General features: G+C 72.0%; 50 protein-coding genes (1 of these 50 cut by a window edge). 25 read left to right on the top strand and 25 right to left on the bottom strand.

Annotation, left to right across the window (positions count from 1 at the left end):
• A protein-coding gene (locus tag ACGFYP_RS33135; RefSeq protein WP_393501576.1) for a dicarboxylate/amino acid:cation symporter crosses the window boundary here: on the top strand, nt 1-441 show its 3' end. 903 nt of this gene lie to the left of the window's left edge; 441 of the gene's 1,344 nt are visible here — the last part of the coding sequence; the start codon falls outside the window, past its left edge; the stop codon is at nt 439-441.
• 83 nt (nt 442-524) lie between these two features.
• Here the strand turns inward: ACGFYP_RS33135 and ACGFYP_RS33130 are convergent, their stop codons facing one another.
• Nucleotides 525-3,797, bottom strand: a complete 3,273-nt coding sequence (locus ACGFYP_RS33130) for a tetratricopeptide repeat protein (RefSeq protein WP_393501574.1) — start codon at nt 3,795-3,797, stop codon at nt 525-527.
• The gene (locus ACGFYP_RS33125; protein ID WP_393501572.1) at nt 3,794-4,198 is read right to left on the bottom strand and encodes a hypothetical protein; all 405 of its coding nucleotides are present in this window, start codon (nt 4,196-4,198) and stop codon (nt 3,794-3,796) included. Before ACGFYP_RS33125 ends, ACGFYP_RS33130 begins: the two co-directional genes overlap by 4 nt.
• A 150-nt stretch (nt 4,199-4,348) precedes the next feature.
• Here ACGFYP_RS33125 and ACGFYP_RS33120 point away from each other — a divergent pair, with 150 nt between their 5' ends.
• Together ACGFYP_RS33120 and ACGFYP_RS33115 are read left to right on the top strand one after the other, a co-directional pair.
• Complete coding sequence (locus tag ACGFYP_RS33120; protein ID WP_361964566.1) at nt 4,349-4,999, top strand: TetR/AcrR family transcriptional regulator; 651 nt, start codon at nt 4,349-4,351, stop codon at nt 4,997-4,999.
• Nucleotides 5,000-5,168: 169 nt separating this feature from the next.
• Nucleotides 5,169-7,040 (top strand): AMP-dependent synthetase/ligase, encoded by a 1,872-nt coding sequence (locus ACGFYP_RS33115; RefSeq protein ID WP_393501569.1) that lies wholly within the window; start codon nt 5,169-5,171, stop codon nt 7,038-7,040.
• A gap of 93 nt (nt 7,041-7,133) precedes the next feature.
• On the opposite strand, the gene ACGFYP_RS33110 is transcribed toward ACGFYP_RS33115, so the two are convergent.
• The 4 genes from ACGFYP_RS33110 to ACGFYP_RS33095 form a co-directional block, all read right to left on the bottom strand.
• Entirely contained in the window at nt 7,134-7,382 is a 249-nt protein-coding gene (locus ACGFYP_RS33110) for an SCO4226 family nickel-binding protein (RefSeq protein WP_393501567.1), read from the bottom strand.
• A 43-nt stretch (nt 7,383-7,425) separates the two neighbouring features.
• Entirely contained in the window at nt 7,426-8,085 is a 660-nt protein-coding gene (locus tag ACGFYP_RS33105; RefSeq protein ID WP_393501565.1) for a pyridoxal 5'-phosphate synthase, read from the bottom strand.
• Nucleotides 8,086-8,112: 27 nt separating this feature from the next.
• Nucleotides 8,113-9,372, bottom strand: coding sequence for an FAD-dependent monooxygenase (locus tag ACGFYP_RS33100; RefSeq protein ID WP_393501563.1), 1,260 nt, complete (start codon nt 9,370-9,372; stop codon nt 8,113-8,115).
• Nucleotides 9,373-9,498: 126 nt separating this feature from the next.
• Nucleotides 9,499-10,674, bottom strand: coding sequence for an acetyl-CoA acetyltransferase (locus ACGFYP_RS33095; RefSeq protein WP_393501561.1), 1,176 nt, complete (start codon nt 10,672-10,674; stop codon nt 9,499-9,501).
• A 33-nt stretch (nt 10,675-10,707) separates the two neighbouring features.
• On the opposite strand from ACGFYP_RS33095, the gene ACGFYP_RS33090 reads away from it, so the two are divergent.
• The 3 genes from ACGFYP_RS33090 to ACGFYP_RS33080 all read left to right on the top strand — a co-directional run bounded on the left by ACGFYP_RS33090 (nt 10,708) and on the right by ACGFYP_RS33080 (nt 12,815).
• On the top strand, nt 10,708-11,079 hold the full coding sequence (locus tag ACGFYP_RS33090) for an iron chaperone (protein ID WP_393501559.1): 372 nt from the start codon (nt 10,708-10,710) through the stop codon (nt 11,077-11,079).
• 87 nt (nt 11,080-11,166) lie between these two features.
• Complete coding sequence (locus tag ACGFYP_RS33085) at nt 11,167-12,345, top strand: acyl-CoA dehydrogenase family protein (RefSeq protein WP_393501557.1); 1,179 nt, start codon at nt 11,167-11,169, stop codon at nt 12,343-12,345.
• The gene (locus tag ACGFYP_RS33080; RefSeq protein WP_361964550.1) at nt 12,345-12,815 is read left to right on the top strand and encodes a nitroreductase family deazaflavin-dependent oxidoreductase; all 471 of its coding nucleotides are present in this window, start codon (nt 12,345-12,347) and stop codon (nt 12,813-12,815) included. Before ACGFYP_RS33085 ends, ACGFYP_RS33080 begins: the two co-directional genes overlap by 1 nt.
• 234 nt (nt 12,816-13,049) lie before the next feature.
• Here the strand turns inward: ACGFYP_RS33080 and ACGFYP_RS33075 are convergent, their stop codons facing one another.
• Nucleotides 13,050-13,697: a TetR family transcriptional regulator gene (locus ACGFYP_RS33075; RefSeq protein ID WP_361964548.1), complete on the bottom strand. Its 648-nt coding sequence runs from the start codon at nt 13,695-13,697 to the stop codon at nt 13,050-13,052.
• A gap of 285 nt (nt 13,698-13,982) precedes the next feature.
• Between ACGFYP_RS33075 and ACGFYP_RS33070 the strand changes: the two genes are divergently transcribed.
• Together ACGFYP_RS33070 and ACGFYP_RS33065 are read left to right on the top strand one after the other, a co-directional pair.
• A complete protein-coding gene (locus tag ACGFYP_RS33070; RefSeq protein ID WP_393501554.1) occupies nt 13,983-14,897 on the top strand; it encodes a VOC family protein in 915 nt (304 codons plus the stop codon).
• 103 nt (nt 14,898-15,000) lie between these two features.
• Nucleotides 15,001-17,403 (top strand): PQQ-binding-like beta-propeller repeat protein, encoded by a 2,403-nt coding sequence (locus tag ACGFYP_RS33065; RefSeq protein WP_393501552.1) that lies wholly within the window; start codon nt 15,001-15,003, stop codon nt 17,401-17,403.
• A 220-nt stretch (nt 17,404-17,623) separates the two neighbouring features.
• On the opposite strand, the gene ACGFYP_RS33060 is transcribed toward ACGFYP_RS33065, so the two are convergent.
• Entirely contained in the window at nt 17,624-18,358 is a 735-nt protein-coding gene (locus tag ACGFYP_RS33060; RefSeq protein ID WP_393501550.1) for a hypothetical protein, read from the bottom strand.
• 106 nt (nt 18,359-18,464) lie between these two features.
• Between ACGFYP_RS33060 and ACGFYP_RS33055 the strand changes: the two genes are divergently transcribed.
• Both ACGFYP_RS33055 and ACGFYP_RS33050 read left to right on the top strand, forming a co-directional pair.
• Nucleotides 18,465-19,034, top strand: a complete 570-nt coding sequence (locus ACGFYP_RS33055) for a hypothetical protein (protein WP_393501548.1) — start codon at nt 18,465-18,467, stop codon at nt 19,032-19,034.
• Between the two features lie 74 nt (nt 19,035-19,108).
• The gene (locus ACGFYP_RS33050) at nt 19,109-19,618 is read left to right on the top strand and encodes a hypothetical protein (RefSeq protein WP_393501546.1); all 510 of its coding nucleotides are present in this window, start codon (nt 19,109-19,111) and stop codon (nt 19,616-19,618) included.
• A 23-nt stretch (nt 19,619-19,641) separates the two neighbouring features.
• On the opposite strand, the gene ACGFYP_RS33045 is transcribed toward ACGFYP_RS33050, so the two are convergent.
• Genes ACGFYP_RS33045 through ACGFYP_RS33035 form a run of 3 tightly spaced genes read right to left on the bottom strand, consistent with a single transcriptional unit; the run spans nt 19,642 to nt 22,006 of the window.
• Nucleotides 19,642-20,418 carry an enoyl-CoA hydratase/isomerase family protein gene (locus tag ACGFYP_RS33045; RefSeq protein WP_393501544.1) on the bottom strand — a complete coding sequence of 259 codons (777 nt, stop codon included), beginning with the start codon at nt 20,416-20,418 and terminating at the stop codon, nt 19,642-19,644.
• Nucleotides 20,415-20,840 carry a Zn-ribbon domain-containing OB-fold protein gene (locus ACGFYP_RS33040; protein ID WP_393501542.1) on the bottom strand — a complete coding sequence of 142 codons (426 nt, stop codon included), beginning with the start codon at nt 20,838-20,840 and terminating at the stop codon, nt 20,415-20,417. The genes ACGFYP_RS33045 and ACGFYP_RS33040 overlap by 4 nt, the downstream gene beginning before the upstream one ends.
• A gap of 17 nt (nt 20,841-20,857) precedes the next feature.
• Nucleotides 20,858-22,006, bottom strand: a complete 1,149-nt coding sequence (locus ACGFYP_RS33035) for a lipid-transfer protein (RefSeq protein ID WP_393501540.1) — start codon at nt 22,004-22,006, stop codon at nt 20,858-20,860.
• Nucleotides 22,007-22,114: 108 nt separating this feature from the next.
• Here ACGFYP_RS33035 and ACGFYP_RS33030 point away from each other — a divergent pair, with 108 nt between their 5' ends.
• Nucleotides 22,115-23,656 carry a FadD3 family acyl-CoA ligase gene (locus ACGFYP_RS33030; protein ID WP_393501537.1) on the top strand — a complete coding sequence of 514 codons (1,542 nt, stop codon included), beginning with the start codon at nt 22,115-22,117 and terminating at the stop codon, nt 23,654-23,656.
• Between the two features lie 169 nt (nt 23,657-23,825).
• Nucleotides 23,826-24,584, top strand: a complete 759-nt coding sequence (locus ACGFYP_RS33025; RefSeq protein WP_393501534.1) for a hypothetical protein — start codon at nt 23,826-23,828, stop codon at nt 24,582-24,584.
• Nucleotides 24,585-24,846: 262 nt separating this feature from the next.
• On the opposite strand, the gene ACGFYP_RS33020 is transcribed toward ACGFYP_RS33025, so the two are convergent.
• Nucleotides 24,847-25,047, bottom strand: coding sequence for a hypothetical protein (locus tag ACGFYP_RS33020; protein ID WP_393501531.1), 201 nt, complete (start codon nt 25,045-25,047; stop codon nt 24,847-24,849).
• Nucleotides 25,048-25,250: 203 nt separating this feature from the next.
• A complete protein-coding gene (locus tag ACGFYP_RS33015; RefSeq protein ID WP_393501528.1) occupies nt 25,251-28,232 on the bottom strand; it encodes a BTAD domain-containing putative transcriptional regulator in 2,982 nt (993 codons plus the stop codon).
• Nucleotides 28,233-28,389: 157 nt separating this feature from the next.
• On the opposite strand from ACGFYP_RS33015, the gene ACGFYP_RS33010 reads away from it, so the two are divergent.
• Nucleotides 28,390-29,607, top strand: a complete 1,218-nt coding sequence (locus ACGFYP_RS33010) for an amidohydrolase family protein (RefSeq protein WP_393501525.1) — start codon at nt 28,390-28,392, stop codon at nt 29,605-29,607.
• Between the two features lie 55 nt (nt 29,608-29,662).
• Here the strand turns inward: ACGFYP_RS33010 and ACGFYP_RS33005 are convergent, their stop codons facing one another.
• Nucleotides 29,663-30,544 (bottom strand): hypothetical protein, encoded by an 882-nt coding sequence (locus ACGFYP_RS33005; protein ID WP_393501522.1) that lies wholly within the window; start codon nt 30,542-30,544, stop codon nt 29,663-29,665.
• A 221-nt stretch (nt 30,545-30,765) separates the two neighbouring features.
• Between ACGFYP_RS33005 and ACGFYP_RS33000 the strand changes: the two genes are divergently transcribed.
• From ACGFYP_RS33000 to ACGFYP_RS32975, 6 genes are all read left to right on the top strand, one after another.
• Nucleotides 30,766-31,686, top strand: a complete 921-nt coding sequence (locus ACGFYP_RS33000) for a TIGR03619 family F420-dependent LLM class oxidoreductase (RefSeq protein WP_393501519.1) — start codon at nt 30,766-30,768, stop codon at nt 31,684-31,686.
• Between the two features lie 14 nt (nt 31,687-31,700).
• Nucleotides 31,701-32,462, top strand: a complete 762-nt coding sequence (locus tag ACGFYP_RS32995; RefSeq protein ID WP_393501516.1) for an SDR family NAD(P)-dependent oxidoreductase — start codon at nt 31,701-31,703, stop codon at nt 32,460-32,462.
• Nucleotides 32,463-32,560: 98 nt separating this feature from the next.
• Nucleotides 32,561-33,688: an LLM class flavin-dependent oxidoreductase gene (locus ACGFYP_RS32990; protein WP_393501513.1), complete on the top strand. Its 1,128-nt coding sequence runs from the start codon at nt 32,561-32,563 to the stop codon at nt 33,686-33,688.
• A gap of 147 nt (nt 33,689-33,835) precedes the next feature.
• Nucleotides 33,836-35,563 (top strand): amidohydrolase family protein, encoded by a 1,728-nt coding sequence (locus ACGFYP_RS32985; RefSeq protein WP_393501510.1) that lies wholly within the window; start codon nt 33,836-33,838, stop codon nt 35,561-35,563.
• On the top strand, nt 35,560-37,011 hold the full coding sequence (locus ACGFYP_RS32980) for an aldehyde dehydrogenase family protein (RefSeq protein WP_393501507.1): 1,452 nt from the start codon (nt 35,560-35,562) through the stop codon (nt 37,009-37,011). Before ACGFYP_RS32985 ends, ACGFYP_RS32980 begins: the two co-directional genes overlap by 4 nt.
• 248 nt (nt 37,012-37,259) lie before the next feature.
• Nucleotides 37,260-38,831 carry an APC family permease gene (locus tag ACGFYP_RS32975; RefSeq protein WP_393501504.1) on the top strand — a complete coding sequence of 524 codons (1,572 nt, stop codon included), beginning with the start codon at nt 37,260-37,262 and terminating at the stop codon, nt 38,829-38,831.
• A gap of 89 nt (nt 38,832-38,920) precedes the next feature.
• Here ACGFYP_RS32975 and ACGFYP_RS32970 read toward each other — a convergent pair whose 3' ends face one another.
• A complete protein-coding gene (locus tag ACGFYP_RS32970) occupies nt 38,921-39,133 on the bottom strand; it encodes a hypothetical protein (RefSeq protein WP_361964507.1) in 213 nt (70 codons plus the stop codon).
• Nucleotides 39,134-39,204: 71 nt separating this feature from the next.
• Between ACGFYP_RS32970 and ACGFYP_RS32965 the strand changes: the two genes are divergently transcribed.
• Entirely contained in the window at nt 39,205-39,690 is a 486-nt protein-coding gene (locus ACGFYP_RS32965; protein WP_393501500.1) for a GNAT family N-acetyltransferase, read from the top strand.
• On the opposite strand, the gene ACGFYP_RS32960 is transcribed toward ACGFYP_RS32965, so the two are convergent.
• Entirely contained in the window at nt 39,662-40,138 is a 477-nt protein-coding gene (locus ACGFYP_RS32960) for a carboxymuconolactone decarboxylase family protein (protein ID WP_361964503.1), read from the bottom strand. The two genes, ACGFYP_RS32965 and ACGFYP_RS32960, sit on opposite strands and share 29 nt — an antisense overlap.
• Before the next feature lie 120 nt (nt 40,139-40,258).
• Nucleotides 40,259-41,017: a GNAT family N-acetyltransferase gene (locus ACGFYP_RS32955; protein WP_393501496.1), complete on the bottom strand. Its 759-nt coding sequence runs from the start codon at nt 41,015-41,017 to the stop codon at nt 40,259-40,261.
• Between the two features lie 86 nt (nt 41,018-41,103).
• Between ACGFYP_RS32955 and ACGFYP_RS32950 the strand changes: the two genes are divergently transcribed.
• Nucleotides 41,104-41,637, top strand: coding sequence for a GNAT family N-acetyltransferase (locus ACGFYP_RS32950; protein WP_393501493.1), 534 nt, complete (start codon nt 41,104-41,106; stop codon nt 41,635-41,637).
• Here ACGFYP_RS32950 and ACGFYP_RS32945 read toward each other — a convergent pair.
• Complete coding sequence (locus ACGFYP_RS32945) at nt 41,618-43,114, bottom strand: CehA/McbA family metallohydrolase (protein WP_393501490.1); 1,497 nt, start codon at nt 43,112-43,114, stop codon at nt 41,618-41,620. The genes ACGFYP_RS32950 and ACGFYP_RS32945 overlap by 20 nt on opposite strands.
• A 101-nt stretch (nt 43,115-43,215) precedes the next feature.
• On the opposite strand from ACGFYP_RS32945, the gene ACGFYP_RS32940 reads away from it, so the two are divergent.
• A complete protein-coding gene (locus tag ACGFYP_RS32940; RefSeq protein ID WP_393501487.1) occupies nt 43,216-44,049 on the top strand; it encodes an LLM class F420-dependent oxidoreductase in 834 nt (277 codons plus the stop codon).
• Nucleotides 44,050-44,063: 14 nt separating this feature from the next.
• Here the strand turns inward: ACGFYP_RS32940 and ACGFYP_RS32935 are convergent, their stop codons facing one another.
• The gene (locus tag ACGFYP_RS32935; protein ID WP_393501484.1) at nt 44,064-44,738 is read right to left on the bottom strand and encodes a hypothetical protein; all 675 of its coding nucleotides are present in this window, start codon (nt 44,736-44,738) and stop codon (nt 44,064-44,066) included.
• A gap of 193 nt (nt 44,739-44,931) precedes the next feature.
• On the opposite strand from ACGFYP_RS32935, the gene ACGFYP_RS32930 reads away from it, so the two are divergent.
• Nucleotides 44,932-47,523 (top strand): bifunctional FO biosynthesis protein CofGH, encoded by a 2,592-nt coding sequence (locus ACGFYP_RS32930; protein ID WP_393501481.1) that lies wholly within the window; start codon nt 44,932-44,934, stop codon nt 47,521-47,523.
• Between the two features lie 192 nt (nt 47,524-47,715).
• Here the strand turns inward: ACGFYP_RS32930 and ACGFYP_RS32925 are convergent, their stop codons facing one another.
• Both ACGFYP_RS32925 and ACGFYP_RS32920 read right to left on the bottom strand, forming a co-directional pair.
• On the bottom strand, nt 47,716-47,910 hold the full coding sequence (locus ACGFYP_RS32925) for a hypothetical protein (RefSeq protein WP_393501478.1): 195 nt from the start codon (nt 47,908-47,910) through the stop codon (nt 47,716-47,718).
• 198 nt (nt 47,911-48,108) lie between these two features.
• The gene (locus ACGFYP_RS32920) at nt 48,109-48,396 is read right to left on the bottom strand and encodes a tyrosine-protein phosphatase (RefSeq protein WP_393501476.1); all 288 of its coding nucleotides are present in this window, start codon (nt 48,394-48,396) and stop codon (nt 48,109-48,111) included.
• A 161-nt stretch (nt 48,397-48,557) separates the two neighbouring features.
• Between ACGFYP_RS32920 and ACGFYP_RS32915 the strand changes: the two genes are divergently transcribed.
• On the top strand, nt 48,558-49,676 hold the full coding sequence (locus ACGFYP_RS32915; protein WP_393501473.1) for an ADP-ribosylglycohydrolase family protein: 1,119 nt from the start codon (nt 48,558-48,560) through the stop codon (nt 49,674-49,676).
• 25 nt (nt 49,677-49,701) lie between these two features.
• On the opposite strand, the gene ACGFYP_RS32910 is transcribed toward ACGFYP_RS32915, so the two are convergent.
• Together ACGFYP_RS32910 and ACGFYP_RS32905 are read right to left on the bottom strand one after the other, a co-directional pair.
• Nucleotides 49,702-51,255 (bottom strand): sodium:solute symporter family protein, encoded by a 1,554-nt coding sequence (locus tag ACGFYP_RS32910; protein WP_393501470.1) that lies wholly within the window; start codon nt 51,253-51,255, stop codon nt 49,702-49,704.
• A gap of 219 nt (nt 51,256-51,474) precedes the next feature.
• Nucleotides 51,475-52,257, bottom strand: coding sequence for an SDR family oxidoreductase (locus tag ACGFYP_RS32905; RefSeq protein ID WP_393501467.1), 783 nt, complete (start codon nt 52,255-52,257; stop codon nt 51,475-51,477).
• Between the two features lie 82 nt (nt 52,258-52,339).
• On the opposite strand from ACGFYP_RS32905, the gene ACGFYP_RS32900 reads away from it, so the two are divergent.
• Nucleotides 52,340-53,182 (top strand): hypothetical protein, encoded by an 843-nt coding sequence (locus tag ACGFYP_RS32900; protein WP_393501464.1) that lies wholly within the window; start codon nt 52,340-52,342, stop codon nt 53,180-53,182.
• A 202-nt stretch (nt 53,183-53,384) separates the two neighbouring features.
• Here the strand turns inward: ACGFYP_RS32900 and ACGFYP_RS32895 are convergent, their stop codons facing one another.
• On the bottom strand, nt 53,385-53,585 hold the full coding sequence (locus ACGFYP_RS32895; protein ID WP_361964477.1) for a DUF397 domain-containing protein: 201 nt from the start codon (nt 53,583-53,585) through the stop codon (nt 53,385-53,387).
• 221 nt (nt 53,586-53,806) lie between these two features.
• On the bottom strand, nt 53,807-54,667 hold the full coding sequence (locus tag ACGFYP_RS32890; RefSeq protein WP_361964475.1) for a helix-turn-helix transcriptional regulator: 861 nt from the start codon (nt 54,665-54,667) through the stop codon (nt 53,807-53,809).
• Nucleotides 54,668-55,096: the final 429 nt, after the last annotated feature.

The following is a 55,096-nucleotide window of genomic DNA, read 5'->3' as shown; positions in this document are numbered from 1 at the left end:
GCCTCCTTCGCCGTCCCGTTCGGCGCCACCACGAAGATGGACGGCTGCGCCGCGATCTACCCGGCGCTCGCCGCGATCTTCATCGCGCAGATCTTCGACGTCCAGCTGGGCATCCAGGACTACCTCCTGATCGCCTTCGTCTCGGTCGTCGGCTCGGCCGCCACGGCCGGCCTGACGGGCGCCACGGTCATGCTGACCCTGACCCTCTCCACCCTGGGCCTGCCCCTGGAGGGCGTCGGCCTGCTGATGGCGATCGACCCGATCCTGGACATGATGCGCACGGCCACGAACGTCGCGGGCCAGGCTCTGGTCCCGGTCGTCGTCGCGGCCCGCGAGAAGATCCTCGACGTCGACGCGTACAACTCCGCCTCGTCCTCCCCGGTCGACGGCGGCGACGTCCGCGAGACCGAGCCGAAGGTCGCGGTGCCGGCCACGGCGTAGGCCTTCCGCTCCGGTCACGGAGCACTCACGGAGCACTGTGCGGGCGCGCCCCGGACCACGACGGTCCGGGGCGCGCCCGTGTGTCAGCGCGCTTCCTCCGCCTCCGCCTCCGCCTTCTCTTCGGCCTCGGCCTCGCACGCGGCGAGTTCGGTCCGGCAGGCCTCGGCCTCCTCGGGCAGGCCGATCTCGTCGTAGAGCCGGGCGGCGGTGCGGAAGGCGTCGGCAGCCCTCCCGTGACGGCCGAGGTCCCAGGCGACGTCCGCGAGGGAGAGGAGCGAGTCGGCCTGGCCGAGGGAGTCACCCGAGGCCTCGTACAGGGCGTTCGCCTCCTGGAGCGCGTCGAAGGCATCGTCGTGGCGCTCGCGGAACATGTGCGCCGCCGCAAGGCTCTTGAGGACGTCGGCACGGAGGCGTGGGTGCTGGATACCCTCGTGGAGGACGCGGCTCTGCGTGAAGGCGGTGGCGGCTTCGTCGTACTCCCGCCGCGTCAGGTGGGTCTTGCCCATGCCGTGGAGCGCGATCGCCTGGTTGAGGCGGTCGCCGAGCTCTCGGAAGATGTCGCAGGCCTCACGGTACTGGGCCAGCGCCTCGTCGTACCGTTCGTGAATCCGGCAGCTTCTGGCCAGGCCGTAGAGCGTGTGTGCCTGCCCCGCAGGGTCGCCCAAGGCCTCGAAGATGCCCTGGGCCTTTCGGTATGCGGCATCCGCCTTCTCGTGCAGCCCTTGTACGGAGTTGACCCAGGCCAGGCCGATGAGCGATTCGGCCTGGCCGCGCCGGTCCCCGAGGACGGTGTAGAGCCCCAGGGCCCGTTCGTAGGACTCCGCGGCGGCCGTGTCGTCGGCCTGCAGATGGTGGACCGCCGCCAGCCCCTTCAGCGCGTCGGCCTGGCCTCGCCGATCGCCTTCGACCTCGTACAGCTCGTACGCCTTCCTGTGGGCGACGGCCGCTTCGTCGTAACGGTCCTGGAGCCTGTAGATGTCTCCGAGACCGTCGAGGGAGTCGGCCTGTCCACGGCGTCCCCCCTCTTCCACGTAGATGTCGTGGGCCTTGAGCAGCGCGGTGGTGGCGTCCTCGTAGCGGTACTGCACCATGTGCACGCGGGCCAGACCGTCCAGTGTGTCGGCCTGGCCGCGCCGCATGCCGAGCTCCTCGTACAGCTCGTGTGCCTGCTGGTAGCGCGTCCTCGCTTCGTCGTTGCGGTTCTGGAGCCGGTACACATTGGCGAGAGCGGCGAGCGCGTCGGCGTGACCGAGCGAGCCGGGGACGGCCGCGTCCAGGAGCAGCTGGTAGAGCTCCACCGCCTCGGTGTAGCGGTCGTCGAGGTAGAACCAGTTGGCGACCGCGTCCAGGAAGTCGGAGGCCTCGTCCCAGCCGTCCGCGCGGACCGTGCGGGCGGCGGCGCCCAGCTCGCGGGTGTGCGCCGCCAGCCAGCGGAGGGCCTCCTCCACGGTGTGGTCGTCGCTGTCCGGGTCGGCGCCCGTCACGGCCGAGGATCTGCCGAGACCCTGGTGCAGATGCGCGTACAGCCGTGCCCGGCTGGGCCCCTGGCCCTCCGGGTCGTCCTGGGCGGCCCGTTCGCGCGCGTAGACGAGGCTCAGGTCGTGGAGGCTGTACCGGCCGTCCCGCCAGGTCAGCAGCTGCTCGATCTCGGTGAGCCGGACCTCGGCCTCGTGCTCGGGGAGCTCCGCCATCGCGGCCAGGGAGTCCGAGCCGAAGTCCGGGCCCGGGTGCCAGGCGGCGTGCCGGATCAGGGCCCGGAGATCCTCGTCGAGGGTGTCGTACGCGCTGGTGAACGCGGCGCGTTCGGCGGCGTCGATGTCGCGGAAGGCGCGGTAGCGGGCGGGCTCGGAGAGGGAGGCGAGGACGGCCTCGGGGGAGGCGCCGCGCAGCAGCCGGGTGGAGAGCGACCTCAGGGCGTGCGGGCTGCCCTTGATGCGGTCGGCGAGTTCGCCGAGGTGCCGGGTGCCGTCCGGTACGCCCATCTTGTGCCATACGGCGATGCAGTCGGCGGTCGGCAGGGGGCCCAGCTCGTGCCGCCAGTCCTTGGGCAGGTCGGGAAGTTCGGATCGGCTGGAGATCAGCACCATGCTTCGCGAGGCGGCCCCGGGCAGCAGCGGGAGGAGCTGGGCGGAGTCGCGGGCGTCGTCGAGCAGGAGCAGCACCGAGCGGCTCTCCAGGAACAGCCGCCAGGTCTCGGCCCGCGCGGTGAGGTCGGCGGGGATGTCCTCGGCGCGGTGCCCCAGATGGCGCAGCTGCTCGGCGATGACGGCGTACGGATCGCGCCGCTGCTCGCCGGGCGTCCAGCCGCGCAGATCGATCTCCAGGCAGCCTCCGGGGAAGAGGTGCGCCATGCGGGCGGCCGCCGCGCGCAGCAGCTCGGACTTGCCCTGGCCGCCGCGGCCGTGGACCAGACAGACCGCGGGAGGCCGGGCCGCCAGCCGTTCCAGCTCCGCCAGTTCCTCCTCCCGGCCCGTGAAGTGGCGCGTGGGTGCGTAGGCGGTGTGCGGGGAGCGCTGGGCGCGGGGGCCGAGCCGTTCCTCGGTGAAGGCGCGGTTGCCGGCGAGCGAGATGAGATGGCCGTTGTCCCGGGTGCTCATCCTGGGCCGGGGAACGGGGAGGCCCTCCACCGTGCGGTCCGTCAGCCGGGAGCGCAGCGCCTGGTACACGTCGGCCATGGTCAGGGTGGCCTGGTGTTCGCCGCGGCGGCCGTCGGGGAGCGGGCCGCTGAGCCCCTCGCCCAGCAGCCCCGCGAGCTCCAGGGTGAAGACGCTGCCCGTCGGCAGGCACAGGGAGGGTTCCGTCTCGGCGGCCGAGGTCAGGACGCAGGCGCCCTCGATCTCGAAGTCCGGTGCGGCGGCGGGCGTGGGCCCGTCGCTCATGTGCAGGGCGAGTCCGCTGAAGCAGCAGTCGACGATCACGATCTTGTGCCGGGCCCGGGAGCGGCCCACGATCGCCCGTACCTCGTCGTACGGCACCGAGTGGTGGTGCCGCTGGGCGTGCGAGGCCCGCGTGGCGAGGAGCAGGCTGCGGCCGTCCCGCCCGTAGTGCCCGTGACCGGAGTAGTAGACGAGGAGCAGGTCCTCGGCCTCGTCGGCGGCGTCCTGGACGGCGTCGAGCAGGATGCCGGAGGTGCTGTCGGCCGGGACCGTGACGCAGTGGGCCTCGTCGAGGCCGCCCACGTCGACGGCGGTGAGCAGAGCCCGCAAGGCGGGCACGTTGTGCCGCACCCCGTCGAGGTCGCCGAGGTGCTGGTAGGCGTGGACACCGAAGAGGACCGCCCGGGAGGCGCGCCCCGCGCCTTGTGCCGGTGCCTGCGCCTGCGCCTGTGTCGATGTCGATGCCGGCGTCGGCGTCATGCGCGCGGGCCGCTGTCCGGGTCACCGCCGTCCGGGGAGCCCGCCGACCGGCCGCCCTCGTTCAAGCGGCGCAGCAGGTCGGCCAGTTCCTGCGGGGAGAGATGGCCGATGTCGAGGGTGGTGCCCTCGTGGGTGAGGGTCCGGGCGCCGCCGGTGGCTTCGCCGGCGGGGCTCCGGTCGTTCGCCTTGGTCGTACGCCAGGTGGCGTATGCGACAGCGAAGGCGGCCAGGTCCGTGGCGTGGCCGAAAATGATGTCCAGCGCCTCGAAGACGTTCATCGTCGGGCCTTGGCCCGTCACGGGCCGTACCTTCAGCGCCGCCGTACCGGGGTCGCGTGCCAGCCAGGACTGAAGCTCCGTGAGGGCGTACGCGTCGCCCTCGCTCGTGATGCGGATCTGCATTCCCCCACCGCTTCCTGCGCGTTCCGTTGCCCAACTGTGCCTGAGTGTAGGCGGTTTGCGGCCGGAAGGATCGCAGGTCCCGTCGCTTCTCCCGGGAGGCACGTAGGCTCTCCACCGGAGTCGGTGGGCAGGGTGGGAAGGGCGGCCGGGGTGGGTGGCACGAAGGTCAAGCGGATGCCGCGGGAAGTGCGGGAGCGGCAGATGATGGACGCCGCCGTGCAGACCTTCGGGCAGCGGGGGTACCAGGCCGCGTCGATGGACGAGATCGCCGAACTCGCGGGGGTGTCGAAGCCGCTCGTCTATCTGTATCTGAACTCCAAGGAAGAGCTGTTCACCGCCTGCATCCGGCGCGAGGCGCGGGCGTTGCTCGACGCCGTGGCGGGCGGGGTCGATCCGCGGGAGCCGGCCGAGGCGCAGTTGTGGGCGGGGCTTCTGGCCTTCTTCACGCACACCGCCGAGCACCCCGACGGGTGGGCGGTGCTGAGCCGGCAGGCGCGGACGCACGGGGAGCCGTTCGCCGGTGAGGCCGGGCGGATGCGGGGTGAGATCGTCGCGTACGTGGGGACGCTGATCGGGGCCGCGGCCCAGGAGACCCACCGGGAGACGAACCGCGATCCGGAGCTGGCCGAGCGGGACGTCGCCGGGCTCTCGCAGGCGCTCGTCGGGGCGGCGGAGTCGGTGGCCTGCTGGGCCAACGAGACGCCGGGGATGACGGCCCGGGAGGCGGCGGCGACGCTGATGAACTTCTCCTGGGCGGGGCTCGGCAACCTCATGCGGAGCGAGCGCTGGTCTCCCCGCTGAAGGCGGCGCGCGCGGTGCTCAGGTGGAGGCGCCGTGGGTGGCACGGGTGGGTTCGGCATCCCGTCGGGTGCGGGCATTGTCCCAACTCCCTTACCCGTCTTAGATTTACCGAAAAGTAAGGTTACTCAACGGTCAGCAGTTGGCCGGCCCTTCCACCGAGGAGCCGCACGTGTCCGTCACCGAGCCGCAGCCGCGGCTGACCGTCGTCGCCGGAGCGGTGAGGGAGGCCTCCGTACCGCCGCTCGTCCCCCCGGTCCGGCGCGGGTCGCTCGCCGACATCCCCTACGACAACGCGCGCGCCGAGCCGCACGCCGTCGTCTTCGGGCGGAAGCGGGCCGACGGCGGCTGGGAGGACGTCACCGCCGCCGCCTTCGCCGCCGAAGTCCACTCCGTCGCCAAGGGGTTGATCGCCGCGGGCCTGCGCCCAGGGGACCGGCTCGCGCTGATGGCCCGGACGACGTACGAATGGACCCTGCTGGACTTCGCGGCCTGGGCCGCCGGCCTCATCACCGTCCCCGTCTACCCCACCTCCTCCGCCTTCCAGACCCGCTGGATCCTCCAGGACTCCGGCGCCACCGCCTGTGTCGTCGAGGACCCCGCGCAGGGCCGGCTGGTCTCCACCGAGCGCCGTGGACTGCCCGGGCTCGCGCACCTCTGGGTCCTCGACGCCGGCGCCGTCGCGCAGCTGCGCCGCGACGGGGCGCACGTCCCCGACGAGGCCGTGACGTCGCGCCGCGGTCTGCTCACCCCCGAGACCCTCGCCACCCTCGTCTACACCTCGGGCACCACCGGCCGCCCCAAGGGCTGCGCCCTGACCCACGGCAACTTCTTCGCCGAGGTCGACAACGCCGTCGCCTTCCTGCACCCCGTCTTCCGTGAGCTCAGCAAGGAGGCCCCGGCGACGCTGCTCTTCCTGCCCCTCGCGCACGTCTTCGGGCGGATGGTCGCGATCGGCTGCGTACGGGCGCGGGTACGGCTCGGGCACGCGCCGTCCATCGAGAACGGCGACCTGCTCGCCGACCTGGCCGGCTTCCGGCCCACGTTCCTGCTGGCCATCCCGTACGTCCTGGAGAAGGTGTACAACTCCGCCCGGGCGACGGCGGAGCGGGGCGGCCGGGCCGGCGCCTTCGACCGCGCGGCGCGTGTCGCCCAGCGGTACGGGCACGAGGACGAGCCCTCGCTCGGGCTGCGGGCGGCCCGCGCGCTCTACGACCCGCTGGTCTACCGGCGGATCAGGGACGCGCTCGGCGGCCGCGTCCGGCACGTCATCTGCGGCGGATCACCGCTGGCCGTCCGGCTCTCGGAGTTCTACTCGGGGGCGGGCGTGGAGGTCTACGAGGGGTACGGGCTCACGGAGACCTGCGCGGCCTCGACGGTCACCCCGCCCCGGCAGCCCCGCACCGGGACGGTGGGCCGGCCGCTGCCCGGGACGGCGGTACGGATCGCCGACGACGGCGAGGTCTGGCTCAAGGGCGGCCATGTCTTCGCGGGCTACTGGGACTCCCAGCGCGGTGTGGCCCTGCCCTACACCGACGAGGGCTGGTTCCCCACGGGCGACCTGGGCGCGCTCGACGAGGACGGCTATCTGCGGATCACCGGCCGGAAGAAGGACATCCTCATCACCTCCGCCGGCAAGAACGTCGCGCCCGCCCCGCTGGAGGACTGGCTCCGCGCCCACCCGCTGATCGGCCAGTGCCTGGTCCTCGGCGACAACCGTCCGTACATCACCGCCCTGCTCACCCTGGACCACGAAGGGCTCGTCCACTGGCGGCGGATGCGCAAGAAGGACCATGTCCCCCTCTGGCAGTTCGCCCGCGACGAGGAACTCCTCGGCGTGCTCCAGCGCGCCGTGGACGACGCCAACCGGCTGGTCTCCCGGGCCGAGTCGATCCGCGCCTTCCGCGTCCTGACCACCGAGTGGTCCGAGGCGAGCGGCCACCTCACGCCCTCGCTGAAGCTGCGGCGGGGCGCGGTGCTGCGCGACTTCGCCCGCGACATCGAGGAGATGTACGGGGGTGAGGACGCGGCCGTCACACCATGAGGCTCGACGTCCCGAGGCTCGACGCCCTGAGGCTCGACGCCCTGAGGCTCCGCGCCGTGCGGGTGACGTTGCGGCTGAGGGCGACCCTGTGGCTCACACCATGAGGCTCACTTCGTGGATCTCGTCGGCGGCGTGGCCCGTACGGGCGTGAATGCGCTGCACCGCGTCGGCCGAGGGGCCGTGGGACAGGCAGTAGACCGTGCCGGAATCGGGGTCCGCCCACGCCTTCTCGAAGTGGACGCCCTCGTCCTTCTCGATCGCCAGGTCGGCCGCGTGGGCTTCCCTCAGCTCGTCGGCGGTGATCCCCATCATGTTCCGGTGGACATCCATGTACGTACCCATGGTTCTCCCACCTCCTCCTCTCATGGTGCGCCCCGGCCCCCGGTCACGGCCAGAGCAGCTCCCGCGTCCAGCCGCCCGCCGCCGCGTCCCGGCGGTAGCGGAGCCGCACGTGGCGGCGGCGCTCGTCGCCCTGGAAGAACTCGACCTCGGCCGGTTCCAGGACGTACAGCGTCCAGCTCTCCGCGTGCGCCCCCGGCTCCGCCTCCGCCCGCTCCCAGGCCGCCCGGCTGACGCGTGCCAGCGTGTCCAGGTCGTCGAGCACCTCGCTCTGCCGCCCCACGAGCGCGGAGGCCAGGGCTCCGGTTGTCCGCGCGTGCAGATCGGCGTACGCCTCGTCGCGGGGCGAGGTCGTGACCCTGCCCCTGACCCGTACCTGGCGGCCCTGGACCGGCCAGTAGAAGCCGAGCGCGGCCTCGGGGCGGGCGGCGAGCTGACGCCCCTTGGCGCTGGTGGCGTGCGAGGCGAAGTGCCAGCCGCCCGCGTCGGCCCCGTGCAGCATCACGGTCCGCACGTCGGGCCGCCCGTCCTCGTCCACGGTCGCCAGGGACATGGTGTGCGGCTCCACCTGCCCCGCCTCCGCCGCCGCCACGAACCACTCGTGGAAGAGGGGCAGCGGCTCGGCGGGGGCGGTCTCGGGCGCGAAGACGGGGAGCTCGGTGTCCCAGACCCGCAGGGAGCGGAGCGTGCGGTCGAAGTCGGTCATGGGGGAACCCTAGGGGCCGGACACTCCCTAGGCCGCCTGTACCGGGTGCTCGTACGAAGTCCCGTACTCCTTCAGCGGGACCGCGTTCGCCGCGCGCTGGATGTCGTCGCGGATCTTCTTCGCGATCAGGTTCTTCCACGGGGTGCGGGGGAGGGTGCGGACCATGGCCATGCGCAGGGCGATCTTCCAGCGGGAGGAGACCGTCATCTCCTTCGCGAAGCGGGCCGCGAAGCGCTGGTTCAGTTCGACGCCCGGGCGCATCACGCGTTCGTACGCCGCGAAGGCCGTGCGATGGTCGCCGTGGGCCGCCGCGAGTTCGCCCGCGAGGACGTACGCGCCGGTGAGGGCGAGGCCGGTGCCCTGGCCCGCGGCGGGGGAGACGCAGTGGGCGGCGTCGCCGATGAGGACGACACGGCCGCTCGACCAGCGGTCCATCTCGACGAGCGCGATCGCGTCGAAGTAGAAGTCCTCCGCGTCGGCCGCGTCGGCGATCAGGCGCGGGATCTCCCAGTCGTCGCCCGCGAAGGCCTCGGCGAGCAGCCGCTTCTGCGCGGCCGTGTCCCGGCGGTCGTAGGGCAGTTCCTTCGGCGCGGAGAAGACGAAGAGGTTCTTCGCGAGGTGCGCCTGCTCGCCGGCGGTGCTGTAGACGGAGATCAGCTTCTTCGGGCGGGCGTGGTACGTCTCCCAGCGGGTGAGGTTCAGGTGGTTGGGGCCGGAGAAGATCGAGATGTACGCGCCCAGGTAGCGCGTGAAGCGCCGCTCGTCGCCGAAGGCGAGGCGGCGGGTGTTCGAGTGCATGCCGTCGGCGCCCACCACCAGGTCGAAGCGGCGGCGCGTGCCGCTCTCGAAGGTGACGTCCACGCCGTGGCCGTCGTCGTGCAGGGCCGCGATCGAGTCGCCGAAGACGTACTCGACGTCCTCGCGGGTCCGCTCGTACAGGATGCGGGCGAGGTCGCCGCGCATGATCTCGTCGTCCTCCTCGACCCGTCCGCCGAAGATCTCGGCGGGCAGCTCGCCGATGGTGCGGCCCTGCGCGTCGACGTACGAACCGCCGTCCATGTCCGTGGAGTTGGCCCGGATTTCGTCGAGGATCCCGAGGCGGCGGCAGACCTCGATGGCGGTGCCCCGGATGTCGACCTTGTAGCCGCCCGTGCGGAGTTCGGGGGCGCGCTCGACGACGGTGGGGGTGAAGCCGTGGCGGCGGAGGAGGAGGGCGAGGGCGGGGCCGGCGATGGAGGCGCCGGAGATCAGGACCGTCCGGTTCGCGAGCGGTGTGGACGTCGTCATGGCAGGACTCCTGGTCGCGTCGGTGTGGGTGCGGGGTCGTCGCCGTCCCGCACCCACGACTATACGGATGTCCTACACGCCTGTCTATGACGGTTGTATAGATCCTGGCGTCGCTGTGGTGTGGAGTCAGCCTCGGCCCAGCACCACCGTCCCCGCCGAGCAGAACCAGCCCCCCGTCCCCGACGCCACCGCCAGCTCCGGGAGGCTGCCGTCCGCCCGCCGCACCTGGAGGCCCGGGGCCTCGCCGCGGAGCTGGCGGACCGCCTCGACCAGGAGGAACAGGCCCCGCATCCCCGGGTGGCAGGCCGAGAGGCCGCCGCCGTCCGTGTTCACCGGCAGCCGGTCCTTCTGCTCGACGAAGGGGCCGCCCTCGCCCTTCGCGCAGAAGCCCAGGTCCTCCAGGGTCACCAGCGTCATGTACGTGAAGGCGTCGTAGACCTCCGCGAGGTCGATGTCCGCCGGGGTGACTCCGGCCCGCTCGAACGCGAGCCGGCCGCTGACCGCCGCGGGGGAGACCGTGAAGTCCTCCCACTCCGACATCGTGGTGTGCGAGACGTGCTCGCCCGTGCCGAGGATCCAGACGGGGGCCTTCGCCGTGTCCGGTACGTACTCCTCCGCCGCGAGCAGCACCGCGCAGCCGCCGTCGCTGCGGATGCAGCAGTGCAGCTTGGTGAACGGGTCGGCGATCATCGGGCCGCCGAGCACCTCGTCGATCGTGATCGGCTCACGGAACATCGCCTCCGGGTTGAGCGCCGCGTTCGCCCGCGCCTGGACGGCGACCTCGGCGAGCTGCTCCAGGGTCGTCCCGTACTCGTGCATGTGGCGGCGGGCGGCCATCGCGTACTTGGCGATCAGGGTGTGCCCGTAGGGGACCTCGAACTGCAGCGGGCCGCGCGCGCCGAAGGAGAGGTTCGAGGTGCGGCGCCGGGCCTTGATGTCGGCGCGCGACGTCGAGCCGTAGACGAGCAGGACGGCGTTGGCGTGGCCCGCGGCGATCGCGTCGGCCGCGTGCGCGGCCATGACCTCCCAGGTGGCGCCGCCGACGGCGGTCGAGTCCACCCAGCGGGGGCGCAGGCCCAGGTACTCGGCGACCTCGACCGGGGCGAGGGTGCCGAGCCCGGCCGAGGCGAGGCCGTCGATCACCGAGCGGTCGAGGCCGCTGTCCGCGAGGGCGCGGCGGGCGGCCTGGGCGTGCAGAGTGTAGGGAGTGGCCTCGTCGACCCGGCCGCAGTCGGAGAGGGATATGCCGACGACGGCGACGCGTCGCCCGGCGCGGTCGCGGTTCCGTGAAGTGGTGGGCATGAATCTGACGGTACATCAGATACGGAGAATCGGATGGCGAGAAGCACGGCCGAAGACGTCGACACGTACCTCACCGAGATCCTCGATCCGGACCGCCTGACGGCCCTCGTCCGGCTGCGCGAGCTCTGCCGCACCGAACTCCACGGCTTCGAGGAGGCCATGGAGTACGGCATGCCGACCTATCGGCGGCCGGGCGGGGAGCCGGAGGTCGCCTTCGCCTCGCAGAAGCAGTACATCTCCTTCTATCTGATGCGGCCGGACGTCCGGGAGGGCTTCGAGGAGCGGCTCGCCGACCAGGACATGGGCAAGGGATGTCTGCGCTTCCGGCGCCCGGAGCGGGTGGACTTCACCCTCGTACGGGACCTGCTGCGGGCGACGGCGAAGGCGCCGGGCGAGATCTGCTGATCCCCTGTGGTTCCGGGTGCTCCAGCTCTGGGTTTCTGGGCCCGTCCGCCCTAACATGACGGGCCGTCAGATACGGAGGGGAGCCCCATGGACGCCGCCTTCACCGCGGAGCAGGACGAGATCCGCCGCACCCTGCGCGAACTGCTCGCCAAACGCTCCGGGCCCGCCGAGGTCCGCGCCGCCGTCGCCACCCCCGAGGGGTACGACACCGACCTGTGGAACCGGATGTCCGGCACCCTCGGACTGCCCGGGCTCGCCCTGCCCGAGGAGTACGGAGGGGTCGGCTGCGGCCCCGCCGAACTCGCCCTCGCCTGCGAGGAGACCGGCCGGGCCCTCGCCCCCTCGCCGCTCCTCGCCACCGCCCTCCTCGCCGCCCCCGTGATCCGCGCCCTCGGCACGGAACCGCAGCGCGCCGACCTGCTGCCGCGCATCGCCGACGGCTCCCTGACCTGCGCGCTCGCCGTGCCCGGGGCCTCGCTCGCCCTCGCCCTCGGCCTGACGGGCGACAACGGCTCCTGGGCCGCGGGCGGCGGACGGGCCGGCGGCGTACAGGCGCGGGCCGCGGGCGACGGGTGGCAGCTGTACGGGGAGGTGACCCAGGTCCTCGACGGGCACAGCGCCGGGCTGCTCCTGGTCGCCGCCCACGCCGGAGGCTTCGCACGGAGCCGGACCCTGCTCTTCCTCGTACGGGGGGAGGCCGCCGGACTCGTCCGCGTACGGCAGTCGACCCTGGACGCGACCCGCTCCCAGGCCTCGATCCAGCTACGGGACGTGGAAGCCGAGTTGCTCGGCGAGGAGCCGGTCGACGTGCTCGGGGCGCTCGCCGCGACCGGGCGGACGGCGGCCGTGGCGCTCGCGGCCGAGGCGGTCGGCGCGGCCCAGGCCGCCCTGGACCGCACGGTCGAGTACGTCGGCTCCCGCGAACAGTTCGGGCGCCCGATCGGCTCCTTCCAGGCGGTCAAGCACCGGGTCGCCGACCTGTACGTCCAGGTGGAGGCGGCCCGCTCGCTGACGTACGGCGCGGCCCGGGACACCGGCGACGGCGTCGGGGCGGGCGCGCTCGCCCTCGCCGCCGCCCTGGAGGCGCTGCGGACGGCGGCGGGCGAGACGATCCAGCTGCACGGCGGCATCGGCTTCACCTGGGAGCACGAGGCGCATCTGTACTTCAAACGGGCGACGGCGGACGAGCTGCTCTTCGGGCCCGCGCGGCGGCTGCGCGAGCGGGCCGCCCAGGTGACAGGACTGTTCGGAGAGGTGGCGGCCTGATGCCCGTCGGCGTACGTCTGATGCAGAAGGTGTCGTCCACGAGGACGTTCGCGAAGGTGGCCCCGCACTTCATCCCGGCCATGGACCGGGCCGTGCACCGGCTGACGCGCGGCAAGGTGATGCTCAGCGCCCAGATGCTGCCGGGGCTGATCCTGACGGCGAAGGGCGCAAGGTCCGGGCAGCCGCGGGTGACGCCGCTCGCGTGCATGCCGGAGCCGGGCGGGACCTGGCTGCTGATCGGCTCCAACTTCGGGCGGGACGGGCACCCGGCGTGGACCGGGAACCTGCTGAAGCACCCGGACGTGGAGGTGAGTTGGCGCGGCGAGACGATCCCGGTGCGGGCGGAGCTGCTCGCGGGGGAGGCACGGGCCGCCGCCTGGCAGGCGGCGCTCGGGTTCTGGCCGCCGTACGCGACGTACCAGGCGCGGGTGGAGCGGGAGATCAGGCTGTTCCGGCTGACGCGGCGGTGACGCCGGCGCGGCGGTGACGCCGGGCCGCGCTGTGCGGTGGGCGGACCCGTAGGGGCGTCGGACATGGGAACGCCGACGGCGGTCTCGCGAAGAGGGCCGCCGCCGGCGCGACAGGACGGACGAAGCGGGGTGGAGGCGCGGGTAGGAGGCGCCGGAGATGCGGGTGGGCGGCCGGTCGGCAGCCGGTCGGCGGCCGGGTGGGCAGCCGAGTGAGCGGCCGGGCAGCCGGGTGGGCTACTTCGTCGGCTTCTTGCCCGTGATCCCCAGGTGCACCAACAGCGCCAGGTTCGGCTTCAGTTCGGCCTGCTTCACGCCCCAGGTCTGGAACCCCTTCTGGTGACCGGCCACCGAGGCCAGCATCGCCACCAGGGATCCCGCCATCGCCGCGGGGCTGACGTCCTTGTCGACCTTGCCCTTGGCCTGGAGGTCCTTCACCGCGTCCGTAAGGGAGTTGGTGACGGAGTTCAGGATCTTCATGCGGATCTTGTAGAACCGCTTGTCGCCCTCGGCGGCGCCGAGGTCGACGACCCGCAGGATCGCGTCGTGCCTGCGCCAGAAGTCCAGGAAGCCCTCGACCAGTTCCTCGGAGGTCTGCCAGCCGGCCTTGCCGACCCAGGAGCGGCCGGAGACCAGGTCGGTCAACGCGGCGCCCTCCTTTGCCATTTCCTCCGCGATCTCGAGGACGGCACCCTCGACGTCGGGGAAGTACTGGTAGAACGTCGCGGGGGAAGTGCCCGCCTTCCGGGCCACGTCGATGACCTTGACGTCCCGGTACGGCGAGGAGCTGAGCATCTCGCTGAGGCAGTCGAGCAGCTTCTGCCGCGTCGCCTGACCGCGTCGTCCGGCCACGCGGCCGTCGACGGTGCGTACTTGTCCTGTCATGCCGTCAGCTTACCGAGGGGTGATCGGCGCGCGATTCGGCCGACTGCAAATGGGGTGCACCCCCTCCCGGGGCGACACCCGGGTGGCCCCAGGGCGGCCGGGGGCGGCTTCCGGGCCGGCGTTCCGGAGAGCCCCGGGGGTCTTCCCACTCGAAAAGGCTTATTAACAGCCTGTGGACAACTTCGGTGGACAACTCTGTGGACCCCGGGGCGGCCGCCTCCCTATATGGCGGTATGTTCGATTATGGGGCGTGCGCCGGGGCATCCCCCGACCTAGCGTGGAGCCATGGCGGTATTCACAGAGGGCACCCCCTGCTGGGTGGAGGCGCAGCTCCCCGACCTGGAAGCGGGGAAGCGGTTCTACCGCGAGCTCTTCGGCTGGACCTTCGACCCCGACCGCGACGAGGCCCTCAGCGGCGGAAAGCGCGTCGCCGGACTCGTACCGAAGCGGGACGGCCGGATGCCCACCACCTGGACCGTCTACCTCGCCACCGAGAACGCGGGCACGCTCGCCGCCCGGATCAAGGCCGCCGGCGGCCAGATGATCATGGAGCCGTATCCCGTGGGGCCCTTCGGCGTCCTCGCGCTCGCCGCCGACCCCGGCGGCGCCGTCTTCGGCCTGCGCCAGGCGGGCGACGACGCCGGCTTCGAGAAGACGATGCTCCCCGGCTCCTTCTGCTGGATGGAGGTCTATACGAGGGAACGTGACGCGGTCGACACCTTCTACGCCTCCGTCTTCGGCTACCTCGGCCGCCAGGTGGAACCGGGCGAGGAGGGCAGGGAGAGCGACTTCGACTACCGCGTCTGGTCCCCGCCCGGCTCGCGCGCCGGCGACGACACCGCCTTCGGCGGCCGGGCCGTGCTCACCGACGCCTTCCCTGCCGCGATGCCCGGCCACGTCCTCGTCTACTTCGCGGTCGCCGACTGCGACGCGACCTGCGAGACGGCCGTCGCCCTCGGCGGCCGCGTCACGAACCCGCCCTTCGACACCCCGTACGGCCGGATCGCCGTCCTCCACGACAACCAGGGCGCCCGCTTCGCGATCCTCGCGGAACCCCCGGACGAGCCCGCCGCCACAAGCCCCGCCGCCGACCGCGCCTCCGGCCCCGCCACGGAACCCGCCGACGGCCCCGCCTCCGACTCCGCCGAACCGGTCGAATCGTCAGAAAAGCCCGCCGCCCCCTCCGGCGATATGAACTGAGACACCCCGATCCGCCCCCGGGTTCGCAACCGTCGCCTCGGACAGGAAGAATCAGGGCCACGGGGCCGTACCCTCATGGCCCGTACGGGGAGGTGGCAGGCAAGTGGAGCAGCTGACGCAGCACGACCCGAGACGGATCGGGCCCTTCGAGGTGCTGGGCCGGCTCGGCGCAGGTGGCATGGGTCTCGTCTATCTCGCGCGCTCGGCCTCCGGGCGGCGCGTGGCGATCAAGACCGTGCGGACCGAGCTCGCCGAGGACCAGCTGTTCCGTGTCCGCTTCACCCGTGAGGTCGAGGCCGCCCGGGCCGTCTCCGGCTTCTACACGGCCGCCGTCGTCGACGCCGACCCGCGCGCCGCCGTGCCGTGGCTGGCCACCGCGTACGTCCCCGCGCCCTCCCTCGAAGAGATAGTGAACGAGTGCGGGCCGCTGCCGGCCCAGGCCGTCCGCTGGCTGGCCGCGGGCGTCGCCGAGGCCCTGCAGTCCATCCACGGTGCGGGCCTGGTCCACCGCGACCTGAAGCCGTCCAACGTCCTCGTCGTCGAGGACGGCCCCCGGGTGATCGACTTCGGCATCGCCTCCGGGGTCTCCAACACCCGGCTGACCATGACCAACGTCGCCGTCGGCACGCCCGCGTACATGTCGCCCGAGCAGGCCCGTGACTCGCGCAGTGTCACCGGTGCGAGCGACGTCTTCTCGCTGGGCTCCATGCTGGTGTTCGCCGCCACCGGACACGCTCCGTTCCACGGCGCCAACCCCGTCGAGACCGTCTTCATGCTGCTCCGCGAGGGCCCGGACCTGGAGGGGCTGCCGGACGAGCTGCGGCCCCTCATCGAGTCCTGTATGCAGATGGACGTCTCGCGCCGCCCCACCCCGGCCGACCTCCAGGCCCAGCTGGCGCCCCATCTCTTCGGCCCGGGCAGCGACGACAGCGGTACGGCGTCGGCCTGGCTGCCGCGGTCCGCCGTCGAGATGATCGAGACCCGCCGCGGCGGCCGCCCGATCGCCCCGCCGCCCCCGGTCACCCCGCCCACGCCCCCGCGGCCGCCCCGGCAGCCGGAGTGGAGCGCCGACGGGCGTCCCGGCCACGGCGGTGGCGGCCACGGCGGCGGCCATGGTGGCGGCCGGCACGCAGCGCCCGCCGAGGTGGGCGGTCCCGTACGCCTGGCAGGCGCCGCCGTCCCGATCGGCCCCGGCCTCCGCGTCGCCGACACCCGCGCCGCGCTCGGCCCGGTCGTCGACGCGGGCACCGCCACCGGCTGGATCCGCCCGCCCGGCGGCGCGAACACCCCCGAGCCCGGCCCCCTGCCGGGCGCCCGCCCCCTGTCCGTACCGCCGCCGGCGCCCGAGGCCGCGCCGGAGCCCGCGCACTGGCGGCCCTGGCGCTTCCGGATGTCCAACGACGTCTGGGGCACCCCGGTCGTCGCGGGCGACCTGCTCTACGTCACCTCCTTCGAGGTGCACGCGCTCGACGTGGCCAGCGGCCGCCGCCAGTTCAAGACGAGGGACGTCGCCTGGTCGATGGCGGTGGCCCAGGGCCGTATCCACGCCTCCGACGGGCCCACGCTCTACGCCCTCGACGCCACCGACGGCAGCGAGCGCTGGCGGCTCCAGACGGACGCCTGGGTGTACTCCCTCAAGGTGGACAGGGGCACGGTCGTCACCGGCACCCGGGGCGGCGGGGTCCAGGGCTGGGAGGCCTCCAACGGCGCCAAGCTGTGGGAGATCACCGGCGCCCAGAGCGACTTCGAGACCCCGGAGGCGGGGCCCGCCGTCCACGGCGACACCGTGTACGTGTGGCGTGACGCCCGGCTCCAGGCGCTCGACGCCCGTACGGGTGTGGAGCGCTGGTCGTACCCGGTCGGCGACGCCGCCTCGTGCGGCAACGTGCCCGTGCGGGTGGCTCCGGCGGAGGACGGCTGCGTGTACGTCGCGGCCGGGACGCGCGTGCTGTCGATCGACATCACCGGCGGGCACGTCCGCTGGCACTTCGAGGCGCCGGCCGTCTTCCTCTCCCCGCCCGCCTTCGCGCCCGGACCCGCGGTCACGGGCGGCGGGGTCTACCTCGCCGACTACCTCGGCACGGTGTACGCCCTCGACGCGACCACGGGTCAGGACCGCTGGCGGATCGCGACCGAGTCCCGCCAGTCGATCGAGCCGGTGCTCGTCGTCGACGGCAACGTCCACGTGGGCAGCGGCAGTGCGCTGTACACGCTCGACGCGGTCACGGGCACGCCGAAGTGGCGGTTCGCGGCGGGCGGCGAGCTGATCGGCACGCCGGTGGTGGCCGACGGGCGCGTGCACTTCGGCTCGGCCGACCACGTCCTCTACACGCTGGACGCGACGGGCGGCCAGCTGCGCTGGAAGCTCGCGACCGGCGGCGAGATCACCGGCTCGCCGGTGGCGCGGGGCGGGGTCGTGTACGCGTGCAGCAAGGACCGGTGCGTGTACGCGCTGGACGCGGTGAAGGGCACGGCGACGGGTCGGGGCGCGGCGCCGAGGGCGTGACGCGGCGGGTGAACGGGACGGTGCCGGTCACCAGCACCGGTGGCGGCCTCTGGAGGCCTTAGGGCCTTTCGTTTGGATCATGCCGGGCTCGCGGGCCCTGGTGCCGCGCCTCGCCGCGTTGTCGTCGGTCGCCAACGCTCCGCGTTGACTCCCTCCTCCGCCTTGCGATCCACGGCACCAGACCCCGCTCCCTGATCCGGCCTGATCCAAACGAAAGGCCCTAGGCGCGGTCGTTCCGGCCCTGGTCGGGGGCCGGTCCCTGGCCCTGGCCCTGGTTCCAGTCCTGCCCCTGGTCCCAGTCCTGCCCCTGGTCCCAGTCCTGGCCCCGGTTCCAGTCCTGGCCCCGGTCCCAGTCCTGGGCCTGGGTCCTGTCGCGGTCCGGGTCCTGTGTCCCCGGCCGGTCCTGCACCTGGGTCCTGTCCCGATCGCCGTCCCAGGCGGGGATGTCCATCGTGCGGGTGGGGCCGTCGGCGCCGTCCAACGTGGGGTACGTGGGCCGTGTGGGGTACGTCGGCTCCGGTTCGAGGGGCACGGTGCGCGCGCGGGTACGGCCCGACATGACGAGGGCGCCGAGGAGGAGCAGGAGCCCGCCGCCGAAGGCGTTCGCGACGCCGATGCCGAGCCCCGTACCGTCCCCGCCGACCGTCAGGCTGCCCTCCGCCTGTCCGACGCGGACCATCCACAGGATGGTGAAGCCGAGCACGACCAGGCCGGCGAAGGCGACGAGCAGCCGGGAGCGCAGCACCACGCCGAGCAGGGTGACGAGGGCCGCGAAGGCGAACGGGAGCAGGATCGAGCCGATCACCTCCGCCTTGGCGTCGGTGATGCCCCCGAACAGGTCCTCGATGCGGTAGTCGCTGCCGTGACGGCCGTCGTACCAGGCACGGAAGGGGCTCCAGACGGCGGCCGTCGCTCCGGCGAGGGCCAGGACCGAGCCGATGACGTTGCGGACCATCGATCGGCCTCCTTACGGTCCGGCTCTCGGTCTTGACGCTACGCCGGGTGCTTGGGGCCCGCCACGCGGCGCTAGGGTGGCGCGGACACGACAGAAGGAGCGGGGAATGGCAACGGGGACGGCGCGCGGCAGGGGGCTCAGGCTCGCGGCGACGCTCACGGTGGTGGTGCTCGCGCTGACGGGCTTCCAGACGAGCAGCAGTGGCGGCAAGGGCGGCAGCGGCAAGAGCAAGAGCAAGAGCAGCGGCAAGGGCGGTGGCTGCTCCAGCTCCAAGAAGAAGAACAACGACTACGACGCCGACGACCTCGGAGGTTCGAGCGGCGGCAGCGACTACACCACCGCCCCCGCCACGCCGAGCGTCACCTCCTCCCCGACCTCCACGGTGGACGTCGTGGTCGTCGACTGCGTGAAGCCGGCGCAGAAGAAGCGGAAGGGCAAGCCGGCCCGTAAGGCGGACACGACGGCGACCCTGAAGATCACCTCGCGTGAGACGTTCACGGAGACGTTCAAGGTCGAGGTGGACTTCGAGGGCTCCGGTGGGGTCGACGTCGACGAGGCCGAGAAGCTCGTGACGGTCGAGCCGGGCGAGACGAAGACCTTCGAGCTCGCGATGGAGTCGCCGAAGACGGTCGACCGGGTCAAGACGTGTGCGATCGCAGGGGTCCGCGTCCAGTAGGGTGACGTGCGCTCGTCAAAACGAGCCATCCATTCCGCTCATTCGCACCATGCACATTCAACGGGGGTTGAAGCGTGAAGCTTCGTCATGTCCGCGCCGTCGCCGTCTTCGGTATCGCTCTGGTCGCGCTCACGGGAGCCCGCGGCTCCAACGGCGCCAGCTGCGGCGGTGGCAGCAGCTCGTCCAGCTCCGACAGCAACAGCTCCAGCTCCGGTTCCGGCGGCTCCGACAGCGGCTCCAGCTCCAGCAGCGGTGGCGTGACCACCGGTGGCGTCGGCGGCTCGTCCAGGGACAAGGCCCAGCGCGACGTCCGCATCGACGAATGCAAGATCAGTGACGACGGCAAGAACCTGGTCGCCAAGGTGACGATCACCAACAGTGACTCCTCGGCGTACCTCTACGACGTCTCCCTGCAGTTCAAGGGCGACCCGAGCGCCACCCTCGCCCTCGCGAAGGCCGAGGACGTGCGCGTCGAGGCCGGTGCCTCGAAGTCGGCCGAGGCGACGACCCCGTACACCGGCACCGGCAACGGTTCCGAGTACACCCAGTGCGTCGTCGTCGACGCGGACCGCACCATCGGCTGACCCGGGGCCTCCAGGGCCTGTCCCTAGCGCAACCGGAAGCCGTCCGCTCGCCTCGTGAACAGCTCGGCCTGCCGCTCCGGCGGCAGGTTTCCGAGCGTGACCAGGTGGGGGGCGTGGGCCAGGGCCTGGGCGCGGGCGGCCTCCTTGGCCGACCAGAGCGCCCGGACCGTGCCCTGTACGGCCTCGGTCGGGTAGGACGCCACGACGGCGGCGGCGCGGCGGGCGGCGGCCAGCGCGCCGCCGTCCTCCGTCAGCTCGGAGACGAGCCCGGTCTCGTACGCCCGGCGGGCCGAGATCCGTTCGGCGCTTCCCATCAGCGCCATCCGGGCGACTTCCCCGAACGGCATCTTCTGCGCCATGTGGACGGTCTCGAAGGCGCTGACCATCCCGTAGGTGGTGTGCGGGTCGAAGAAGGTCGCGCCCTCGCCCGCGACGAGGAACTCCGCCTCACCGAGAAGGTAGAACGCGCCGCCGCACGCCATGCCCTCCACGGCGGCGACGACCGGTTTCCACAGGTCGTTGGCCTTGGGGCCGATCGCGATCAGCGGATCGTCGATCGTGTACGGGGACGAGGGCTGCGGGATGCCCGTGGCGGCCGCGCGGTCGATGCCGGTGCAGAAGGCCCGCCGACCCGCGCCGGTGACGACGACCGCGCGTACGGTGTCGTCGTGGCGGAACTCCCGCCAGGCATCCGAGAGTTGGCGGGCCATCTCCAGGGTGAGGGCGTTGTGCTTGGCGGCCCGGTCGAGGGTGACGACGGCGACGCCGGTCTCCTTGTCGCGTGCGACGGTGACGGTCATCCGCGCTCCAGGATCCAGCGCGGCACGGCCATGCCGTCGATCTCGGTGAACGCCACCTTCACGCCCGCCCCGATCCGCAGCCGCGCCGGGTCGACGGAGTCGAGCGCCGCGTCCGGGGTGGCGACGACGTTGCCGACGAGCCGGATGCGGGGCGCCTCGGCGAGTTCGACGACGACGGCGTTGTACGGGGCCTGGGCGGCGTAGTCGGGCAGGAGCGGCGGGTGGGGCAGGACGTACGACCAGATCCGGCCGCGCCCCGACATCAGCCGCCACTCGGCGGCGAAGGACTGGCAGTGCGGGCAGCAGGGCCGGGGCGGGAAGCGCAGTTCGCCGCAGTCGGCGCAGCCCTGGACCCGGAGTTCGCCGCGGGCGGCATACTCCCAGAAGGGCGCGCCGTCCTCGTCCACGACAGGTGTCAGCATGGTGGGCTCTCAACTCCTCAGGATCGAAGCAGAACGGCCGATGTGGGGACGCCCTCGCCCGCGGTGACCAGGCAGGTGGCGGCGTCGGGGACCTGGGCGGTGGAGCTGCCCCGGAGCTGCTTCACGCCCTCGTTGATGAGGTTGAAGCCGTGGACGTACGCCTCGCTGAGTCCGCCGCCTCCGGTGTTGATCGGCAGCCGGCCGCCGATCTCCAGGGCGCCGCCCTCGGTGAACGCGGCGCCCTCGCCGCGCCCGCAGAAGCCGTACCCCTCCAGGGAGAGCGGGATGAGCGGGGTGAACGCGTCGTAGATCTGGGCGACGTCGACGTCCTGGGGGCCGAAGTCGGCCTGTTTCCACAGGTGTCGGGCGGCGGTCCAGGCGGGGCCGGTGAGCGGGTCGTCGTTCCAGTAGTTGACCATGCCGTGGTGCTGGGCGGGCAGGCCCTGGGCGGCGGAGTGGACGTACACGGGCTTCTGCCGGCAGTCGCGGGCACGCTCGGCGCTCACGATCACACACGCCAGCGCGCCGTCGGTCTCCAGGCAGTTGTCGAAGAGGCAGAGCGGTTCGCTGATCCAGCGGGCGGTCATGTACATCTCGCGGGTCAGCGGACGGTCGTACATGATCGCGGCGGGGTTCTGGTTGGCGCGGTTGCGGCAGGCGAGGGCGACGTTGAAGAGGTGATCGCGGGTGGCGCCGTACTCGTGCATGTAGCGCCGGGCGAGCATGCCGATCTCGTCGGTGGGGCGCAGCAGTCCGAAGGGGCGGGTCCACTGGCCGGGGGTGGGCAGTTGGACGGCGGTGTTCTTCCAGGGCCGGGGGCCGCTGCCGCGCTTGCGGGACCGCCAGGCGACGCCGACGCTCGCCTGCCCGGTGGCGACGGCGGCGGCGAGGTGGCCGACGGTGGCGCAGGAGCCGCCTCCGCCGTACCCGATCTTGGAGAAGAAGGTGACGTCACCGGCGCCGATGGCCTTGGCGACCTCGACCTCGTCGGTCTCCTCCATCGTGTACGAGGCGAAGCCGTCGACCTCGGAGGGGGCTATCCCCGCGTCGTCGAGGGCGGCGAGGATGGCCCGGCAGGCGAGGGTCTTCTCCGATTCGGGGAGTTGTTTGGCGAAGGGTGTCTGACCGATGCCGACGATGGCCGTGGCGTCCTTGAGCACGGGCAACCTCCCCGATCGCGAGCTGCAGCCGCAGCTGCTGCGGCTGCTGACAGCGCGTCAGGGTACAGCTAATCTGACGGATAGTCAGCTACGGGTGCGGCGGGAGGGGCGGTAATGCGCGGTGACCTGGAATGGGGCTCCATAGCGGGCCTTGTGCGCTCGGCGGCCGAGCGGTACGGGCCGGCGGAGGCGGTCGTCGAGGGCCGTACCCGCGTCAGCTACGAGGAGTTGGGCGAGCGCGTCGAACGCGCCGCCGCCGCCTGCATGGCGGCGGGCGTGGAACCGGGCGACCGGGTCGCGATCTGGGCGCCGAACACCCTGGACTGGATCGTCTCGGCCCTCGGCGCGGTGACGGCGGGCGCGGTGCTCGTCCCGCTGAACACCCGCTTCAAGGGCGCGGAGGCGGCGTACGTCCTCTCGAAGTCCCGCGCGAAGCTGCTCTTCATCACGGGCACCTTCCTCGGCACCTCGTACGTCGCCTCCCTGCGCCGCGCGGAGGTCGAACTCCCGGATCTTGAACGGGTGGTGGTGCTCGGGGAGAGCGCCCCGGACGACTACGTGACCTGGAAGTCCTTCCTGGCGGAGGGCGACGGGGTGACGGGCGCGGCGGTCCGCGCGCGGGCGGACTCCGTGGACTCCTCCGCGCCCTCGGACATCATCTACACCTCGGGGACGACGGGAGCGCCGAAGGGCGCGGTGATCACGCACGCCCAGACCCTGCGCTGCTACGCCGTCTGGTCGGAGCTCGCGGGCCTGCGCGAGGGCGACCGCTATCTGATCGTGAACCCCTTCTTCCACACCTTCGGCTACAAGGCCGGGATCATCGCCTGCCTGATGCGGGGCGCGGTGATGATCCCCCAGCCGGTCTTCAACGTGGACACCGTCCTCGCCAACATCGCGGCGGAACGGATCTCCGTGCTGCCGGGCCCGCCGACGCTGCACCAGTCGCTGCTCGACCACCCGTCCCGCGCCGCGTACGACCTCTCCGCCCTGCGGCTCGTGGTGACCGGCGCGGCGGTCGTGCCGCTGCGGCTCGTCGAGCGGCTGCGGGGCGAGCTGGGCGTGGGCACGGTCCTCACGGCGTACGGACTGTCCGAGGCGAGCGGCATCGTGACCATGTGCCGCAGGGGCGACCCGGCCGACGTCGTCGCGACGACCTCCGGCCGCCCGATCCCGGACACCGAGGTCCGCCTCTCGCCCGCGGGCGAGGTCCTGGTGCGCGGCCACAACGTCATGAGCGGCTACTTCGAGGACGACGCGGCCACGGCGGAGGCCGTCGACGCGGACGGCTGGCTGCACACGGGCGACGTGGGGGTTCTGGACGGGGCGGGCAACCTGCGGATCACGGACCGGATCAAGGACATGTTCATCGTGGGCGGCTTCAACGCCTATCCGGCGGAGATCGAGCAACTCCTCGGCCTGCACCCGGACATCGCCGACGTCGCGGTCATCGGCGTCCAGGACGCGCGGCTCGGCGAGGTCGGCAAGGCGTTCGCGGTCCGCCGTCCGGGAGCGACGGTCACCTCGGACGACCTGATCGCGTGGGCGCGCCGCGAGATGGCGAACTACAAGGTCCCCAGGGAGGTCGAGTTCGTCGGGGAGCTCCCGCGGAACGCGAGCGGGAAGGTGGTGAAGGGGGTGCTGCGGGGGCGGTGAGGGCGGAGGCCCGAGGTGCAACCAACACCGGTCGAGTACACGTCATATGGGCAGGCGTCAGCCGAACGAGCACGACGGGCGGCGGCGGGGCCGGAGAGACGGCCTCGAACACCGCTTGAGCACGTACCGCCTTGAGCACCGCTTGAGCACGTACTGCCCCGAACACCGCTTGAGCACGTACCGCCCTGAGCACCGCGTCCCCGTCCTCAGCACCACCCGCCTTCACCCCTTGGAGCAGCAGGTGTCGTCGCCCGAGTTCCCTCTCTCGCTCTCCCCGCAGCAGGCCGCCACAGGCGTGATCATCACCGTCCAGCTGCCGACCGGCCCCACGAACATCTCCGTCCCGCCGTGCCGCGACGGCGACCTCGTCCCGGCGCGCGCCGCTGACGGCTCGGTCGTCCTCCTGCGTATCCGCGTCAACCTCTTCGCCGGCACCGCGCAGGCGGCTCCGCGCAAGTCCGGGTTCCTCGGCTGCCTGGCGCCGCTCGTCGTCGTCGGCGTGATCGCGTTCCTGATCTTCTCGAACAGCGACAACGACAGCGACCGCACGGACAACGCGGGAGGCGGCTCGACCGCGCCCTCGCCGAGCTTCTCGTTCGACGACCCGCTCGACTCGACGACCGAGCCGACGCCCACGCAGACGACCGAGCCGGCGCCGGACCCGTACACGAAGGGCACCTGCCTCAACGGCACGCTCCCGAACTCCGAGACCGCGCAGAGCGTCACCGGCGTCGAGGAGGTCTCGTGCTCGGCGTCGGACGCGCACTACAAGGTGATCCAGACGTTCCCGCTGACCTCGGACCTGAACCGCTGCAACAGCAACCCGAAGACCGAGTACGCCTTCTCCCACCGCTACACCATCAACGGCGCGACGATCAACGAGTACGTCTACTGCCTGGTGGGACTCGGCTCCTACGCACGCGGGTAACTCCCGCCGGGTGCACGCCGAGCGCGTACGCCGGAGGGGCCGGGCAGATGCCCGGCCCCTCCGTCTTGCGTGTCCGGTTCGCGGCGCGCCCCGCGCTCCGTCCGCCGGCTCCCCCCGGACCCTGCGGACCTCCCCCGAGCGCGTGCGCTGCTCGCTTCCGGACGGTTACGGTCCCGGCGGCTCCCCCGTTCGGTGCCGCCGTGACCGTCCCCGGCATGAGCCGACCCCCGTCCCCCGTTCCCCCGTGGGCCGGCTCGGCTCTCTACTTGAGCGGCTCGCCCGTCGCGTGGGAGTCCAGCGGCTTGATGGGCGTGCCCGTGGCGTGCGAGTCCATCGTCGTGACGTCCTCGCCGGTGGCGTGGGAGTCGAGCGGCTTGATGGGCGCGCCGGTGGCGTGCGAGTCCATGGTGGTGATGTCCTCACCGGTGGCGTGCGAGTCGGTGGGCTTGATTTTGTCGGCCATGGAGCCAGCTCCTGAAGTCGATTGGGCGGTCTGAGACTGGGGCGTCCGCCCGGCAATTCCCCCGAGGACCGCCGGGCGGACGTCCAGGGCCGATCACCTTAACGGTGGGGCCTCGTGCCGAACCGCCTGCCCCCCGACGCGACGCTTCGACAACCACGAGAGTGCCGTGCGGCGATAAACGATTGATGAACGCGCAGTCCGCGTCAGGCAACCGCCGCCGGCCGCAGCAGCAGGCGGACGTCCTCGGCCTCGGGCGAGCCCAGGTTCTCGAAGACCGCGAGCGCCTCGCTCCAGCACACCCGCGCCCGGTCCGTCTGTCCCAGGGCCGTGAGACCCCGGCCGAGGACGGTCAGCACGTTGGCCCTGCGCCACTCCCCACCGATGCCGTGCAGCACCGAGAGGGCCTGCTCGGCGTGGGCGGCCGCCGCCGGGTGGCGGCGGTCGGCGAGATGGACCTCGGCGAGCCGGAACAGCGTCATGCCGTGCCACAGCTGCTGCCGGCTCTCCTGGAAGACGCTGAGCGCCTCCGTGAGGACCGCCCGCGCCTTCGAGGTCTGGCCGGACGCCGTCAGCGCCAGACCGAGGGCGTACTTGCCGTTGGCCAGGCGCAGGGCGAGCCCGTCGTCCGCCTCCTGGTAGAGGACGATGCCCTGCGTGGCGAGTTCGACGGCGCTCGCGACGCGACCCGTGGCCAGGTGGACGCGCGAGAGGTTGCAGAGCGCGCTCGCCTCGCCGGGCCTGTTCGCGTCGAGGCGGAACGCGTCCCGCGCCTCGGAGAGATGGGCCTCGGCGTCGGCGTGCCGGTTCTCGTACAGGGCGAGGATGCCCCGCTCGTTCGGCGCGTTCCCGCACGTCCACGGGTCCCCGGAGGTCCGCCCGAGGTCCACCGCGCGGCGGGCCTCCTCGTCGGCCTCGTCGAACCGGCCGGCCGTGCTGTACGCCTGGGTGAGCGTGGTGCGCGCCCGCCCCTCGGAGCGGGCGTCGCCGAGCGCGCGGGCCGCGTCCCTGGCCGCCACCGCCGCCACCTCGTAGCGCAGGGCGTTGACCCCGGACTCGGCCAGGTCCTTCGTCGCCATCAGGAGGTCGACGGCCCGGCGCAGGGAGCCGGCCGCCAGGGACTGCTGGGCGCAGGCCAGGACGCAGTCGGCCTCGGCGTGCAGCCAGTCGAGGGCCTCGGCGTGGTCCGCGAACTCGAGCCCCGCGTGCTCGGTGGCCTCCAGGTGCGCGACGGTCCGGTCGCCCGGGCGCTCGATCGCGTACACGCGGGCCGCCGTCGAGAGGTAGAAGTCGAGCAGCCGCGACAGCGCCCGCTCCCGTTCCACCGGCGGCTGTTCGTCGCGCTCCGCGCATGCACGCGCGTAGAGGCGGACCAGGTCGTGGTAGCGGTAGCGGCCGGGGGCGGCGGACTCCAGGAGGGAGGTGTCGACCAGGGCCTCCAGGAGGTCCTCGGTGTCCTGGGGCGGCAGGTCGAGGAGGGCCGCGGCGGCCGTCAGGGAGATGTCCGGGCCGTCCGCGAGGCCGAGGAGGCGGAAGGCGCGGGCCTGGGCCGGCTCCAGCTGGCCGTAGCCGAGTTCGAAGGTCGCCTTGACCGCGAGGTCGCCCGCCTGGAGCTCGTCCAGGCGGCGCCGCTCGTCGGCGAGCTTCGCGGCGAGGACGGTCACCGTCCAGGTGCGGCGCGCGGCGAGCCGGGAGGCGGCGATACGGATCGCCAGGGGGAGGAACCCGCACGCGGCGACCACGTCGAGCGCCGCCTCGCGCTCCGCCGTGACGCGCTCGGCGCCGACGATCCGGGTGAAGAGCTGCAGCGCCTCCTCCGGGGACATCACGTCGAGGTCCACCAGGTGCGCGCCCGCCAGGTCCACCATCCGGATCCGGCTGGTCACCAGGGCGGCGCAGCCCGCCGTGCCCGGCAGCAGCGGGCGGATCTGCGCCGCGTCCCGCGCGTTGTCCAGGAGGACCAGGATCCGGCGGCCGTCGAGCGTCGAGCGGTAGAGCGCCGCCCGCTCCTCCAGCGAGTCCGGGATCGAGGAGTCGGGCGTGCCGAGCGCCCGCAGGAACGCGCCCAGGACCGTCTCGGGCGCCGCCCAGTGGGAGCCCGCGCCCTGCAGGTCCACGTAGAGCTGCCCGTCGGGGAAGTGCGGCCGGGCCTCGTGCGCCACGTGCACGGCGAGCGTCGTCTTGCCGACGCCGCCGATGCCCGCGAGCGCGGAGACGGCCATCACGGACCCCTCGGCGGTGGCAAGTCGCTTGCCCAGCTCCCGTACGAAGGCGGCGCGGCCGGTGAAGTCGGGGACGGTCGCCGGGAGTTGGGCGGGCCGGGCCACGCTCGGTGTCGGCGTGGACTCCTCGACCGGGCGGGCCAGTTCGGCGTCCGCGCGCAGGATCCGCTGCTGGAGGCGGGAGAGTTCCGGGTTCGGGTCGACGCCCAGCTCGTCGGCGAGGAGCCGGCGGGTGTCCGCGTAGACGGCGAGCGCCTCGGCCTGCCGCCCGCTGCGGTAGAGGGCCAGCATGAGCAGCTCGCGCAGCCGCTCCCGCAGCGGGTGCGCGGCCGTCAGCGCGGTCAGCTCGGAGACCGCCTCCGCGTGGGCGCCGGCCTCCAGGTCCATGTCGAGCCGGGACTCCAGGAGCTGGAGCCGCCACTCCTCGAGGCGCGTCCGCTGCGTGTCGGCGTACGGCCCCGGTACGGAGGCCAGCGCCTCGCCGTCCCAGAGCCCGAGGGCCTTGTTCAGTCGCGAACGGGCCGCCGCGCGGTCGCCCGCGCTACGCAGCTTGTCGGCCTCGGCGGCCAGGTCCTGGGCGACGTTCAGGTCGAGGGCCCCGGAGCGGGCGGTGCGGATGGCGTACCCGCCGGACTCGCTGACCAGGACCCCCGCGTCGAGGATCTTGCGCAGCCGCGATGCGTACGTCCGTACCGCCGCGAGCGCCTGCGAGGGCGGCTCGTCGCCCCAGATGGCGTCGATCAGCTCGGCGGCCGTGGCCGTGCGCCCGTCGCGCAGCAGCAGCGCGGCGAGCAGCGCCCGCTGCTGCGGCGAGCCGGAGGGCAGGCCCACGCCGTCCCGCCAGGCGCGCACCGGGCCGAGCACGCCGAAGCGCAGGTCGTGACCGGCGTCGTCGTGACCGACGTCGCCGGGACCTGTCGACGGAGCGCGCTGCTCCGGAACTCGCGGGCCGTTCGCACGGTCCATAGCTCCCCCTGCCGCCACCGCTGGTTTCGCCCAAGACAGTCTGCCTTGTCCGGAGGGGGCACGTCAGCATCGGGTGACTGTCTGCACAAGTCCTGCCACATGATTCGGCCGGACCAGACAGCTGACGGGTCGTCAGATCGGCGCTACCGTGAAACGCATGGAGACCTTCCCGAAGATCATCTCGGTGGACGACCACACCGTGGAGCCGCCTCACGTCTGGCGGGACCGGCTCCCGTCCAGGTACCGCGACACCGGGCCCCGGATCGTCCGCGCGCCGCTGAAGGAAATGACCTTCCTCGGCGGAAAGTTCGCGCCCGTCATGGGCGCCAGGGGCGACGACGGGCCGATCGGTGACTGGTGGGTGTACGAGGACCTGCACCGGCCGCTCACCCGCCTCGACACCGCCGTCGGCTACGACCGGGACGAGATCAAGCTCGAAGTCATCACCTACGAGCAGATGCGCCCCGGCTCGTACTCCGTGCCCGACAGGCTCGCCGACATGGACGTCAACCACGTCCAGTCCGCCCTCTGCTTCCCGACCTTCCCCCGCTTCTGCGGCCAGACCTTCACCGAGGCGAGCGACCGCGAGCTCGGCCTCCTCGGGATCAGGGCCTACAACGACTGGATGGTGGAGGAGTGGTGCGGGCCCGAGGCCCACGGACGGCTGATCCCGCTCACCCTCATCCCCCTCTGGGACGCCGAACTCGCCGCCGACGAGGTCAGGCGGAACGCCGCCCGGGGCGTGCGCGCGGTCGCGTTCTCGGAGATACCGCCGCACCTCGGGCTCCCGTCCGTCCACACGGACTACTGGGACCCCTTCCTGCGCGCCTGCGACGAGACGGGCACGGTCGTCGCCATGCACATCGGCTCCTCCAGCCGGATGCCGTCCACCTCCGCCGACGCCCCGCCGGCCGTCGGCTCCACGATCACCTTCGCCAACTGCTGCTTCTCGATGGTCGACTGGCTGATGAGCGGCAAGTTCGAGCGCTTCCCCAACCTCCGGATCATGTACGCGGAGGGCCAGATCGGCTGGATCCCGTACATCCTCGAACGCGCCGACGTCGTCTGGGAGGAGAACAGGGGCTGGGGCGGTGTCGCCGACAAGGTGCTGCGCCCGCCGTCGGAGCTCTTCGCCGAGCACGTCTACGGCTGCTTCTTCGACGACGCCTTCGGCCTGAAGAACCTGGACGCGATCGGCGTCGGGAACGTCCTCTACGAGACGGACTACCCGCACTCCGACTCCACCTGGCCCAAGTCCCGGGAGGTCGGCGAGGCGCAGATGGGGCACCTCGCGCCGGACGTCGTCGAGCGGATCGTGCGCGGCAACGCCATCGAGCTGCTCGGCCTCACGGCGGACGGGCTCTGGGTGCCGTGACGCCACGGCGGGCGGCCGCACCCCGTCGTGGGGTGCGGCCGCGATGCCGTACGGATCAGCCGAAGCGGACCGAGGAGACCGTGTTGTCGAAGCCGATCGAGGCGAGGTCGGCGATGTTGCCGCTCACCGACTTCGACGTGCCCTTGCAGTCCTTCTCCGTCCAGATCTTCACCGTGCCGCTCGCCTGCAGCGAGGACGCGCGGTTGTCGCGGCCCACGTTCTGGCAGCCCGTGCCGGCCAGGCCCTCCGACGGGTCGCCGAAGTTCTTCTCGTCGGAGAGGGTGACGCTGCTGTTCCCGCCGCCGCCGGCGGGCGCGCTCGCGCCGCCGCCCGCCTTCTCGCCGTTCGGGGTCACCCCGAACCAGGTACCGCCGACGCCCTGCCCGTTGGTGTCGCCGGGCTTCAGGTCCTTGTTGAAGCGGTAGACCGGCCAGCCGCCGATGGTGACCTGGAGCTTGCCGTCGTCCCGCTTGACCACGCCGACGTCGGACTTCTTCACGCCGTCGATGAAGATCCGCCCGCCGGGCGCGACGACCACAGGCGGCCAGGTGGTGGCGCAGGCGTCGTTGCAGGTGGACGTCGACGGGTTCGCGGTGTCGTTGTCGAAGCGGTAGAGCGTGAAGCCCGCGCCGTTGACGACGACCGGGTCGAGCGCGCCCGCCCGGGCGGCGCTCAGCTGGACCCACTTCTGCGGCGTGCCGGGCGCGTTGGCCCAGTCGCCGGTCTTCGGCTGCGCCTTGTTCTGCTTCGCCGTGCCGCTGAGGAAGTCGAACTCCGAGGAGCCGGCGGCGGCGTCCGCGCCGGGGGCCGCGCCCTGTGTGGCCTTGTCCGCGGCGGCCCTGTCCGCGGCCTTGTCCTCCGTACCGCCGCACGCGGTGAGCAGCAGAGCGGCCGTGGCGGTGACGGCGGCGATCGTGCCGAAGCGCTTGGTGTTCATGGTTCCCCCTGGGTGATGTCGTGTGCGTTCCTTCGCGGGGGAGTACGGGGGCGGCGTCGCGGCCCACTCAGCCGGTCATCGGTCGGTTACGCGTCCGAGACGCGGCCGGGACCGTTCGGCGACCCTGTCACCGCACACCCCTTGTCTGATGGACCGTCAGACGCAAGCATGAGAGCCGTCCATCGGTATGACGAATCGTCAGATCCAAGGGGGTCCCCACCATGGTGGTCTACGGGATGCAGCTCCCGGTCCAGTCGCAGAGCACCCTCTACGCAGAGCCCTGGGAGGCCTCGGCCGGCCCCGCCGACCTGGTGGAGATCGCCCGCGTCGCCGACCGCTCCGGCTTCGACTACATCGCGAGCTGCGACCACGTCGCCATCCCGCGCCGGCTCGCCGGGCCCATGGGCACCATCTGGTACGACCCGGTCGCCACCCTCTCCTTCCTGGCCGCCGCCACCGAGCGCGTCCGGCTGCTCTCCCACGTCGCCGTCGTCGGCCTGCGCCACCCGCTGGTCTCCGCCAAGGCGTACGCGACCCTCGACCACCTCTCCGGCGGCCGTCTGGTCCTCGGGGTCGGGGCCGGGCACGTCCAGGAGGAGTTCGAGGCGGTCGGCGCGGACTTCGTGCACCGGGGCCCGGTCCTCGACGAGACGATCGACGCGCTCCGGGCGGCCCTCGGGCCCGAGGAGTTCCCCGAGCACGCGGGCGAGCGGTTCGCCTTCAAGGACCTCGGGCAGCGGCCCAGGCCCGCCCAGGCGCGGGTGCCGGTCTGGGTCGGCGGCTCCTCGCCCGCCGCCGTGCGCAGGGCCGCGCTCAAGGGCGACGGCTGGCTGCCGCAGGGCGACCCGAGGGAGAAGCTGGCCGCGCAGATCGCCCGCCTCGAAGCGCTCCGCGAGGAGGCCGGGATCGCCGAGCCGATCACCGTCGGAGCCATCACCGAGGCGCTGTACGTGGGCGAGGCGGACTGGGAGCTCGGCCGGCGGACGCTGTCCGGCAAGCCGGAGGCCCTCGCCGAGTCGCTGAACGCGTACGGCGCGATGGGCGTGCACCAGATCCAGGTCCGGTTCCGCTCCCGGAGCCGTACCGAACTCACCGATCAGATGGCGGCGTTCGCCGCCGAGGTCGCCCCCCACCTGAGCTGAGGAGTTGGACGGACATGGGCAAGCTGGACGGGCGGGTCGTCGTCGTCACGGGCGCGGCGCGCGGGCAGGGCGAGCAGGAGGCGCGGCTCTTCGCCGCCGAGGGGGCGCGAGTCGTTCTCGGGGACGTGCTCGACGCGCCGGGCGAGGCGCTGGCCAAGGAGCTGGGGGAGGAGCGCGCGGTCTACGTCCACCTCGACGTCACGAAGGAGGAGGACTGGGCGGCGGCGGTCGCGGTCGCCAGGGAGCGCTTCGGCCGGATCGACGGACTCGTCAACAACGCCGGGATCCTGCGCTTCAACGAGCTGGTCTCCACCCCGCTGGAGGAGTTCCAGGCGATCGTCCAGGTCAACCAGGTGGGCTGCTTCCTGGGGATACGGACGGTGGCGCCCGAGATCGAGGCGGCCGGCGGCGGCACGATCGTCAACACCGCCTCGTACACCGGGGTGACGGGCATGGCGGGCGTCGGAGCCTACGCCGCCACCAAGCACGCCGTCCTCGGGCTCACCCGCGTCGCGGCCCTGGAGCTCGCGGCGAAGGGTATCCGGGTCAACGCGGTCTGCCCCGGGGCGATCGACACCCCGATGAGCAATCCGGAGGGCGTGGACCCGGAGGCGACGGCGGGTCTTTACCAGAAGCTCGTGCCGCTGGGGCGGATCGGGAAGCCCGAGGAGGTGGCGGCCCTCGCGCTCTTCCTGACCGCGGAGGACTCCTCGTACATCACGGGCCAGCCGTTCGTCATCGACGGCGGCTGGCTGGCGGGCGTGGCACTGTTCTGACGAGTCGTCAGCTATTGACTGACCCGCCGTGCGGTGCGACAGTCGGGCACATCGAGAATCTGACGGTACGTCAGAAACAACGAGGACGGTGAACCCCCTTGGAATTCGGGATCTTCGTACAGGGATACGTCGGCAAGCGTGCCGAGACCGATCCCGAGGCCGAGCACAAGGCACTGATGGAGGAGACCGAGTACGTCATCCAGGCGGACAAGTCCGGGTTCAAGTACGCCTGGGCCTCCGAGCACCACTTCCTGGAGGAGTACTCCCACCTCTCGGCGAACGACGTCTACCTCGGGTACCTCGCCCACGCCACCGACCGCATCCACCTCGGCTCGGGCATCTTCAACCCGCTCGCCCCCGTCAACCACCCGGTCAAGGTCGCCGAGAAGGTCGCGATGCTCGACCACCTCTCCCAGGGCCGATTCGAGTTCGGCTCGGGCCGGGGCGCGGGCACCCACGAGATCCTCGGGTTCATGCCGGGCATCACCGACATGAACCACACGAAGGAGATCTGGGAGGAGACGATCGCCGAGTTCCCCAAGATGTGGCTCCAGGACGAGTACGTCGGCTTCCAGGGCAAGCACTGGTCCCTGCCGCCGCGCAAGGTCCTGCCCAAGCCGTACGGGAAGTCCCACCCGGCCATGTGGTACGCGGCGGGCTCGCCGTCCTCGTACGCGATGGCGGGGAAGAAGGGGCTCGGCGTCCTCGGCTTCAGCGTGCAGAAGGTCTCCGACATGGAGTGGGTCGTCGAGTCCTACAAGGAGGCCATCAAGGAGGCCAAGGCGGTCGGTGACTTCGTCAACGACAACGTCATGGTCACCTCGACCGCGATCTGCGCGGAGACGCACGACAAGGCCGTCGAGATCGCGGTCGGCGGCGGGCTCAACTACCTGCAGTCGCTGCTCTTCCGCTACCACGACACCTTCCCGCGCCCCGAGGGCATCCCGGAGTGGCCGGAGCTGCTCCCGGAGTACAGCGCGGAGATCATCGAACTCCTCATCGCGGAGGAGCTGATGATCTGCGGCGACCCGGAGGAAGTCCTCGGCCAGTGCAAGCGCTGGGAGCAGGCGGGCGCGGACCAGCTCTCCTTCGGCCTGCCGATCGGGATCTCGTACGAGGACACGATGAACTCGATCAAGCTGATCGGCGAGCACGTGATCCCGAAGATCGACACGGACCCCGTCCACCGCACGACCCGCTTCCGCCGGCAGGCCGCGGGCGCCTGACCAAGGCGGGGCGCGGTCACCACGAGAAGCGCGGGGCGGTGTCTTCCCGGACCACCGTTCCGTCACCGGCCCCGGTCGGAGGCACTCGCAGCCGCGGCCGGCTGCAGGGCCCCCGGCCGGGGCAGTCCACGTGCTGAAGGGAACCCCATGCTCGACCATCTGATCAAGGGCGCCACCGTCGTGGACGGCACCGGCGCCCCCGCACGCGTCGCCGACATCGGGATACGGGACGGGCGGATCGTCTTCGCCGACGCGGACGCCGTCGCCCGCACAACCCAGGACGCCACCGGCCTCGTCCTCGCCCCCGGCTTCGTCGACCCCCACACCCACTACGACGCCCAGCTCTTCTGGGACCCCTTCGCGACGCCCTCCATGAACCACGGTGTCACCACCGTCGCCGGCGGCAACTGCGGCTTCACCCTCGCGCCGCTCCACCCGGACCGGCCCGAGGACGCCGACTACACGCGCCGCATGATGTCCAAGGTCGAGGGCATGGCGCTCAAGGCCCTGGAGGAGGGCGTCGACTGGACCTGGTCGTCCTTCGGCCAGTACCTCGACGCCCTCGAAGGGCGGATCGCCGTCAACGCCGGCTTCATGGTCGGCCACTGCGCGCTGCGCCGGTACGTGATGGGCACCGAGGCCGTCGGCGGGCAGCCCACGCCCGAGCAGCTCGACCGGATGACGGCGCTGCTCCACGACGCCATGGACGCGGGCGCCTGGGGCCTGTCCACCACCCAGTCGGCCACCCACTCCGACGGCGACGGCGCCCCCGTCGCCTCCCGGCACGCCACGCCCGCCGAGCTGATCGCCCTCTCGAAGGCCGTCGGCGAGCACGAGGGCACCCAGCTCGAAGCGATCCTGGCCGGCTGCCTGGACCAGTTCTCCGACGACGAGATCGACCTCTTCGTCGACATGACGGCGGCCGCAGGACGCCCCCTGAACTGGAACGTCCTCACCATCGACGCCGCCGTCCCCGAACGCGTCCCGCGCCAGCTCGTCGCCTCCGAACGCGCCCGCAAGTCCGGCGGCCGGATCGTCGCGCTCACCATGCCGATCCTGACCCCCATGAACATGTCGCTCGGCACGTTCTGCGCCCTCAACCTCATCCCGGGCTGGGGCGAGATCCTGGGCCTGCCCGTCCCCGAGCGGATCGCCAAGCTCCGCGACCCGGAGGTACGGGCCGAGATGCTGCGCCGCGCCGACTCCAAGGAGGCCGGTGTCTTCCGCCGCCTCGCGCACTTCGGGCGGTACGTCATCGGCGACACGTACTCCCCGGAGAACGAGGGGCTCACCGGACGGGTCGTGAACGACATCGCCGCCGAACGCGGCCAGGACGCCTTCCAGTGCCTCGTCGAGATCTGCGCCAACGACGAGCTGAAGACCGTCCTTTGGCCCATGCCCTCCGACAACGACCCGGCCTCCTGGACGCTGCGCCGCGAGACCTGGGAGCACGAGGACGTGATGCTGGGCGGCTCCGACGCCGGCGCGCACCTGGACCGCATGTGCGGCGCCCCGTACACGACCCGCTTCCTCGGCGACTGTCTGCGCGGCCGGAAGCTGGTCCCGCTGGAGCAGGCGGTGAAGATGCTCAGCGACGACCCGGCCCGGCTCTTCGGGCTGCGCGAGCGCGGCCGGATCGCGGAGGGCTTCCACGCCGACCTGGTCCTCTTCGACCCCGAGCGGATCGACGCGGGCCCGGCGACGCTCGTGCACGACCTGCCCGGGGACAGCCCCCGGCTCGACTCGCGGGCGATCGGGATCGTCTCCGTCCGCGTCAACGGCGTGGAGACCATCCGCGACGACGAGGTGACCGGCGCGATACCCGGCAGGGTGCTGCGCTCGGGCCGCGACACGAGGACGGTGTCCACGCGATGACTCAGCGGCTGTTCGTCGGAGGCGCGTGGGTCGAGCCCGCCGACGGCCACTACGAGGTGGTCAACCCGGCCACCGAGGAGGTCGTCGGCCTCGCGCCCGAGGCGTCCCGCGCCCAGGTGTACGAGGCGGCCGCCGCCGCCCGGGAGGCCTTCGCGACCTGGTCCCGTACGAAACCGGAGGAGCGGGCCGCGATCCTCGACCGGGCCGCCGACCTGATGGCCCGCGACGCCGAGGCGAACGTTGCCCTGGCGCAGGCCGAGACCGGCGCCACCACCGGTACCGCGCGCGGGATGCAGGTCGCCGTCGGCTCCTCGCGGTTCCGGCGGTACGCGCGCGGCGCCCTGGAACCCGTCGAGCAGGCGCTGCCCCCGCAGATCAACGAGGCGGGGCCGATGGGGAAGGCCGGGGTCTTCGGCGCGGTGGCGGTGCGCCGTCCGGTCGGCGTGGTCACCTGCATCACCTCGTACAACAACCCCTGGGCCAACCCGGCGGGCAAGATCGCCCCGGCGCTCGCGATGGGCAACACGGTCGTGGTGAAGCCCGCCCCGCAGGACCCGCTCTCCGTCTTCGCGATGGCGCGGGCCCTGGAGGAGGCGGGCGTCCCGCCCGGCGTGGTCAACGTCGTCACGGGGACGAGCACCGCCGTCGGTGAGGCGGCCGTCGACTCGCCCGACGTGGACATGGTCTCCTTCACCGGCTCCACGGCCGTCGGGCAGCGGATCGGTGAGGTCTGCGGCCGGGCGCTGAAGCGGCAGCTGATGGAGCTGGGCGGCAAGGGCGCGGCGCTGGTCCTCGACGACGCCGACCTCGACTCGGCCGTGATGGGCATCGGCACCACCTTCTCCTTCTACAGCGGACAGATCTGTACGGCTCCGACCCGGGTGCTCGCCCAGCGCGGGATCTACGAGCAGCTGATCGAGAAGCTCACCGGCTATCTGGCCTTCATGAAGGTCGGCGACCCGACGGTCCAGGGCACGGTGGTCGGCCCGGTGATCTCGGCGGCCCACCGCGACCGGGTGGAGGCCTACGTCGAGCTGGGACGGAAGGAAGGGGCCCGGGTCGTGGCCGGCGGAGAGCGGCCGGCCATGGAGCGCGGCTTCTACGTGGCCCCGACCCTCCTCGTGGACTGTACGAACGAGATGCGGGTGGTCCGCGAGGAGATCTTCGGCCCGGTCGTCGTGGTCGTCCCCTTCGACGACGAGGAGGAGGGGATCGCGCTCGCCAACGACAGCGACTACGGGCTCCTCGACTACGTGTGGTCGGGGGACGTGGCCCGCGCATTCCGTATCGCGGCCCGGCTGAGGGCGGGCGGCGTCGGGGTGAACACGATCGGACGGAACATGGAGGCGCCGTTCGGCGGGTTCAAGAAGAGCGGGGTGGGGCGGGACGTGGGCTCCTACGCCCTGCACGCGTACAGCGAGACGCAGGCGGTGGTCTGGCCCGGCTGACCCCCTCCCCACGGGGCCCGGAAAATTCTTCGGGAAAATTTGGAAACGGACATTTGGGGCGGTGCTGCGGTTCTCGCATATCGGACGGCGTCTGAGACGCCTACCAATCGGTCGGTGCGACCGGGTGGTCGATCTTTCAATCAATGCCAGGAGGGTGTTGTCGCCCTCTCAATGCAAGGTGAAGATCGACCAAAGTCCCGGACTTGCGTCCTCCGGATGTGGAAACCGCAGCACTTAACGTCCTGTTCATGACTCAGCTGGAAGCACGGCCCCAGGCCGGAGACACGGTAAGGGGCGTCACCGCCCCGACCGACAAGCACGGCGTACGTACCAAGGGCCTCGGCGGGAACTCCGTCGGACTGATGGGCAGTGCCGTCATCGGCATCTCGACCGTCGCCCCCGTCTACTGTCTGACCTCGACGCTCGGCTCCACCGCCGGCGAGGTCGGCCTCCAGATGCCCGCGATCTTCCTCGCCGGCTTCCTCCCGATGCTGCTCGTCGCCTTCGCGTACCGCGAGCTCAACCGGGTCATGCCCGACTGCGGCACCTCCTTCACCTGGACCGTGAAGGCCTTCGGCCCCAAGATCGGCTGGATGTGCGGCTGGGGCCTCGTCATCGCGACGATCATCGTCCTCTCCAACCTGGCCGGCGTGGCCACGTCGTACTTCTGGCTCCTCGCGGGCGAGATCACCGGCAGCGAGTCGATCGCCGCCCTGGACGACAACAAGGCCGTCCACATCCTCACCTGCCTCGTGCTCATCGCCGTCGCCACCGCGATCAGCTACCGCGGCATGACCGCCACCAAGGGCGTCCAGTACGCCCTCGTCGGCCTGCAGCTCGTCGTCCTCGCGCTGTTCGTCGCCATGGCCTTCCAGAAGGCCGGCAGCGGCGCCTTCGACACCGGGCTCTCCTTCTCCTGGGAGTGGATGAACCCGTTCGCGGTCCAGTCCTTCGCCGCCTTCACGGCCGGTCTCTCCCTGTCGATCTTCATGTACTGGGGCTGGGACGCCTGCATGGCGACCAACGAGGAGACCACCGGGTCCACGAAGACCCCCGGCCGCGCCGCGCTCATCGCGATGGTCGTCCTGGTCGGCTCCTACCTCGCCACCGGCGTCGCCGCCCAGATGGCCGTCGGCTCCGGCGACACGGGGCTCGGCCTCGCCAACCCGGAGACCTCGGACAACGTCTTCGCGGCCCTCGCGGGACCGGTCATGGGCCCGGCCCTCGGCATCCTGCTCTTCATCGCCGTCCTCGCCTCCGCGGCGGCCAGCCTCCAGACGACGTTCATCCCGGTGGCCCGCACAGTGCTGGCGATGTCGACGTACGAGGCGCTCCCCGCGTCCTTCGCCAAGGTCAACCCGCGCTTCAAGGTGCCCGGCAAGGCCACGATCGTCGCGGGCGTCGCCACCGGCGTCTTCTACACGGTGATGACCCTGGTCAGCGAGAACGTCCTGGTCGACACGATCTACGCGCTCGGCCTGATGATCTGCTTCTACTACTCGCTGACGGCCTTCGCCTGCGCCTGGTACTTCCGCAAGGAGCTCTTCCGCTCCGGCCGGGACTTCGTCTACAAGGGCCTGTGCCCGGTCCTCGGCGGCATCCTGCTGACCGCCGTCTTCGGCAAGACGCTCTACGACATGTGGGATCCGGCCTACGGCAGCGGCTCGTCCGTCCTCGGCGTCGGCTCGGTCTTCGTGATCGGTGTCGGTCTGCTGCTCGTCGGCTTCGTGATCATGCTGGTCATGCAGCGCAGGAGCCCCGCGTTCTTCCGGGGCGAGGTGCTGACGAAGGAGACGCCGTCGCTGGTGGTCACCGACTGACACGCCGTACGCACACCTGAGTCATGAACGCGCGAGGTGGCGGGACCCTGCCCGGGTCCCGCCACCTCGCGCGTCCGGGGTGCTCGGCCTCAGCGCCCGGGCAGGAGCCCCTGGACGGTCGCGTTGGCGGCCGGCATGTCGGCGGGGCGCTCCTGCGGGTTCAGCAGGCCGCTCAGCGGGACGACGGAGGGCAGGTTCGCGTTGCCGAGGTCGGTGGTGGTGTCGGCGACGGCCGACCCGGCGGCGCCGATGCTCCCGGCGAGCGCGAGACCGGCCAGTGCTAGGTTACGGATCTTCTTCATGCCCGACCAACGAGCGGGACCCAGGTCGGGTGGCGCCGCCTGTCGGGTGGCGCTCTTCCTAGGATGCGCACATGCATACGGAAACGATGTGGTCGCTGCGCCCCGGGACGGCTGCGGACGTGGAGCCGATCGCCGAACTGCGGGCGGCGGTGATGCGCCCGGACCTGGAGCGGCTCGGCCGCTACGACGAGCATCGGGTGCGGCAGCGGCTGCGCGACGGCTACTCGCCGGAGCACACCTCGGTGGTCGAGACCGACGGATCCTTCGCGGGCTGCGTGACGCTCCGCCCGCGGGAGGGTGGGCAGGGGCTGTACCTCGAGAACTTCTACCTGGCCCCCGAGGCCCAGGGGCAGGGCCTCGGGACGGCGGTACTGCGGGAACTCCTGGCCCGTGCGGACGAGGAATACCTCCCTGTGCGGCTCCAGGTACTGCAGGGCAGCGCGGCACGGCGGCTCTACGAGCGCGAGGGGTTCGCGGTCGAGTCCGAGGACCCGATCGACGTCTTCATGGTGCGCGAGGCGGGGGCGGTCAGAGGGCCACGCCCGCCGGCTGCCTGACGGTGACATTGAGCCGGTTGAACAGGTTCGTGAGGCCGACCATCAGCACGATCGCGGCGAGCTGCTTCTCGTCGAAGTGGTCGGCCGCCGCGTCCCACACCGGGTCCGGCACGGCGTCCGTGGTGTCGGCGAGCCGCGTCGCGTGCTCGGCGAGCGCGAGGGCGGCCCGCTCCTCCTCGGAGAAGTACGGCGCCTCGCGCCAGGCGGCGACCGCGAACAGCTTCTCGTCACTCACCCCGGCCTTCCGGGCGCTCTTGACGCCGTAGTCGACACAGAAGCCGCAGCCGTTGATCTGGCTGGCCCGCAGGTGCACCAGCTCCAGCGTCGACTCCGGGACACCGCCCTGACGGGTGGCCTTCACCAGGTTCTGGATGGCGGCTCCGGCGTCGGGCAGGACGTAGGCGGGGTTGGTCATGCGGGGGGTGATCTCGTGCGCGTGCTTCTGCATGGCGGTCGCTCCTTCGGCGGTCCCTGGCGGCGCTCTCGCCGCCTTCACAGCACTGACGGAGCGCGCGACGCGGATGTGACACGACCGGGAAAGTTTTTTTCGGCGCCTCTCCCGGCTCGGTCAGGAAGCCGGTTCGGCGATCAGCGCCGTGCCCGCCGTCCGAAAGCCGAGCCGCCCGTAGAGCCGGGCCACGCTCTCGTCCGTCGCCGACAGGAAGACGGTCTCCACCCCGCGCGCCCGCGCGTCCGCGACCAGGGCGGCGGTCACCGCCAGGCCGAGGCCCCGGCGGCGGGCGGCCGGCAGGGTGCCGACGCCGACGACCTCCGAGACGGTGCCGAGGGCGGTCCCGACCGGCTGGTGCTGCCCGGCCGAGAGCGCCGTGCCGTCCGCGTCCACGGCGGCGGCGAGCCGGGTGAGCCCCGCGTCGATCCTGGCCGCCAGCTGCTCGGCGACCGAGCCGTCCGGGGTGACCCCGAAGGCCGCGTACGGGACGGCGGCGGCCGACGCCAGGGCCGGATCACCGGCCTCCACGATCCGTACGGTCACGCCCTCGGGCCCCGGGACCGCCACGCCCTCCCCTTCGAGGACCATCAGCGGGTGCTCGTGGACCACGAGCCCGCTCTTCTCGACGGCCGCCCGCAGCCCCGGCGTCGTCTCCGCGACCCACTCGAACGCCTCGGGCACCTCCAGCTCCCGCTGACGCGCCCGCACCCGCTCCACGTCACCGAGCGACACCTCCCCGCTGTGCCCGAGCGCGGGCCGCGCGTAGTACGGCCAGCCCCGCCCCTCCCGCACGAACAGGGTCAGCGACCCGAACTCCTCGGCGCGGGCGGCGGATCGGGGGACGGTGTCGTAATACGTTTCGAGACGGCTCAGCATGCCGCCATCCAAGCAGCTGGGCGGGGGAGAGCACCTGCGGATTTCCGCCGCCCCGGGCAGGGGGGCCGCCCTGAGAGGATGGCTCCATGACCGAGATCCTCACCCCCCGCCTCCTCCTGCGCCGCTGGACCGACGACGACCTCGTTCCCATGGCCGAGATCAACGCCGACCCCGAGGTGATGCGCTGGATCGGCGACGGGGCCGTGCGGGATCTGGAGGAGACCGCCGAGGACATCGAGCGGTGGGAGGAGGAGTGGGACGACGAGGGGTTCGGGCTCTTCGCCGTCGAGCTGCTCGGCTCCGGCGAACTGATCGGATTCGCCGGGCTCTCCGTGCCCCACTTCCTGCCCGGGCGGAGCCACGAGGTGGAGATCGGCTGGCGACTCGGGCGGCCCTTCTGGGGCCAGGGGTACGCCTCCGAGGCCGCCCACGCGGTCCTGGAGTGGGCGCTCCAGGACCGCGGCCTCGACCGGGTGATCGCCATCGCCCACATCTCCGACACGGCCTCCGAGAACGTCATGCGCAAGCTCGGCATGTCCCCGGAGAGCGAGACGGACCACCCGGAGTACGGCGTCCCCCTGCGCGTCCACGCCATCGACCTCAGCGAGTACCAGGGCTGACCCGGCGGGCCTGCAGGAACACCGGGTTGGTGAAGGCCACCAGCGCGCCCGGCAGGGGCGGCAGCGTCGCCGGGTGCCGTACCTCCGCCCGTACGTAGGTCGCGTACGCGGCCGTCGTCGTCCACTCCACCGGCCGCCCCGCGGCAGGCACCGTGTGCAGCACGCCCTGGTCCGTGACGAAGCGGACCGTGGCGGCCTCCGGGGCGCCGGTCACCGCGAGCCTGACGGTCACCGGCTCGTCGGCGGGCACCGGCAGCCGCTCGCCGATCCCGGCCGTCCGCCCCCGCCCGTCCCTGACCGAGAAGTCCAGGGAGACCGCGGAGGACTCGGCGACGTACGAGCGGCCCGCGCGCAGCCCCTCCAGGATCGCGTCCCGGCTCAGGTCCTCCGCGAGGACCACCGTCTGCGGGGTGCCGACCCGGTCCGGGTCGCGGTGGGCGTCGCTGTTGCCGATCGCCGGGGTCCAGCGGCCCTGGGCGAGCGCCGCGTCCCAGCCGGCGAGGGACACCTCGTCGTCCGGGGTGTACGGCCCGTTCCACACCTCGACCGCGTCCGCGTCGCCGAAGCCGAACTTCCAGTTGCAGCCGATGCACGTGGCGTGCGGATGCGCCGGGACGACCAGACCGCCCGCCCGGCGGATCGCCCGGGCGAAGTGCCCGAAACGGTTCTCCCGCGCCCGGTAGCGCCAGTCGACGAACGTCCCCGGCTCGGTGCCGAGCGCCAGCACGTGACCGTTGCGCGTGGTGACCTCCTCGCCGAGCAGGATCAGCAGGTCGTCCCCCGCGTGCTCCGCCCACGCGCCGTGTCCGGCATGGGTGTTGTGCTCGGTGGCGGTCAGGAAGTCGAGCCCGGCGGCGCGCGCGAGCGCGGCGACCTCGGCGGGCGTGCGGCGGCCGTCCGAGTACACGGTGTGCAGATGGCTGTCGCCCCGGTACCAGGCCCTGCCCCGCCCCTTGGCCCGCTCCGGCGGATACACGGGCCTCGGAGTGGGCAGCGAGGCGCCGAAGCGGAGCGTGATCGTCACGGAGTACGTGAGCCCCTGCGGCGCCACCGTGTACGGGGCGAGGACCACGAACCAGGTCCCGGCCCGCAGCGGACCGGCGACGTAGCCGGGCGTGGCCTCGTCGGTGCGCAGGGAGAAGTCCTTGCGCGCCCCGCCGGACCAGCCCCGGAAGCCCTCGCCGCCGAGCTCCGTACCGTGCTGGTCGAAGATGCCGATGTCCAGGGCGTTGCCCTGCGTCCCCGCGGGGACGGCCGGCCGGTCGTAGCTGTACGCGACATGGATCTCGCGGACCCCGCGCGGGATCTCCAACGGGAGGTGGACGTAGTCGGGGGAGCCTGGCGGCAGCGTGCCGCCGACGGTCTCGGTGCGGTCGCCCCCAGGGGCGTCGGCCGCGTGCGCGAAGCTCACGCTTCCCAAGGTAAGGGCGGAGGCGACGCTCGTCGTCAGGAGCGTTCGTCTGGTCGGTTCGCTCATGTCCGGCACCCTCGTATCAAGCCGTGAACTCCCGGACAACGCAAGAAGCCTGACGCGTCGCACCTCTCGGAAATCCCCGCTGCACGCCCTACCGTGCCGCTATGCGGATCTCGACCACGATCTTCCTGACCGACGAGACCATCACGCCCGTGCGGCTCGCGCGCGAGCTGGAGCAGCGGGGCTTCGCCGGGCTCTACCTCCCCGAACACACCCACATCCCGGTCGAACGGACCACGCCCTACCCGGCGGCGGGCGCCGAGCTGCCGCCGGAGTACGGCCGCACCCTGGACCCCTTCGTCGCCCTCGGCCAGGCCTCCGCCGTCACCGAGCGGCTCGGCCTCGGCACCGGCGTCACGCTGATCACCGAGCACGACCCGATCGACCTGGCCAAGCAGATCGCCACCCTCGACCACATCTCGGGCGGGCGCTTCACCCTCGGCGTCGGCTTCGGCTGGAACAAGGAGGAGGCCGCCGACCACGGCGTGGAGTGGGCGACGCGGCGCGAGCTCGGCCGGGAGCGGATGGCGCTGATGCGGGCGCTGTGGGCGCCCGAACCGACGGCGTACGAGGGTGATTTCGGCGTCTCGGTACGGGCCTCCCACGCGTACCCCAAGCCGGCCGGCGGCGCCCCGCGCACCCTGCTCGGCGGGGCGGCGGGCCCGAAGCTCTTCGGCCACATCGCCGACTACGCGGACGGCTGGATGCCGATCGGAGGCCGCGGCCTGACCCGGTCGATGCCGGTGCTCCAGGAGGCCTGGGAGCGGGCGGGCCGCGACCCGAAGTCCCTCCAGGTCGTGCCGTACGCGGTCCTCCCGAACCCGGGGAAGCTCGCGCACTACGCGGAACTGGGCTGCGAGGAGGTCGTGCTCCAGCTTCCGCCGGGGGGTGAGGCGGAGGTCCTGAGGGTCCTGGACGAGTACGCCCAGTACCTCTGAGGACCTCCGAGGGGTCACGTCAGGGTCGGCGGCTCCACGTTCCGGACCGCGTCGTCGCCCTCGGCCCCGGCGGGGTCGTAGGCGCAGGACATGGCCGTGAAGCCGTCGAGGGTCTGCCAGTGGGACCACCAGGTGACGACGATCCGCTCGGAGTCGGCGTCGTCCTCGTCGCGCCGGGCCCGCAGGACCCAGCCGTCCCCGCTCGCGCCGAAGTTCGTGACGTCCCAGCCGGCCTTCTCCACATGGTCGCGGAGCCGGCGCAGCGCGGGCATGCCCTCCTGCTTCGAGACGCCGGCGATCCGCCAGTTGTGCCCGAGCCGGTAGGAGCCCTCCACGGGCTCGTCGGCGATGGACTCCAGGCCGGTCGGGTAGCAGCTCTCGGCGGAGATCGTGTTCTCGGCCGCGTGGTAGTCCCCGCCCGACCCGGTCGGCGGCAGCTCGCCGCCGATCCCGGCGACGTCGTACAGCTCCTGCGTCCGCGCGGCGGCCCGCTGCGCCATCACGGCCGGGGCCACCTCGGGATACCCCTCGTCGATCCCCCGCTCGACGGCGTACACGACGACCAGCCCGACGACGAGCAGCACGGGCAGCGCGACGGCCGCGAGCACCACGAAGAAGGTGACCCGCAGGGCACCGCGCAGCGGCGCCCGCGTGTCCGTCACGTCGTCCATCAGCCCGTCGTTCGTCATGATCACGACCGTAGGGGCGGGTGGGGCGGCCGGGCATGGGCGGCAGGGCTCAGACGGGGTGGGTGCGGGTACTCAGGGACGAGGAGGTCGAGGCGGCCCGGAGGACCTCCAGCAGCTCTGCGGGCCGGGCATCGCCGTACTCAAGGTCTGACGGGGCCTCCTGTCCGTCCGAGGTCACTCGTATGCTCGGTTCATGACGGATCAGCAGCCCGGACCGGCAGAACGGCCCACCGAGAACGCCATGCGCCGTGCCCTCAGGAGGGCCAGGGACGGGGTGGCGCTCGATGTCGGCGAGGCCGCCGTGCTGCTGCAGGCGCGGGGGGCCGATCTGGAGGATCTCGCCGCCTCCGCCGCGCGCGTGCGGGACGCCGGGCTCGAAGCCGCCGGGCGGCCCGGGGTCATCACGTACTCCAAGAGCGTGTTCATCCCGCTCACCCGGCTCTGCCGGGACAAGTGCCACTACTGCACCTTCGTGACCGTCCCCGGCAAGCTGCGCCGCGCCGGGCACGGGATGTTCATGTCCCCCGACGAGGTCCTCGACATCGCGCGGCGCGGCGCCGAACTCGGCTGCAAGGAAGCCCTCATCACCCTCGGCGACAAGCCCGAGGACCGCTGGCCCGAGGCCCGCGAGTGGCTCGACGCGCACGGGTACGACGACACCCTCGCGTACGTACGGGCCATGGCGATCCGGATCCTGGAGGAGACCGGTCTCCTGCCGCACCTCAACCCCGGGGTCATGTCCTGGACGGACTTCCAGCGGCTCAAGCCCGTCGCGCCGTCCATGGGCATGATGCTGGAGACCACCGCGACCCGCCTCTGGTCCGAGCCCGGCGGCCCGCACTTCGGCTCGCCCGACAAGGAGCCGGCCGTCCGGCTGCGGGTCCTGGAGGACGCCGGACGCTCGTCCGTCCCGTTCACCAGCGGACTGCTCATCGGGATCGGCGAGACGTACGAGGAGCGGGCCGAGTCCCTCTTCGCGCTGCGCCGCGTCTCCCGCGCGTACCACTCCATACAGGAGCTGATCATCCAGAACTTCCGCGCCAAGCCGGACACGGCGATGCGCGGCATGCCGGACGCCGAACTCGACGACCTGATCGCCACGATCGCCGTCGCCCGGCACATCATGGGCCCCTCCGCCTGCCTCCAGGCCCCGCCGAACCTCGTCGACGAGGAGTACGTCCGGCTCATCGGCGCCGGCATCGACGACTGGGGCGGGGTCTCCCCGCTCACCATCGACCACGTGAACCCCGAGCGGCCCTGGCCGCAGATCGACACCCTCGCCGAGAAGTCCCGTTCGGCAGGCTTCGAGCTGCGCGAACGCCTCTGCGTCTACCCGGAGTTCGTCGGCCGCGGCGAGCCCTGGCTCGACCCCCGGCTGCTTCCGCACGTGCGCGCGCTCGCCGACCCGGAGACCGGCCTCGCCAACCCGGACGCGACCGTGCGCGGGCTGCCCTGGCAGGAGCCGGACGAGGCGTTCACCGCCGCCGGACGCACCGATCTGCACCGCACGATCGACACCACCGGCCGCACCCACGACCGCCGCGAGGACTTCGACGAGGTCTACGGCGACTGGGGGGCGCTCCGCGAGGCGGCGGCCCCCGGCATGGTCCCGCAGCGCATCGACACCGACGTGCGGGCCGCGCTCGCGACCGCCGCCGACGACCCCACGAAGCTCACCGACGACGAGGCCCTCGCCCTGCTGCACGCCGACGGCCCGGCGCTCGACGCGCTGACCCGGATCGCCGACGACGTACGGAGGGCGGTGGTCGGCGACGACGTCACGTACATCGTCACGCGGAACATCAACTTCACCAACGTCTGCTACACCGGCTGCCGTTTCTGCGCCTTCGCCCAGCGCCGCACGGACGCCGACGCGTACACCCTCTCCCTCGACCAGGTCGCCGACCGGGCCCAGCAGGCCTGGGAGGTCGGCGCGGTCGAGGTGTGCATGCAGGGCGGCATCCACCCGGACCTGCCCGGCACCGCGTACTTCGACATCGCGCGGGCGGTGAAGGAGCGCGTGCCCGGCATGCACGTCCACGCCTTCTCGCCGATGGAGGTCGTCAACGGCGCGACGCGGACCGGGCTCTCGATCCGCGAGTGGCTGACGGCGGCGAAGGAGGCGGGCCTCGACTCGATCCCCGGCACGGCCGCCGAGATCCTCGACGACGAGGTCCGCTGGGTCCTCACCAAGGGCAAGCTGCCGACGGCCACCTGGATCGAGGTGGTGAAGACGGCCCACGAGCTGGGCATCCGCTCGTCCTCGACGATGATGTACGGGCACGTGGACCAGCCGCGGCACTGGCTCGGCCACTTCCGCACGCTGGCCGGGATCCAGCAGGAGACCGGCGGCTTCACCGAGTTCGTGACGCTGCCCTTCATCCACACCAACGCGCCCGTCTACCTCGCGGGCATCGCCCGCCCCGGCCCGACGATCCGCGACAACCGCGCGGTCACGGCCATGGCCCGCCTCCTCCTCCACCCGTACATCCCCAACATCCAGACCAGTTGGGTGAAGCTCGGCGCGGACGGCGCCGCCGAGATGCTCCGCTCGGGCGCCAACGACCTCGGCGGCACGCTCATGGAGGAGACCATCTCCCGTATGGCGGGCTCCAGTTACGGCTCGTACCGCTCCATCCGCGACCTCGTCGCCATCGCGGAAGCGGCCGACCGCCCGTCCCGCCCGCGCACGACCCTGTACGGCGAGGTGCCGGAGGAACGACAGCGAGCGGCGACGTCCTCGGACGGCCACCTCCCGGAGCTGCTGCCGGTGCTGGGCGACTGACGGGCCGGCGACGGGCTAGGGCGTGTTTCGAAAGTAGCGCCGTCTGCCCGAAGGGCAGGCCTGGCGGCGTCTGGTGCGTGCGATCGCAAGGCGGAGGGTCGCCCCGATACTGGATGTATCGGGGTGATCCCGACAACGCGGCGAGCGTGCGTGCCAGGCGTCGCCAGGCAGGCGGGACTTTCGAAACACGCCCTAGCGGGGGTCGCGCTGGGCGAAGCCGCCCTCCGTGAGGCCGAGGGTGCCCCACGCGTGGGTGGGGGCGGAGTTCGCGACGTAGGCGGCACGTGCGGGGACTTCGGCGGGCGCCGGGGCCGCGACGGCGACGGGGGCGGCGACGGCGGCGACCACCGCGAGCAGGGCGGCGGCGCGCAGGGCGTTCTTCGGCATGGTGATGCTCCGATCGGGGAGAGCGGTACGTCTACGTCTCCACGAGCATCGCCAAACCCCGTGTCCCCGGACGTCGGTCGCGGGTACGGTCCGCCTCCGCCGCGCGGGGGAGGGTGCCGGTCGGGGCGAGGACGGTCGCCCTGACCGGCTGGAGCAGTATCTCAGCCGACCAGCAGGTCCCGCTTCAGCTCCTTGAGTTCACGGCCGTCGATGCCTGCGCAGGTCGAAGACGGTACGGACGCCCAGGCGCTTCAGCTTGGCCAGGTCGTCCGCGGTGAGCAGGTTGAGGGCGTCGGAGCGGTAGATCTCGCCCATCTCGACCCAGTGGCCGTCGGCGGTGCGGTAGCCGCCCGCGTCACGGAAGTCGACCGTGCCCTGGAGCTTGATCCTCACGCCGTGGGTGCCGCGGGCGGACCAGGAGACCGTGAAGGTGCCGTCGGCGTTCTCGGCGACGACGGCGTAGGTGGAAGTCTTGAAACGTGTCACGCGGCGGATCGTTCAAGCCATTCCGAAACAACTGGTGAACGGCGGTCGAAGATGGACAGAAAGGCGTCCGATCGCAAAACGTTCTGACTCGCGAACGAGCGAACGCGGTCGATTACAGTGCTCCGAGACCTGTGCGGAGAGGGCTTTCCGGGGGAGGGCACATGACCACAACCGCTGCGGCCGTGTGGGGCCGTGCCGAACAGCAGGACTTCCGCGCCAGGGTCCGGGGCTGCCTCCTCGGCGGTGCGGTGGGCGACGCGTTCGGCGCGGGCATCGCGACCCTCCCCCTGGACGCGATCAGGGCCGCCCACGGCCAGGAGGGCCTCACCGAGCCGGTCCCCGCCCACGGCAGGCGCGGCGCCGTCACCGCGGCCACGCAGATGACCCTCTTCACCGTCGACGGCCTGATCCGCGCCCAGGTCCGCCGCGACACCGGCGCCTGGCACCCGCCCACCGACGTGCACCGCGCCCATCTGCGCTGGGCGGCCACCCAGCGCGACTGGGGCCCCGACGAACGCCGCAAGGACAACGGCTGGCTCGCCCGCGAGGAGTGGCTCTACGTCCGCCGCGACCCGGCCCGCGCCTGCCTCACCGGCCTCGGCGACGAGCACCTGGGCACCCTCGACAAGCCGAAGAACCCGGACGCGACCGACTCCGGCGCGCTCGTCCGCTCGGCGCCCTTCGGGCTCCTCGTCGGCTGGGAGCCCCAACTGGTGTGCCAGCTGGCCGTGGAGTGCGCGGCGCAGACCCACGGCGACCCGGCCGCCTACCTCGCGGCCGGCGCGCTCGCCGTCGTCGTGCACGGGCTCGCGCGCGGCGAGAGCGTGGACGGCTCGGTCCAGCGGGCCCTGGCCCAGCTCACCCCGCGCCCCGGCCACGAGCCCGTCACCGACGCCCTCCAGCGGGCGCTGGGAGCCGTACGCCAGGGGATGCCGAACGCGGTCCGGGTCACCGACCTCGGTGCGGACGAGGACCGCGCGGAGGGCCAGCTCGCCGCCGCCGTGTACTGCGCGCTCGTCGGCGAGGACATCCGCCACGGCCTGCGCCTCGCCGTCAACCACGACGGCCCGTCGGCCGCGACGGGCGCCGTCACCGGCGCCCTGCTCGGCGCCCTGCACGGCGAGACGGCCCTCCCGCCGGCCTGGCTGGCCGAACTGGAGGGCCGTTCCACGATCCTTGAACTGGCGGACGATTTCGCGATGGAGATGACCCAGGGCGCCGCCCTGCACAGCCCCGCGGAGTCCCACCCCGGCTGGCTCGCCCGCTACCCGAGGGGCTGAGCGGGCGGGCCGAGCAGGGCCTCGGCTATGCCTGCGGCTGAGCGGCGGGCTCGCCCGACGCCTGCGGCGGGACGGCGGCGCCGCCGTCCTCGTCGCCGTCCGGGTCCTGGTTGATCTTGGAGAGGACCGCGTCGCGCTCCGGGGTGTCCTCGGGCCTGATGAAGCCGATGGCGATGTAGAGGATCAGCGAGGTCGCGAGCGGCGAGACGATCTGGATCTGCAGCTCGATGCCGTCCAGGCCGTAGTTGGTCAGCCAGAAGGCGAAGAGCCCCGCCGCCCAGGAGACGAGCGCCGCCGTGGGACCGGACTTACGGAAGGTCTTCAGCAGACCCAGCATGAACGGGATCGCGATCGGGCCCATCAGGCCGGCCACCCACTTGATGACGACGGTGATGATGTCCTTGAAGGTGGGCGAGTTGACCTGGGTGGCGACCGCCATCGACAGCGCCAGGAACGCGATCGTCGACCAGCGCGCCGCGATGAGCCCGGCCTGCTGCGTCCAGCGCCGCGCCGCCTTGCTCATGACGGGTGCGATGTCCCGGGTGAAGACGGCCGCGATGGCGTTGGCGTCGGAGGAGCACATCGCCATGGTGTGCGAGAAGAAGCCGACGATGACCAGGCCGAGGAGCCCGTGCGGCAGCAGCTGCTCGGTCATCAGGGCGTAACTGTCGGAGGCGTCGGGCTTCTTCGGGTCGACGAGGAGCGGCGCGACCCACATGGGGAAGAAGAGGACCAGCGGCCAGACGAACCACAGGACCGCCGAGAGCCGGCCGGAGCGGGTGGCCTCGCGGGCGTTCGGAGTGGCCATGTAGCGCTGCGCCTGGTTCCACATGCCGCCGCTGTACTCGAAGGTCTTGATGAAGAGATAGGCGAGCAGGAAGGTCATCGTGTACGGGCCGGCGGTCGGCGCGGTGTGGCCCTGGAGCTCGGGCCGGTCCCACACCTCCCACAGCGCGCTGACGCCGCCGAGCTCGGCGAGGACGGCGACGAGCATCGCGATGCCGGCGAAGAACTGGATGATGAACTGGCCGAGCTCGGTGAGCGCGTCGGCCCACAGACCGCCGACCGTGCAGTAGATGCCGGTGATCACACCGGTGATGAGGATGCCCTGGTTGAGGGAGATCCCGGTGAAGACGGAGAGCAGGGTCGCGATCGCGGCCCACTTGGCCCCCACGTCGACGATCTTCAGGAGCACGCCCGACCAGGCCAGCGCCTGCTGCGTGGGCAGGTTGTACCGGGTCTTCAGGTACTCCAGCGGGGAGGCCACATGGAGCCGGGAGCGGAGCCGGTTGAGCCGGGGCGCGAAGAGGTGCGCGCCGATCGCGATGCCGATCGCGATGGGGAAGGACCAGGTGACGTACGAGGTGACGCCGTAGGTGAACGCGATGCCCGCGTACCCGGTGAACATCACCGCGCTGTAGCCGGACATGTGGTGCGAGATGCCCGACAGCCACCAGGGCATCTTGCCGCCGGCCGTGAAGAAGTCGGAGACGTTGTCCACGCGCTTGTGGGACCAGACTCCGATCGCGACCATGACGCCGAAATAGCCGATGAGCACGGCCCAGTCGAGACTGTTCATTGAGCCCCCTCCAGGGGTCCGGTCCGCCTTGTGAACGCCGTTCATGGTGTGGGGAGTTGCGGGCCCACGACAACGCGGTGGAGGGTCAAGAGCACGTAAAATCGTTCTTCTTGTTGACCTACATTCACATCTCTGAATTCAGATGGGGTCAAAAAGGGCCGCACGGTACGCCGTCGCGTACCGTGCGGCCCGGTCTCCAGGGGTCGGAGGGCCGGTGGGCTACCGCATCAGCTCACCCGCGTTCACGAGCAGCTGCTGCCCGGTGATCGCCCGCGCGCGGTCCGAGGCGAGGAAGACCGCCGCCTCCGCCACGTCCCCGTCGGTCGCGAGCTCGGGCAGCGCCATCCGCTCCGTGAGCCGGGCGAGCACCTCGTCCTCCGGCACGTTCTCGGTGTGCGCCGTGAACTGTACGTACGCCTGGACCGGCGGCCCCCACATCCAGCCGGGCAGCACGGTGTTGACCCGGATCCGGTGCGGGCCGAGCTCGCGGGCCAGCGAGTACATCGCCGAGGTCAGCGCCCCCTTCGAAGCCGCGTACGCCGCCTGCCGGACCTGCGAGGGCGCGGCCACCGCCGACTGCGTACCGATGAGGACCACCGAGCCGCCGCCCTCCTTCAGCGCCGGCAGGCAGGCCCGGGTCATCCGCAGCGTGCCGAGCAGATTGACGTCCAGGACGCCCTGCCAGGTGGCGAAGTCGGCGTCTTCCAGGCCGCCGAAGTAGCTGTCCCAGGCGGCGACATGGACGACGGCGTCGATCCCGCCGAACCGCTCGACCGCGAGCGCGGCGAGGGCCTCGCACTGCGCCTCGTTGGTGATGTCCGTGGCGCGCAGGGCGGTGTGACGGCCCTCCGGGTCGATCTCCGCCGCCGACTTGGCGAGGTTGGCCTCGGTACGGGCGCCGAGGACCGCGTTGCCCCCGTCGCGTACGACGGTCTCGGCGACCCGGTGCCCGAGCCCGGCGCCGACCCCCGACACGATCACGGTCTTTCCCTGGAGCAGCATCCGGGTGCCTCCCGACTCTGGCGATCGATCTGACGACCCGTCAGAGTAGGAGCCCCCAGAGGACAAGGGAAGGGGTACGGGCATGGACAGTGCGACAGGCGCGGAGACGGCGGAGACGTACGCGGAGCTTGCGGCGGTCGGACCGTACGGGGTGCGCCCCGGCCACGCGCTGATCACGATGGTGGAGCCGCACCCGGGCCACGAGTACGCCTACAACCGCTGGTACGAGGACGACCACTACTACGCGGGCGCGATGGCGATGCCCTGGATGTACGCGGGCCGCCGTTGGGTCGCCACCCGGGCGCTCCAGGAGCTGCGGGGCCCGGAGAAGTCCGCGGTCGCCCAGCCCGTCACGGCCGGCTGCTACCTCTCCACGTACTGGGTCACCGAAGGCCGCTACGACGAGCACATGAAGTGGACCGTCGGCATCAACAAGCGGCTGAACCGCGACGCCCGCGTCTACCGCGACCGTACGCACGTCTTCACGTCCTTCCAGGACCACGAGGCGACCGTGTACCGGGACGGGGCGGCCGGTCCGCGCGACTTCCACGCCCTCGACCACCCGTACCAGGGCCTGATCCTCCAGGTGATCGACGCGCAGGGCCCGGAGGCCCGGGCGGAGCTGCTCGAACGGCTCGTCGCGAGCGAACTGCCGAGGCGCCTCGCGGGCTCCCCGGCCGCGATGGTCACGGTCTTCCGCCCGACGCCGCTGCCGGGGGACCGGATGACCTACGTGAAGCAGGTCGAGGGGGTCGACACCCGGCTGACCCTGCTGTGGTTCCTGGAGCGCGACCCGCGCGCCTGCTGGGCGGAGCACTTCGCCGACCTGGAGGCGGTGGGCGGTGAGACGGGCCGGGTGGAGCTGGTGGCGCCGTTCATCCCGACGGTCCCGGGCACGGACCGGTACGTGGACGAGCTGCGCTGAGGGGGGGGTGGGGGAGGGGCCTGGAAACAGGCCGAGCCCCCTCGGCCAGGACGGCGAACCGGTCGAGAGGGCTCTTTCCTTGGGTACTGCTGGTGGTGCGCGTACTGCGGGTGGTGCTGGTGGAGCTTGTACTGCTGTCGTGCTGGTCGTGCTGGTCGTGCTGGTCGTGCTGTACGGGGCTGTGCGGTGCTCATCCCCTGGCTCAGAGAGCCCTGTTGCTCACTTCGCCGACGAAGGCGTTCCACGACGCCGAGCCGAAAGCGATGGACGGACCCTCGGGGGCCTTGGAGTCCCGGACCGCGATCGCCGCGACGACGGGCGACTTGACTTCGACGCAAGCCCCGTTGCCGCCGGAATAGGAGGACTTCGTCCAGGTGTCCGTAGCGCCCTGAATAATGGCCATGTTCTTCACTCCGGTTCTGCAAGTAGTGTGTCGCGCCAACCTTCATGCTGGCGTGATCGACGCTACTCGTCGGCCCCGGTGCGTGGGGGCGGCGTTCACCCGACCGGATGGCATATTCCAAGTGAGCTTCCGTTGGAGGGAGTCGGCGGTGTACCGTACCGGCCTCTTCTCCCGGGGCCCGGCCGAATAGCCGCTTTCAGCCCCGAATCGGAGAATTGGGATCAGCCGGCCGCGTAGGACTTGGCGATGTCCGAAATGAACTCCCGGGTCTGCTCGACATTCAGCGCCTGCGCCCGCAGGTGTTCGTACATCACGCTGTACTTGGCGACGTCCTGGGCCTTCTCCAGATACAGGTCGCTCGTGACGCCCTCGATGTAGACGACGCTGGAGTCGGACGTGTCCGGGAATTCCAGGATCGCGTAATGCCCGCTGATGCCGGGGTGCGCGCCCATCTCGAAGGGCAGCACCTGCACGGTGACGTGCGGCAGGTGCGACTGCTCCACCAGGTGCTCCAACTGCTGGATCATCAGCTGCTTGTTGCCGACGACGCGGCGCAGCGCGCCCTCGTCGATGACCGCCCACAGCCGCAGCGGACGATCCTCGTCCTTGATCCGGTCCTGGCGCCGGGTACGGACGGAGACGCGCTTGTCGATGTCCGTCGGCGTCGACTCCGGCAGCGCGCCGCTGATCACGGCCTCCGCGTAGCCGTGGGTCTGCAGCAGGCCGGGGATGATCTGCGGCTCGTACACCCGCAGGCTCTCCGCGTCCGTCTCCAGGCCGATGTAGACGCTGTACGGGATGTCGCCGAACGCGTGCCACCAGCCCTGCTGGCGCGAGTCCTTGGCCATTTGCATCAGCGACTCGACGACGCGCTCGTCCTCGACCTCGTACACCCCGCAGAGATCACGGACGTCGCGCTGGCTGATCGACCGGCGACCGTTCTCCAGTCGGCTGATCTTGGACTGCGACACCAGAAGACGCTCGGCCACCTGCTCGGCGGTCATGTTCTTCTGCTCCCGGAGCCGGCGCAACTCCTGGCCCAATCGGCGTCGCCTGACGGTGGGGTTGACGTTGGACGCCACGGAAACTGCACCTCCGGCTGTCGGCTGCGTAGCTGTGAGTATCTACTGCTTGGCAGACTGCCACCAATGGTGTGGTGTGCGCTGGGAAATGACCACAACGTGCGCGGGCGCACGTGTTTGAACGAGCGTGTGGTGACGCACGTGTGTGGACGCACGTGTGTGGACGTACGTGTGTGGACGTACGTGTGTGGGGCGGTCGTGATGACCGCCCCACACACGACTGTGCGGCTCCCGGAACGGGTTCTTGGTGCTGCGTGCTCAGTGCACGGCGGCGCGGACCATGCTGCCGCGACGCGGCTGCTGCGGGACGCCACCCGTGCTCGGTGGTGCGCTGCGGCGTGGCTGGGCGGCCACGCCGTTCTGGACGTCCATCACGGCGTGCGCCACGAGTCCGCCCATGGGGTCGTGCCGGATCAGATCGCGCAGTCG

It is taken from the genome of Streptomyces sp. NPDC048370 (genome assembly GCF_043200825.1).
Taxonomy (GTDB): Bacteria; Actinomycetota; Actinomycetes; order Streptomycetales; family Streptomycetaceae; genus Streptomyces.
This window is presented reverse-complemented; position numbering and strand designations above follow the sequence as displayed.

What these genes read in the sequence shown, in the direction of transcription:
- ACGFYP_RS33130 (WP_393501574.1), bottom strand. Translation starts at nt 3,797, where the DNA reads ATGACGCCGACGCCGGCATCGACATCGACACAGGCGCAGGCGCAGGCA.
- ACGFYP_RS33125 (WP_393501572.1), bottom strand. Translation starts at nt 4,198, where the DNA reads ATGCAGATCCGCATCACGAGCGAGGGCGACGCGTACGCCCTCACGGAG.
- ACGFYP_RS33110 (WP_393501567.1), bottom strand. Translation starts at nt 7,382, where the DNA reads ATGGGTACGTACATGGATGTCCACCGGAACATGATGGGGATCACCGCC.
- ACGFYP_RS33105 (WP_393501565.1), bottom strand. Translation starts at nt 8,085, where the DNA reads ATGACCGACTTCGACCGCACGCTCCGCTCCCTGCGGGTCTGGGACACC.
- ACGFYP_RS33100 (WP_393501563.1), bottom strand. Translation starts at nt 9,372, where the DNA reads ATGACGACGTCCACACCGCTCGCGAACCGGACGGTCCTGATCTCCGGC.
- ACGFYP_RS33095 (WP_393501561.1), bottom strand. Translation starts at nt 10,674, where the DNA reads ATGCCCACCACTTCACGGAACCGCGACCGCGCCGGGCGACGCGTCGCC.
- ACGFYP_RS33090 (WP_393501559.1), top strand. Translation starts at nt 10,708, where the DNA reads ATGGCGAGAAGCACGGCCGAAGACGTCGACACGTACCTCACCGAGATC.
- ACGFYP_RS33085 (WP_393501557.1), top strand. Translation starts at nt 11,167, where the DNA reads ATGGACGCCGCCTTCACCGCGGAGCAGGACGAGATCCGCCGCACCCTG.
- ACGFYP_RS33080 (WP_361964550.1), top strand. Translation starts at nt 12,345, where the DNA reads ATGCCCGTCGGCGTACGTCTGATGCAGAAGGTGTCGTCCACGAGGACG.
- ACGFYP_RS33075 (WP_361964548.1), bottom strand. Translation starts at nt 13,697, where the DNA reads ATGACAGGACAAGTACGCACCGTCGACGGCCGCGTGGCCGGACGACGC.
- ACGFYP_RS33070 (WP_393501554.1), top strand. Translation starts at nt 13,983, where the DNA reads ATGGCGGTATTCACAGAGGGCACCCCCTGCTGGGTGGAGGCGCAGCTC.
- ACGFYP_RS33060 (WP_393501550.1), bottom strand. Translation starts at nt 18,358, where the DNA reads ATGGTCCGCAACGTCATCGGCTCGGTCCTGGCCCTCGCCGGAGCGACG.
- ACGFYP_RS33055 (WP_393501548.1), top strand. Translation starts at nt 18,465, where the DNA reads ATGGCAACGGGGACGGCGCGCGGCAGGGGGCTCAGGCTCGCGGCGACG.
- ACGFYP_RS33045 (WP_393501544.1), bottom strand. Translation starts at nt 20,418, where the DNA reads ATGACCGTCACCGTCGCACGCGACAAGGAGACCGGCGTCGCCGTCGTC.
- ACGFYP_RS33040 (WP_393501542.1), bottom strand. Translation starts at nt 20,840, where the DNA reads ATGCTGACACCTGTCGTGGACGAGGACGGCGCGCCCTTCTGGGAGTAT.
- ACGFYP_RS33030 (WP_393501537.1), top strand. Translation starts at nt 22,115, where the DNA reads ATGCGCGGTGACCTGGAATGGGGCTCCATAGCGGGCCTTGTGCGCTCG.
- ACGFYP_RS33020 (WP_393501531.1), bottom strand. Translation starts at nt 25,047, where the DNA reads ATGGCCGACAAAATCAAGCCCACCGACTCGCACGCCACCGGTGAGGAC.
- ACGFYP_RS33015 (WP_393501528.1), bottom strand. Translation starts at nt 28,232, where the DNA reads ATGGACCGTGCGAACGGCCCGCGAGTTCCGGAGCAGCGCGCTCCGTCG.
- ACGFYP_RS33010 (WP_393501525.1), top strand. Translation starts at nt 28,390, where the DNA reads ATGGAGACCTTCCCGAAGATCATCTCGGTGGACGACCACACCGTGGAG.
- ACGFYP_RS33005 (WP_393501522.1), bottom strand. Translation starts at nt 30,544, where the DNA reads ATGAACACCAAGCGCTTCGGCACGATCGCCGCCGTCACCGCCACGGCC.
- ACGFYP_RS33000 (WP_393501519.1), top strand. Translation starts at nt 30,766, where the DNA reads ATGGTGGTCTACGGGATGCAGCTCCCGGTCCAGTCGCAGAGCACCCTC.
- ACGFYP_RS32995 (WP_393501516.1), top strand. Translation starts at nt 31,701, where the DNA reads ATGGGCAAGCTGGACGGGCGGGTCGTCGTCGTCACGGGCGCGGCGCGC.
- ACGFYP_RS32985 (WP_393501510.1), top strand. Translation starts at nt 33,836, where the DNA reads ATGCTCGACCATCTGATCAAGGGCGCCACCGTCGTGGACGGCACCGGC.
- ACGFYP_RS32980 (WP_393501507.1), top strand. Translation starts at nt 35,560, where the DNA reads ATGACTCAGCGGCTGTTCGTCGGAGGCGCGTGGGTCGAGCCCGCCGAC.
- ACGFYP_RS32975 (WP_393501504.1), top strand. Translation starts at nt 37,260, where the DNA reads ATGACTCAGCTGGAAGCACGGCCCCAGGCCGGAGACACGGTAAGGGGC.
- ACGFYP_RS32970 (WP_361964507.1), bottom strand. Translation starts at nt 39,133, where the DNA reads ATGAAGAAGATCCGTAACCTAGCACTGGCCGGTCTCGCGCTCGCCGGG.
- ACGFYP_RS32965 (WP_393501500.1), top strand. Translation starts at nt 39,205, where the DNA reads ATGCATACGGAAACGATGTGGTCGCTGCGCCCCGGGACGGCTGCGGAC.
- ACGFYP_RS32960 (WP_361964503.1), bottom strand. Translation starts at nt 40,138, where the DNA reads ATGCAGAAGCACGCGCACGAGATCACCCCCCGCATGACCAACCCCGCC.
- ACGFYP_RS32955 (WP_393501496.1), bottom strand. Translation starts at nt 41,017, where the DNA reads ATGCTGAGCCGTCTCGAAACGTATTACGACACCGTCCCCCGATCCGCC.
- ACGFYP_RS32950 (WP_393501493.1), top strand. Translation starts at nt 41,104, where the DNA reads ATGACCGAGATCCTCACCCCCCGCCTCCTCCTGCGCCGCTGGACCGAC.
- ACGFYP_RS32945 (WP_393501490.1), bottom strand. Translation starts at nt 43,114, where the DNA reads ATGAGCGAACCGACCAGACGAACGCTCCTGACGACGAGCGTCGCCTCC.
- ACGFYP_RS32940 (WP_393501487.1), top strand. Translation starts at nt 43,216, where the DNA reads ATGCGGATCTCGACCACGATCTTCCTGACCGACGAGACCATCACGCCC.
- ACGFYP_RS32935 (WP_393501484.1), bottom strand. Translation starts at nt 44,738, where the DNA reads ATGACGAACGACGGGCTGATGGACGACGTGACGGACACGCGGGCGCCG.
- ACGFYP_RS32930 (WP_393501481.1), top strand. Translation starts at nt 44,932, where the DNA reads ATGACGGATCAGCAGCCCGGACCGGCAGAACGGCCCACCGAGAACGCC.
- ACGFYP_RS32925 (WP_393501478.1), bottom strand. Translation starts at nt 47,910, where the DNA reads ATGCCGAAGAACGCCCTGCGCGCCGCCGCCCTGCTCGCGGTGGTCGCC.
- ACGFYP_RS32915 (WP_393501473.1), top strand. Translation starts at nt 48,558, where the DNA reads ATGACCACAACCGCTGCGGCCGTGTGGGGCCGTGCCGAACAGCAGGAC.
- ACGFYP_RS32910 (WP_393501470.1), bottom strand. Translation starts at nt 51,255, where the DNA reads ATGAACAGTCTCGACTGGGCCGTGCTCATCGGCTATTTCGGCGTCATG.
- ACGFYP_RS32905 (WP_393501467.1), bottom strand. Translation starts at nt 52,257, where the DNA reads ATGCTGCTCCAGGGAAAGACCGTGATCGTGTCGGGGGTCGGCGCCGGG.
- ACGFYP_RS32900 (WP_393501464.1), top strand. Translation starts at nt 52,340, where the DNA reads ATGGACAGTGCGACAGGCGCGGAGACGGCGGAGACGTACGCGGAGCTT.
- ACGFYP_RS32895 (WP_361964477.1), bottom strand. Translation starts at nt 53,585, where the DNA reads ATGGCCATTATTCAGGGCGCTACGGACACCTGGACGAAGTCCTCCTAT.